This window comes from Kribbella qitaiheensis, assembly GCF_042657745.1.
GTDB lineage: Bacteria > Actinomycetota > Actinomycetes > Propionibacteriales > Kribbellaceae > Kribbella > Kribbella qitaiheensis.
Genome location: NZ_JBHSKE010000075.1, coordinates 1 through 57,671 on the forward strand (window position 1 = coordinate 1; position 57,671 = coordinate 57,671).

At 67.5% G+C, this 57,671-nt stretch carries 45 protein-coding genes and 1 pseudogene (1 of these 46 running past the window's edge); 23 read left to right on the top strand and 23 right to left on the bottom strand.

The features are described from left to right. Window positions 1-244 precede the first annotated feature (244 nt). On the bottom strand, window positions 245-982 hold the full coding sequence (locus ACFPJ1_RS38915) for an alpha/beta fold hydrolase (RefSeq protein WP_380111359.1): 738 nt from the start codon (window positions 980-982) through the stop codon (window positions 245-247). Window positions 983-1,192: 210 nt separating this feature from the next. Between ACFPJ1_RS38915 and ACFPJ1_RS38920 the strand changes: the two genes are divergently transcribed. Next, window positions 1,193-2,254, top strand: a complete 1,062-nt coding sequence (locus ACFPJ1_RS38920; RefSeq protein ID WP_380111360.1) for a lysylphosphatidylglycerol synthase transmembrane domain-containing protein — start codon at window positions 1,193-1,195, stop codon at window positions 2,252-2,254. A gap of 12 nt (window positions 2,255-2,266) precedes the next feature. Here the strand turns inward: ACFPJ1_RS38920 and ACFPJ1_RS38925 are convergent, their stop codons facing one another. Then, window positions 2,267-4,531: a lysylphosphatidylglycerol synthase domain-containing protein gene (locus tag ACFPJ1_RS38925; RefSeq protein ID WP_380111361.1), complete on the bottom strand. Its 2,265-nt coding sequence runs from the start codon at window positions 4,529-4,531 to the stop codon at window positions 2,267-2,269. Between the two features lie 632 nt (window positions 4,532-5,163). Between ACFPJ1_RS38925 and ACFPJ1_RS38930 the strand changes: the two genes are divergently transcribed. Further along, window positions 5,164-5,601 carry a hypothetical protein gene (locus ACFPJ1_RS38930; RefSeq protein ID WP_380111362.1) on the top strand — a complete coding sequence of 146 codons (438 nt, stop codon included), beginning with the start codon at window positions 5,164-5,166 and terminating at the stop codon, window positions 5,599-5,601. 261 nt (window positions 5,602-5,862) lie between these two features. On the opposite strand, the gene qcrB is transcribed toward ACFPJ1_RS38930, so the two are convergent. Beyond that, window positions 5,863-7,296 (bottom strand): cytochrome bc1 complex cytochrome b subunit, encoded by a 1,434-nt coding sequence (qcrB, locus tag ACFPJ1_RS38935; protein ID WP_380111364.1) that lies wholly within the window; start codon window positions 7,294-7,296, stop codon window positions 5,863-5,865. Between the two features lie 485 nt (window positions 7,297-7,781). Further along, window positions 7,782-11,987 carry an nSTAND1 domain-containing NTPase gene (locus tag ACFPJ1_RS38940; protein WP_380111365.1) on the bottom strand — a complete coding sequence of 1,402 codons (4,206 nt, stop codon included), beginning with the start codon at window positions 11,985-11,987 and terminating at the stop codon, window positions 7,782-7,784. Window positions 11,988-12,165: 178 nt separating this feature from the next. On the opposite strand from ACFPJ1_RS38940, the gene ACFPJ1_RS38945 reads away from it, so the two are divergent. Both ACFPJ1_RS38945 and ACFPJ1_RS38950 read left to right on the top strand, forming a co-directional pair. After that, window positions 12,166-12,528, top strand: coding sequence for a hypothetical protein (locus tag ACFPJ1_RS38945; protein WP_380111366.1), 363 nt, complete (start codon window positions 12,166-12,168; stop codon window positions 12,526-12,528). A 198-nt stretch (window positions 12,529-12,726) separates the two neighbouring features. Beyond that, complete coding sequence (locus tag ACFPJ1_RS38950; protein ID WP_380111367.1) at window positions 12,727-12,882, top strand: hypothetical protein; 156 nt, start codon at window positions 12,727-12,729, stop codon at window positions 12,880-12,882. Between the two features lie 200 nt (window positions 12,883-13,082). On the opposite strand, the gene ACFPJ1_RS38955 is transcribed toward ACFPJ1_RS38950, so the two are convergent. Then, on the bottom strand, window positions 13,083-13,730 hold the full coding sequence (locus ACFPJ1_RS38955) for a histidine phosphatase family protein (RefSeq protein WP_380111570.1): 648 nt from the start codon (window positions 13,728-13,730) through the stop codon (window positions 13,083-13,085). A 527-nt stretch (window positions 13,731-14,257) separates the two neighbouring features. On the opposite strand from ACFPJ1_RS38955, the gene rox reads away from it, so the two are divergent. Continuing rightward, entirely contained in the window at window positions 14,258-15,820 is a 1,563-nt protein-coding gene (gene rox / locus ACFPJ1_RS38960) for a rifampin monooxygenase (protein ID WP_380111368.1), read from the top strand. A gap of 554 nt (window positions 15,821-16,374) precedes the next feature. Further along, window positions 16,375-17,298, top strand: a complete 924-nt coding sequence (locus ACFPJ1_RS38965) for a phosphotransferase family protein (RefSeq protein ID WP_380111369.1) — start codon at window positions 16,375-16,377, stop codon at window positions 17,296-17,298. 290 nt (window positions 17,299-17,588) lie between these two features. Here the strand turns inward: ACFPJ1_RS38965 and ACFPJ1_RS38970 are convergent, their stop codons facing one another. Beyond that, complete coding sequence (locus ACFPJ1_RS38970; RefSeq protein WP_380111370.1) at window positions 17,589-21,029, bottom strand: error-prone DNA polymerase; 3,441 nt, start codon at window positions 21,027-21,029, stop codon at window positions 17,589-17,591. Window positions 21,030-21,118: 89 nt separating this feature from the next. On the opposite strand from ACFPJ1_RS38970, the gene ACFPJ1_RS38975 reads away from it, so the two are divergent. Continuing rightward, window positions 21,119-21,472, top strand: a complete 354-nt coding sequence (locus tag ACFPJ1_RS38975) for a hypothetical protein (protein WP_380111371.1) — start codon at window positions 21,119-21,121, stop codon at window positions 21,470-21,472. 365 nt (window positions 21,473-21,837) lie between these two features. Here ACFPJ1_RS38975 and ACFPJ1_RS38980 read toward each other — a convergent pair whose 3' ends face one another. Both ACFPJ1_RS38980 and ACFPJ1_RS38985 read right to left on the bottom strand, forming a co-directional pair. After that, window positions 21,838-22,221 carry a VOC family protein gene (locus tag ACFPJ1_RS38980; RefSeq protein ID WP_380111372.1) on the bottom strand — a complete coding sequence of 128 codons (384 nt, stop codon included), beginning with the start codon at window positions 22,219-22,221 and terminating at the stop codon, window positions 21,838-21,840. A gap of 160 nt (window positions 22,222-22,381) precedes the next feature. Beyond that, window positions 22,382-25,258: a helix-turn-helix transcriptional regulator gene (locus ACFPJ1_RS38985; RefSeq protein WP_380111373.1), complete on the bottom strand. Its 2,877-nt coding sequence runs from the start codon at window positions 25,256-25,258 to the stop codon at window positions 22,382-22,384. A gap of 166 nt (window positions 25,259-25,424) precedes the next feature. Here ACFPJ1_RS38985 and ACFPJ1_RS38990 point away from each other — a divergent pair, with 166 nt between their 5' ends. Beyond that, window positions 25,425-26,306 carry an alpha/beta fold hydrolase gene (locus tag ACFPJ1_RS38990; protein ID WP_380111374.1) on the top strand — a complete coding sequence of 294 codons (882 nt, stop codon included), beginning with the start codon at window positions 25,425-25,427 and terminating at the stop codon, window positions 26,304-26,306. Window positions 26,307-26,870: 564 nt separating this feature from the next. Here the strand turns inward: ACFPJ1_RS38990 and ACFPJ1_RS38995 are convergent. Further along, window positions 26,871-27,761 (bottom strand): phosphotransferase enzyme family protein, encoded by an 891-nt coding sequence (locus tag ACFPJ1_RS38995; RefSeq protein WP_380111375.1) that lies wholly within the window; start codon window positions 27,759-27,761, stop codon window positions 26,871-26,873. Next, complete coding sequence (locus tag ACFPJ1_RS39000; protein WP_380111376.1) at window positions 27,758-29,143, bottom strand: helix-turn-helix domain-containing protein; 1,386 nt, start codon at window positions 29,141-29,143, stop codon at window positions 27,758-27,760. The genes ACFPJ1_RS38995 and ACFPJ1_RS39000 overlap by 4 nt, the downstream gene beginning before the upstream one ends. A 319-nt stretch (window positions 29,144-29,462) precedes the next feature. On the opposite strand from ACFPJ1_RS39000, the gene ACFPJ1_RS39005 reads away from it, so the two are divergent. Further along, window positions 29,463-29,813, top strand: a complete 351-nt coding sequence (locus tag ACFPJ1_RS39005) for a hypothetical protein (RefSeq protein WP_380111377.1) — start codon at window positions 29,463-29,465, stop codon at window positions 29,811-29,813. Window positions 29,814-29,840: 27 nt separating this feature from the next. Beyond that, window positions 29,841-30,164 (top strand): hypothetical protein, encoded by a 324-nt coding sequence (locus ACFPJ1_RS39010; RefSeq protein WP_380111572.1) that lies wholly within the window; start codon window positions 29,841-29,843, stop codon window positions 30,162-30,164. A gap of 301 nt (window positions 30,165-30,465) precedes the next feature. Here the strand turns inward: ACFPJ1_RS39010 and cutA are convergent. From cutA to ACFPJ1_RS39040, 6 genes and pseudogenes are all read right to left on the bottom strand, one after another. Then, window positions 30,466-30,687: pseudogene (gene cutA / locus ACFPJ1_RS39015) on the bottom strand (divalent-cation tolerance protein CutA); the annotation flags it as partial. 22 nt (window positions 30,688-30,709) lie between these two features. After that, complete coding sequence (locus ACFPJ1_RS39020) at window positions 30,710-31,249, bottom strand: YbhB/YbcL family Raf kinase inhibitor-like protein (protein ID WP_380111378.1); 540 nt, start codon at window positions 31,247-31,249, stop codon at window positions 30,710-30,712. Between the two features lie 373 nt (window positions 31,250-31,622). Beyond that, entirely contained in the window at window positions 31,623-32,246 is a 624-nt protein-coding gene (locus ACFPJ1_RS39025) for a hypothetical protein (RefSeq protein WP_380111379.1), read from the bottom strand. A gap of 514 nt (window positions 32,247-32,760) precedes the next feature. Next, window positions 32,761-33,615, bottom strand: a complete 855-nt coding sequence (locus ACFPJ1_RS39030; protein ID WP_380111380.1) for a helix-turn-helix domain-containing protein — start codon at window positions 33,613-33,615, stop codon at window positions 32,761-32,763. A 17-nt stretch (window positions 33,616-33,632) separates the two neighbouring features. Next, window positions 33,633-34,145 carry a DUF6879 family protein gene (locus ACFPJ1_RS39035; RefSeq protein WP_380111382.1) on the bottom strand — a complete coding sequence of 171 codons (513 nt, stop codon included), beginning with the start codon at window positions 34,143-34,145 and terminating at the stop codon, window positions 33,633-33,635. Next, a complete protein-coding gene (locus ACFPJ1_RS39040) occupies window positions 34,135-34,302 on the bottom strand; it encodes a hypothetical protein (protein ID WP_380111384.1) in 168 nt (55 codons plus the stop codon). The genes ACFPJ1_RS39035 and ACFPJ1_RS39040 overlap by 11 nt, the downstream gene beginning before the upstream one ends. A gap of 1,317 nt (window positions 34,303-35,619) precedes the next feature. Here ACFPJ1_RS39040 and ACFPJ1_RS39045 point away from each other — a divergent pair. Together ACFPJ1_RS39045 and ACFPJ1_RS39050 are read left to right on the top strand one after the other, a co-directional pair. Continuing rightward, on the top strand, window positions 35,620-36,177 hold the full coding sequence (locus tag ACFPJ1_RS39045) for a tyrosine-type recombinase/integrase (RefSeq protein ID WP_380111385.1): 558 nt from the start codon (window positions 35,620-35,622) through the stop codon (window positions 36,175-36,177). Between the two features lie 15 nt (window positions 36,178-36,192). Then, window positions 36,193-36,948, top strand: coding sequence for a site-specific integrase (locus ACFPJ1_RS39050; protein ID WP_380111387.1), 756 nt, complete (start codon window positions 36,193-36,195; stop codon window positions 36,946-36,948). 20 nt (window positions 36,949-36,968) lie between these two features. Here the strand turns inward: ACFPJ1_RS39050 and ACFPJ1_RS39055 are convergent, their stop codons facing one another. After that, window positions 36,969-38,354: an acyl-CoA dehydrogenase family protein gene (locus tag ACFPJ1_RS39055; RefSeq protein ID WP_380111388.1), complete on the bottom strand. Its 1,386-nt coding sequence runs from the start codon at window positions 38,352-38,354 to the stop codon at window positions 36,969-36,971. A gap of 111 nt (window positions 38,355-38,465) precedes the next feature. Here ACFPJ1_RS39055 and ACFPJ1_RS39060 point away from each other — a divergent pair, with 111 nt between their 5' ends. From ACFPJ1_RS39060 to ACFPJ1_RS39075, 4 genes are read left to right on the top strand one after another with little or no spacing between them, the layout of a single operon-like run. Continuing rightward, window positions 38,466-39,356: a TetR/AcrR family transcriptional regulator gene (locus ACFPJ1_RS39060; RefSeq protein WP_380111389.1), complete on the top strand. Its 891-nt coding sequence runs from the start codon at window positions 38,466-38,468 to the stop codon at window positions 39,354-39,356. After that, entirely contained in the window at window positions 39,353-40,630 is a 1,278-nt protein-coding gene (locus tag ACFPJ1_RS39065) for an acetyl-CoA C-acetyltransferase (RefSeq protein ID WP_380111390.1), read from the top strand. Before ACFPJ1_RS39060 ends, ACFPJ1_RS39065 begins: the two co-directional genes overlap by 4 nt. Continuing rightward, window positions 40,627-41,991, top strand: a complete 1,365-nt coding sequence (locus ACFPJ1_RS39070; protein ID WP_380111391.1) for a 3-oxoacyl-ACP reductase — start codon at window positions 40,627-40,629, stop codon at window positions 41,989-41,991. Before ACFPJ1_RS39065 ends, ACFPJ1_RS39070 begins: the two co-directional genes overlap by 4 nt. A gap of 1 nt (window position 41,992) precedes the next feature. Continuing rightward, complete coding sequence (locus tag ACFPJ1_RS39075; protein ID WP_380111392.1) at window positions 41,993-42,850, top strand: MaoC family dehydratase; 858 nt, start codon at window positions 41,993-41,995, stop codon at window positions 42,848-42,850. Between the two features lie 43 nt (window positions 42,851-42,893). On the opposite strand, the gene thrS is transcribed toward ACFPJ1_RS39075, so the two are convergent. The 4 genes from thrS to ACFPJ1_RS39095 all read right to left on the bottom strand — a co-directional run bounded on the left by thrS (window position 42,894) and on the right by ACFPJ1_RS39095 (window position 47,913). Continuing rightward, on the bottom strand, window positions 42,894-44,117 hold the full coding sequence (gene thrS, locus ACFPJ1_RS39080) for a threonine--tRNA ligase (protein WP_380111393.1): 1,224 nt from the start codon (window positions 44,115-44,117) through the stop codon (window positions 42,894-42,896). Window positions 44,118-44,328: 211 nt separating this feature from the next. Further along, entirely contained in the window at window positions 44,329-45,384 is a 1,056-nt protein-coding gene (locus ACFPJ1_RS39085) for a S1C family serine protease (RefSeq protein WP_380111394.1), read from the bottom strand. A 519-nt stretch (window positions 45,385-45,903) separates the two neighbouring features. Then, complete coding sequence (locus ACFPJ1_RS39090; RefSeq protein ID WP_380111395.1) at window positions 45,904-46,746, bottom strand: acyl-CoA thioesterase; 843 nt, start codon at window positions 46,744-46,746, stop codon at window positions 45,904-45,906. 252 nt (window positions 46,747-46,998) lie between these two features. Beyond that, window positions 46,999-47,913, bottom strand: a complete 915-nt coding sequence (locus tag ACFPJ1_RS39095) for a proteasome assembly chaperone family protein (RefSeq protein ID WP_380111397.1) — start codon at window positions 47,911-47,913, stop codon at window positions 46,999-47,001. A 294-nt stretch (window positions 47,914-48,207) separates the two neighbouring features. Between ACFPJ1_RS39095 and ACFPJ1_RS39100 the strand changes: the two genes are divergently transcribed. The 4 genes from ACFPJ1_RS39100 (at window position 48,208) to ACFPJ1_RS39115 (ending at window position 52,212) form a co-directional block, all read left to right on the top strand. Continuing rightward, window positions 48,208-49,275, top strand: a complete 1,068-nt coding sequence (locus ACFPJ1_RS39100; RefSeq protein ID WP_380111398.1) for a hydroxyacid dehydrogenase — start codon at window positions 48,208-48,210, stop codon at window positions 49,273-49,275. Further along, window positions 49,272-51,182 carry a DUF2264 domain-containing protein gene (locus tag ACFPJ1_RS39105; protein ID WP_380111399.1) on the top strand — a complete coding sequence of 637 codons (1,911 nt, stop codon included), beginning with the start codon at window positions 49,272-49,274 and terminating at the stop codon, window positions 51,180-51,182. The genes ACFPJ1_RS39100 and ACFPJ1_RS39105 overlap by 4 nt, the downstream gene beginning before the upstream one ends. Before the next feature lie 17 nt (window positions 51,183-51,199). Next, window positions 51,200-51,622 (top strand): hypothetical protein, encoded by a 423-nt coding sequence (locus tag ACFPJ1_RS39110; protein ID WP_380111400.1) that lies wholly within the window; start codon window positions 51,200-51,202, stop codon window positions 51,620-51,622. A 62-nt stretch (window positions 51,623-51,684) separates the two neighbouring features. Beyond that, window positions 51,685-52,212, top strand: a complete 528-nt coding sequence (locus ACFPJ1_RS39115; protein WP_380111401.1) for a ferritin — start codon at window positions 51,685-51,687, stop codon at window positions 52,210-52,212. A gap of 108 nt (window positions 52,213-52,320) precedes the next feature. Here the strand turns inward: ACFPJ1_RS39115 and ACFPJ1_RS39120 are convergent, their stop codons facing one another. Beyond that, window positions 52,321-54,216: a DUF2207 domain-containing protein gene (locus ACFPJ1_RS39120; protein WP_380111402.1), complete on the bottom strand. Its 1,896-nt coding sequence runs from the start codon at window positions 54,214-54,216 to the stop codon at window positions 52,321-52,323. A gap of 35 nt (window positions 54,217-54,251) precedes the next feature. After that, entirely contained in the window at window positions 54,252-55,412 is a 1,161-nt protein-coding gene (locus tag ACFPJ1_RS39125) for a tyrosine-type recombinase/integrase (RefSeq protein ID WP_380111403.1), read from the bottom strand. A 212-nt stretch (window positions 55,413-55,624) separates the two neighbouring features. Between ACFPJ1_RS39125 and ACFPJ1_RS39130 the strand changes: the two genes are divergently transcribed. The 3 genes from ACFPJ1_RS39130 to ACFPJ1_RS39140 all read left to right on the top strand — a co-directional run. Next, entirely contained in the window at window positions 55,625-56,209 is a 585-nt protein-coding gene (locus ACFPJ1_RS39130) for an ArsR/SmtB family transcription factor (RefSeq protein ID WP_380111404.1), read from the top strand. Continuing rightward, complete coding sequence (locus tag ACFPJ1_RS39135) at window positions 56,206-56,622, top strand: DUF1707 SHOCT-like domain-containing protein (RefSeq protein WP_380111405.1); 417 nt, start codon at window positions 56,206-56,208, stop codon at window positions 56,620-56,622. Before ACFPJ1_RS39130 ends, ACFPJ1_RS39135 begins: the two co-directional genes overlap by 4 nt. A gap of 248 nt (window positions 56,623-56,870) precedes the next feature. Then, window positions 56,871-57,671, top strand: partial view of a coiled-coil domain-containing protein gene (locus ACFPJ1_RS39140; protein ID WP_380111406.1) — the 5' portion only. It continues 171 nt past the right edge of the window; only the first 801 of its 972 coding nucleotides appear in the window; the start codon lies at window positions 56,871-56,873; its stop codon lies beyond the right edge, outside the window.

A 57,671-nucleotide genomic window follows, 5' to 3' on the forward strand; every position in this document is an offset into this window, starting at 1 on the left:
GCGCTCAGCGCCTAACCAACCAGAGGATCACGCGACACAACCGCTACACCACCCCGCTGGACTTGACCCTGATCCGCGACGGATCTACGCCAACTGATGCGCGACCCTGCCCGGCTTCGACTGCGGCATGCTGGCGGTCTTAACGTACGGACCTGTCGGTGAGCGGGTGTGTCGGCGGCGAGCGCGTCGGCCAACCCGACGATCATCGCGTCTGGCGAGACGAGCGATCGTCAGACTGCGCCGGTTAGCCGACGACGGCTGTCGCTTCAGCGGCCTGCAGGATGAGTTGGGTCGCGGCCTCGGGCTGGGACACGAACGAGACGTGCGAAGCCGCGACCTCCACGATCGTCGCGTTGGCGCGCTCGGCCATGAACCGCTGCAACTCCGGCGGGATGGCCTTGTCCTCGGTGCCGAGCAGATACCAGCACGGCAGGGTGTTCCACGCCGGCGGGGCCGACGGCGTGGCTGCGAATGCCGCGGCGGCGTAAGGCCGCTGTGTCGCGGCCATAACTGCGGCCGTCGCAGGATCGACGTCGGCGGCGAAGGCTTCTCGGAAGGCCTCGGGGGCGAGGTAGAGATCGACGCCCTCGCTCCCGTCGGGGTTGGTGAACGGAACGGGCCGGATCGAAGGCCCCACAAGGCTGCCTTCGAACCTTTCGAGGAGCTGCTGCTGGCTCTCGCCGACGTCGCACATCCAGCCGTTGAGGTAGACGAGCGCCTGGACCTGCTCGCTGCCGATGGCGGCGGTGGAGATCACATTCCCGCCGTAGGAGTGGCCGACGAGCACGATCGGACCGCTCAGGGTCCGCAGGAACTCGGCCAGGTAGGCGGCGTCTCCAGCGAGGTCGCGAAGCGGGTTGCCGAACCCGATGGCGGAATACCCGCGATCCTGCAGGGCACGGATTTCGGCGTCGAAGCCGGTCGCGTCGGCCCATGCACCGTGGACCAGGACGATCGTCGGGGTCTCAGCAGCCATTCCCATCAGAGCTCCAATGTTGACGGATTGCGTATGTCGCGACTGTAGACCTGTGAGTGGTGCTGGGGGCCAAGGCAATCGAAACGATTGGTGGCGGCCTTCTCCGCCTCCGGCGCGGCGGAAGGGAGCTCGGTGCTCAATCCAACCGAGGCCGCCGCCAGTGGAAACTAGTGGTCGTGGAACGTTCGGATTGCCGGATGCGGCGCAAGGATGACCGTGACCGCGGACGATGACGGGTCCGCGGCGCCGCAGCCGCCGGCCCGAGGCAAGGGCGGGTGGTGGCGGCGGGTACGCCCGGCCGTCCTGCTCGTGCTCGGCGGTGTGTCGCTGTACCTGTTGCTCCCAAGCCTGCTTTCGGTCTTCGGGTCGTGGCGATCGCTCTCCCATCTGGACTGGCCCTTCGCGATCCTCGCCCTCGCCTGCGAGATCGCGAGCTATGTGTGTCTGTGGGAGGTCGATCGGATCGTACTGGGCACCCGCGCCTGGTTCCCCGTCGCTGCCGCGCAGCTCAGCGGGTTCGCCGCGGCCCACGTCCTGCCCGGCGGTGGCGCCACCTCCACAGCTGCCACGACCTCGGTGCTGCGCAAGGCCGGCGTCGCCGACGACACAGGCGAGATCGTCACGGCGCTCGGCGCAGCCTCCCTCCTGCAGATGGCGACGACCTTCTCCCTGCCCGTGCTCGCGCTACCAGCGGTCCTGGGCGGGGCAGCGATCAACCACAGCCTGGAGGCTGCGGCCTACCTCGGCGCCGCCATACTCGTAACACTCCTGGCAGGGGGTACGGCGGCCTTCGTCAGCGATAAGCCGCTCGAGAATGCCGGACGCGCGATTCAGTGGCTCATCAACGCGACGATCAGGCGGCACAAGCACGTTACCGACATTCCGCAGCGATTGCTCGCGGATCGCGACTTCGTCCGCACGACGGCCGGCCGGCATTGGAAGGCGACACTGTCGGCGGCCGTGGGCAACACCGTATTCGACTACCTCGCGCTGCTCGCCGCGCTTCACGCAGTCGGAGCCGACCCGCGACCGTCGCTCGTCGTCCTCGCGTACGTCGCGGGAGAGCTCCTGGCGCTGCTGCCCTTCACTCCCGGCGGGCTCGGCTTCGTCGAGGCCGGCCTCGTCGGGATGCTCACCCTCGCAGGCGTGCCCAGCGGCGACGCGCTGGCGGCGACCTTGCTCTACCGCATCGTCGCGTACTGGCTCCCGCTGCTCGCCGGAGGCGTCGCATACCTGCTCTTCCGGCACCGCTATGGCTCCAGCAACGCGCAGAGTTGACGAGCCGCAAAGTCAGAGGTAGGCCTTGCGCCGCAGCCATTGCAGTGAGGGGTATCCCCAGATGGGTGGGAGGTAGTTGGTGCACAGGCGGTGGGTGACCGCGATCGCGAACGCCGTGGACTCGTCGACACCGAACGCGACCAGGCCCGCTGTGAGGGTGGCCTCGGCCGCACCGACGCCGCCCGGTACTGGGATCAACCCTGCGAGCGCGGACGCCACCAGGTTGACGAACAGGAGCTGTGCCAACGTGAGTTCGACTCCGTAGCCGTGGCAGACGGCACCGAGTGTGAGCGCGAAGGTCAGTTCCCCGCCAAGGTTGCCGCCGAAGAGTTCCAGCCTCTTTCGTCGGGTTCGCAGCACGACGCGGAGGGTGGCAAGGCCTTGGCGCATCGATGGGAGGACCTTGCGGCGGATGGACGGGACCAGCCAGATCACGGTGGCGCTGACGAGAAGCGCAACGATGATTGCCGCGACCAGTCGGCTATCAGGAGTGCGGATCTGCACGTCGCTGCTGTGCAGGTTGAGGTCGACCAGGGGCAGCATGAGCAGGACGAGGATGATCTGCACGATCTTTTCGGCCAGGGCGTCGACCGCGCCTGAGGCCACGGCCTCCGCAGCTGATCCTCCCATTCGCTGAACAAAGCGCACAGTGGCGGCGATCGTGCCGGCCGAGCCGGGAACGGCCACGCCAATGAACTTTTGCGCCGACTTCAACGCGACGCACGGCACCAGTGGAAGGGGGGTGGCCACGGCTCCCCGCAGAGAGATCGCCTCTGGAACGAACCCGAGCTGAGCCACCAGAAGCGCGGTAATGAGCCAGGCCGGTTCGGCGTTGCGCAGGGCGTCGGCGATCGTGTCGAATCCGATCTCCGCAAGTTGGCCGATCAGCAGGTAGGCGGCCAACGCCACCGCTGCGGTGACCAGGAAGTCGCGGCCGCGGATCCGCCGCATCGGCTTGATCTCGACTGGTTGAGTGCCCGCGGCGGCTGCGGCCGCGGCCCGTAGCGCCTTGAGGGCGACCTCGTGGGAGCCGGCCAGGTCCCGCGTGTGCGGGGTCAGAGCGGCACGCTGCAAGTACGGCAATGAACCCGTCACAGCGTCGACGCCGACGCCATCGATGGCTGTTGCGAGCGCGCGGTCGGGGCCGACGAGCGCCGTGCAGGCGACGAGCAACTCCGCGACATCGATGTCGACCGCCGAGCGTGGAGCTCCCAACGTCGCCGCGGCGAATCCAACGAGCACAGGCTGACCGTCGTTCAGGATCACATGATCGGCGTTGAGTCTTCCGTGCGAGATGCCCGCCGCGTGCAGTCTGGCGACCTGACGCCACAGGTCGAGCAAGGTCTCGTCCGTGACCTGATCGGCACGCATCGCCTCGAGACGGTCGTCGTCGGTTCGTCGGGTGACGAGGCCCGCGTCGCCGCCGGGTCCTAGCGCCGCCATGACCACCTCAGGGACGCGCACACCTGCCCGGGCGGCCATCAGGGTCGCCAACGCCTCGTGCTCGACCTGCTCCAGTCGTCCGACCGGTGCGCTGCGTGGAGGGTCCCGATACATGAGCAGGCGCCAACGACGCGCCAGGCGCTGAGTGTCCTGTGCGTCACGACCCAGCACCCGAATGTGGAGCGGTCGTCCAACCCGGTCACGTCCGGTGTACGCCGCCGCACCGCGCTTCTGGTGGGTCGACGGCCGGAGGTCGTCGACGTCGACGCCCAGCGACTGCACCGACTCACGAACGATATCGGCCGGTGGTATTCCGGCAGCAGAACCGAACAGCAGCCGGACCAGAGCGCCAGATCCGAGTCCGAGAGCCAGTGCGGCCAGCACATCAGAGGGCAGCGCGGCTGCCATGGCCAGCAACGCCACAGCCGCCAACGCGAGGAGCCAACCGAGCAGACGCCGAACAGGCACAACGAGCTCGGGGCCGACCACGGCTACGACGGCGGCCGCGGCCGCGAGACGGTACTCAGGGAATCCCCACCGAGACCACATGTCTGTGTCGACGGCAAACCAGCTCGGCCCAACTACCTGCCCGAGGACGCTCCCCGCGCCAGCCAGCACGGCAAGCGCAACCAAGACGTCACGAGCTAAGCGCCACCGGCGACGGACCAGGATGTCGACGACGACGACCAGCGCGAGCACGAGCAGGGCTACAACCAGCGCCCGCCAGAGACCTTCGGTCCAGCCAAGAATTGTGACCAACGCTTGCCCGGCGGCCTCATCCTGACCAGGCGCCGACACCGCGATCGCGGCCGCCGCACCTGCAAAGACAACCATTGCACCCAACAGGACTGCGTCGATCGTGCGGCGATTCCTCCCGCCCACCTCAGCGGCGATGAGCAGCACCAGGTGGTGGTCTTGTCGAGCGCCGCGCACGGGTAGTTACCCCACCACGTCAGAGGCAGCTCGGTCCCAATCGCGCGAGAGCCCGAGTGACGCGGACAACAACCCCGGCGACTCGCAACGCAGCTGAAGCAGTGCCTCTACTCTGCTGAGCAAGCGCCTCCTCCCACCCGGCGGCGCAGTCATCATCGCGGTTGCCATTTGTGCCCTTTGATTGAGCTGGGCCAAGAACAAGAATGCTCCTCCGCGCAAAAAGTAGCATCTGCTGCGCCACTCACTGCGAACCGGCGCAGCTCACCGACTCCGAGCACGCCATCGCCGAACTTGTGGTGGCTTGTGCGGTTCCGTCGGCCGCTCGGGCTTCGGCAGTGTCTGTCACGCCCGCGTTCCAGACGGTGAGCTTGGAAGGGCCTCCCGGTCGGCCGAAAGCCCCCCGCTCCAGGCTCCACGAGTAGCGCCGACGACCGCAGCGATCCCTCGGGGTCGCGGGGGTTGCCATGTGGGTCGCCGAGGCGTTGGCTGAATCTGTTGTGGACCGCATCCGGAATCCCATAAGGAGGGACGAGATGGACTTTTCCACACGGTTTGAAGACCTCGAGAAGCGCACCTCCGCAGCGCTGACCTCGGTGAAGGGCGCGGCGACCGAGTCGCGCGACCAACTCCGCGAGCGGATTGACCAAGCCCAGGTCGACCTCGACCTGGCAGGCAAGGACGCCGAGCAGAAGGCCGGCGAGACCGCCGAGCGCGCGCAGAGCAAGTGGGCGCAGATGAAGGCTGACGCGACGGCCAAAATGGACGATGCCAAGGCGAAGATCGACAAGCGCAACACGCAGCTTGACGCCAAGATGGCGGCGAACGACGCGGACTGGGCTGAGGCGGACGCGATCGACGCAATCGACTACGCGCAGTGGACGGTCGAGAACGCGCGGCTGCTGGCCCTCGACGCCTTGGACGCGCGCGTATACGCCGACGAGCGGGCCCGGGCCGCGGAAAGCGCCCCGTAACCCGTGTGCCACACCTGGCGACGGGCCCTGATCCGAGACCGCGGACGGGAGATGCAGCGGGTGGAAAAGCTGCTTGAGGACGCCTAGATCAAGCTCAGCTCGGTGGTCAGCGACCTGTTCGGGGTGTCCGGACGGGCGATGATGCACGCGCTGATCGCTGGCCAGCGCGAGCGGTCCTGGATGCGATGCTTGCCGTTATCGTCCTCACTGTGACATTCGCCTGACTGCAAACTGCGCCGCTGACCATGCTCCTCATGCCTGTCATTCAGCACCTTCGTGCTTTGCGTCCCTCGTCGCGGGGATGGTCTGTGCGGTCAACGCGCGCTTTTCCGCGGATGCACCCACGAGCTGCCAGCGCCGATATGCGTCGACTTGACGGTGCTGCTCGACGTACCCGCCGTCCGTCCGCCGGACTATCTGGCCGGTCTCGACGCCGAGCACCGCAATCCGCGCGTCCCGTTCCTGCAGCCCGTCGCAGATGCGGCGGGTGATCACCAGTGCGGCGGGCGGGCCCAGGATCACGAGGACCTGAAAGACGTGCAGGAGTGAGTTGACCGAAAGGTGGAACAGCACGGCCATGGTGTCTGCGCCGGCTGCGGCCCAGAGGATGCCGTAGAAGGTGATACCGGCGACTCCGATGCCGGTTCGGGTCGGGTTGTTGCGCGGCCGCTCGAGGAGGTGATGATGCCTCCGGTCGCCGGTCAGCCGCTCCTCGATGAACGGGTAGACGGCGACGAGCGCAAGGAACAGCGTGCAGACCGTGACCGGCAGCAGTACGGCCAAGCTGAACGTCTTGCCCCACCAGACGAATTCCCAGCCTGGCGCCAGCCGAAGCGAGCCGTCGAGGAAGGCGAGATACCACGCCGGGCCGACACCGGCCGAGGCGTTCGCCGGATCCGCGGGGCCGTACAGCCACACCGGGTTGATGGTGGCCGTCGCGGCCATGAAGATCGCAACCCCCGCGACGAAGCAGAACAGGCCAACACTCTTGACCGCGGCCACAGTTGCCGGACGTCCCACCACGTTGTCTTCCGTTCGCCCGGGTCCGGCGAACTGCGCGGGCTTGTGCCTGAGCGCGAGGACCGCGCCGACAACGAAGAGGACGACAAGTACGGCGGGCAGGACGACGATGTGCAACGGGTAGAACCACGAGATCACATCGCCCGGGAACTGCCCCCCGAACAGCAGGGCCGAGAGCGCAGAGCCGACGAGGGGAGTCGCCTGCAGGACACCGTCGAGTACGGCGAGGCTCATGCCGGACGCCATGTCGTCCGGGAGTGAGGTGCCGGTGAGGCATGCGGCCAGCATGACGATGAGCAGCCCGAAGACAACGAGCCAGTTCAGGCGCCGTGGCCGGCGGAACCCGGCGGTGAAGAACAGCCGCAACAAGTGCAGCGTGATCGCCGCCACCATGATCAGCGTCGCCCAGTGATGGACCTGGCGCATCAGCAACCCACCGCGGACCTCGAAGGTGATCGCCATGGTCGAATCCAGTGCCCGTGACATCTCTACGCCGCGCAGCGGCGCGTACGGTCCGTCGTACACAACGTGATCGACCGACGGTTCGTAGTTCACCGTCAGGACCACGCCGCTGAGCACGATCACGACGAAGCTGTAGAAGGCGATCTGGCCGAACAGCAGCGACCAATGGTCGGGAAATACCCTTGCTCGCAGGTTGCTCCATGAGCGGTGCATGGCTCGACCCTCCCTGGTCATCCTCCACGCCGGGCCGCAATCCGCGGTCATCCATACGACACCGCAGCCAGCGCGACTGTGACGTCCCGTGTCGCACATCACGCTCACGTCAGCGCTGGATCGGACGCCCGGGCGGGCTGGGCGAGGAGAGTTCGCGCTGATGGACTTGATGGTCGTGGTCTGCCCCCTGCAGCTCGGTCTCCCACGGTTGCGGTTCCGGTTGCAGTTCGGCCGCGTTCAGTCGCGTTCGGACAAGATGCGGTGACGAGCGACCGAGGCGAGATGAACCCTGCGAATCGCTCCGGACACCGCCAGGTAGCAGACTGGCTGCTGGTCAGCGATCGGACGGCGCGATGCAGGAGCCCCACGTGGGCCGACGTGGTGGCCTGGTCGCAGCGATCGTCGACCTAGGCTGTCGCTCTGTTCGTCTGCGGTCGCTTCGCCGGCGCGGCCCAGCAGTCCCCAGCTGCCTGGGGCGGCCGAGATCAGGGGCAGGTCTTCTCGTAGGGGCGGTCGGCGAACGCCTGGGTCCACTCGTCGGGGGTGAGGTTGCGACCCGCCATTGTGCAGGCGTAGGCGATGGCCTGTTCGAGGCGCGTGTCCCAGCGGTAGGTCTGTCCGTCGTATGCCGCGATGGTCACAATGTCGTTGCCCTCGGCGAAGCTTGGGGAGACGGCGACTGGCTCGGCTCCGGTGGAGGTGGCGACGGTGCCGAGGAGGTCGAGTGTGCGCGCGTCCCAGAGACTGACGGTGCCGTCCGCGGCGCCGGACACGAGGCGTGAGCCGTCTGGTGAGAAGCGGACGAACAGGCCCTCATCTTTGTGTCCGGCCGGCGCGCGCCTGACCTGTCTCGACTGCGCATCGATGGTGAGCACCTCGCCATTGACCCCGATGACCGCGATGCGGCGGCCGTCGGGCGAGTATGTCGCGTCGGTGACGAGCAGCCTTTGCAGATCGCCATCCGAGACCACCGTGCCAGTCGCAATGCGGATGATCCGCCAGCGCTGGTCGACGGGTTCCCGGGAGAAGGAGCCGAAAACCACCGCGGTCTCACCGTCCGGTGACGCCGCACCAAGAGCTCCCCACAGCGGGACCGTTCCGCTGGGCAGTAGCGTCTCCGCGTCGAAGATGCGGAGGTAGCCTAGCGAGTCGGCCACTGCGATACGAGCACCGCGTTCGACGTAGGTCATCGCGGAGATTTCCAGGTCCAATTGCTCCTTGCGCACCTTGCCGGTCTGGGAGTCCACAACCGTGATCTCGTCGATGTCGTGGATGGCGAGGTGCCGGCCGTTGGGGTGCCAGGTTGCGGAGGTCAAGGGTCTCTCTCCGAGCTCGAGGCCGAGACGCGCGGGGGTAGTGGTGGCGCCGGTTGTCGTGTCCGCGAAGTTCACCCAGGAGTCCTTTCCGTCGCGCCACAGGTAGGCCGTCGTCCTGCCGTCGTCGGAGGTGAGCACGTGCAGGTAATCGCGCGCGGGCACGGCCTGCGTCCGGCGAAGGTATTGCCGGTGCCCGGACAGGTCGTAGACGTGAATGATGCCCTTGTCGCCGCCGGTGTACAGCGCCTGACCATCGGGACTGAAGCTGACCGGCGTCAGTTCGAGGCCCGCCACAGTCATTGGGGGCGACGGTTCGAACGTCTTGATGCGGTCGCGGGGGGTGCCGGTGGCCACGTCCCAGACGATGACCTCCCCATCGAGCGAAGTCGAGCCCAGCAGCATGTCGTCGCGGGAGAAGGCCAGGCTGTCAGTCGGGGCGGTGTGCCCGCGCAGAACCTTGACGGTCTTGCCGGTGTGCGCGTCGACCAGACCTGTCGCGGTGGCGGCCCCCTCCTGGTTCTGCAGTTGGAGTGCCAGGAGGTCTCCTCGCGTGCTGATGTCGATGCTGAGCAAGCCTCGGAGGTCGGGGCGCTGCCACTTTTGTGTGCGCGTGGCCACGTCGTAGGCGGTGAGTGGCGACTGGCTGTAAATGGTTCGGCCATCTGGGCTGAGGACGATCCCCTGGGCGCCACGTGGGACCGCCACCTCGCGCGGTGCGCGGCCGGCCGTGCCGAGGTCCCACACGAGCAGGCGCACCGGCTCCTCAGGGTCCCTGTCATACAGGTCGGAATCCGCCCAGACGCTGGCGGCGAGATAGCGTGAGTCGGCGCTGAAGGCGATGTCGAGGTAAGAACCGGTGCGCGGCGGGATGGCGATGGGTAACGGGTCGAGGGTCTCGGCGTCGAGCAGCCGAAGCATCGAGGGGGCGGCGGTGGCCGCCAGGTACCGGCCGTCCGGACTGTAGCGCGCAGTGCTGAACGCAGGCTCGATGGCCGCCGGTCCGAAGGAGTATGAGTCGGTTACCCGACCCGTGCCGGTGTCGTACAAGTGGAAACCGGCCCGGTCGTCACCGGCAGCGATCCGGCTTCCGTCGGGCGACACCGAGATGCCGTTTACATACCTGCTTGAGGTAGGGAACGATCTGACCAACGTGGGGAGTTTGCCGATCGCCGCCACGAGGTTCGCCCGTGTCTCAGGGGAGTCGTCTAGCCGAGCGCCGTGCGCGGCGAGCAGCACTGAGTGGCTGATGCCCTCGGTCAGCTGTGCGCGTGCCCCGACCCGGCGTGCGAGCTCGCTGGTCGCCACTCGTTCAGCGCGTTCTGCCTGGCGGACCGCAACGAGGCCTGCGATCAACGCGCCGACAAGCAGGATGGCCGCGGTGCTCAGGGCGGCGCGGAGGCGGCGGTTGACGCGGGCCTGGTGCCGGGCCTGGCTTTCGGCTGCGCGGAGCTCGGCCTCCGACAGTCGCTTGCTCTCGGCAAGGAAATCTTGTTCGGTCGCTGTCAGGGCGAGCGTCGTACGTTCTTGCCAATCCAGCGCCTTCGCGAGGCGCACCCCGCGGTAGAGCTCGCTGTCCGGGCGGCCGAGCGTGTCCCAGGAGTCGGCCAGGGTGGCGAGGTGGTGCAGGATCTTCTGGCCTTCGAGGTCGTCGTCGAGCCAGCCGCGCAGTCGCGGCCAGGCACGGGCTAGCGACTCGTGGGCGAGCTCGACGACACCGGTGTCGCTGGTGACCAGCCGCGAGCGGACAAGCAGATCGATCATCGCGTCGTTCTCAGGCCCGGTGACGACCAGCCGCCGCGGCAGCCGGCTGCGGACCGGCTCGCCCTCCGGGCCAGGTGTGATCAGGCGCAGCATCAGGTCGCGCAGTACAGGGCGCTGCCCTGCGGGGATTCGCTCGTAGATCTCCTCGGCCGACTGGGCGACCGCACCACGGATCCCGCCCGAGGCGTTGTAGCCCGCCACAGTCAGGGTGCGGCCTTCACGCCGCTGCCACGTCTCGGCCAGTGCGTGCGACATCAGTGGAAGTGCGCCCGGCTGATCGGCGACATCGTTGACCAGTAGGTCGACCAGCCCCGGCTCGACGACCAGTGAGGCCAGCCGGGCCGGATGTTCGATCGCTGCCCGCAGGTCGGTCTCAGTCATGCCGGCGAGCAGGTACAGCCCCTGCTCCACGGCGCGAGCGAAGCCGGGATGGGAGGAGATGTCGGCCAGCCGATCGGCGCGGAACGACAAGATCAGCGGAGCCACGGCCTGGTGGGCGCTCAGCGCGGTCAGGAATGTCTCGCGCTCCGCGGTGTCCTGGCACAGCGAGAACACCTCCTCGCACTGGTCGACGACCAGCGCGGGCGGCGCGCCCTGGCCCGGCATCGCAGCGGCCAGCGCGGCGACCGGATGCGCACCCGGGGTCATCACCACGACGCGGACCCCATCCCGGCGCAAGGCAGCCGCGACCCCTGCCCGCACCAGCGAGGACTTGCCACAACCAGACGGGCCGACCACCGCCAGTGCCGACGTCTCGGACAGCTTACGCAGGCACGCCGCGACGTCGGAGTCCCGGCCGAAGAAGCCGTCCGCGTCGTCCACGTCGTACGACTTCAGGCCGAGATACGGGCAGTCCGGACTTGGCTCCGGCAGCGCGCTCTCCACCACCAATGACGGGTCCTGGCGCAGGATCGCCCGCTCCAGCGCATCGATGCCCGGGCTCGGGTCCAGGCCGAGCTCACGATCCAGCACGTTGCGCAGCCGCTGAATGGTCCGCAGAGCCTCGCCCTGCCGGCCAGCCTGATACTGCGCGGTCGCCAACAGAACCCAACGGCGTTCGCGCAGCGGGGCCTCAGCCACGAACCCCTGCGCCTTGGCCATGACCTTGTCATGTTGCCCTGACCGCAGCGCCGACTCGACGTACAGCTCCTCGGCCGTGTGCCGCAACTCCTCCAGCCGCCCCGCCTCGATCCGGCCGACGTCCCACCCGTCTAGATCGGCGAGGGGGCGGCCCCTCCACAGCGTCAGCGCATCCGCGAGAACCAGCGCGGACCGCTCAGCGTCCCCGGCCGCCAGTAGTTCGCGAGCACGGCCGACCGCGCGCTCGAACCGCTGCGCGTCGATCTCGTCCAGCGGTACGGCGAGGCGATAGCCCAGCGGCAAGGTCTCGATCGCGTGGATACCGAGAACCTTGCGGAGCCGGACTACACAGCCCTGCACCACCTTCGGCCAAGAAGGAGGTACCTGCTCCCCCCACAACACGTCGGCCAGTACCTCGGCGCTGACCACGTCTCCGGGGTGCACGGCGAGTGCTGCAAGTACGACCCGGTCGCGTCGTCCGAGAGCCTTGTGATCCCCCTCGATCGTGAGCGGGCCGAGAACTGCGATACCCACCCCTCGACTGTCGACCCCCCGAACCGGGCCGTCAACGGCCGCGATACCGCCGTGATACCGAGCCCAACCGACGCGATACCAACCTGAGCGACAACCGAGTCATGGAACGTCAGGCGCACCCCGGGCACACCAGAAGCGGCGGGCCCCCGCAAGACGCGAGAACAGGAGCACAGGAATCATGTCCGCACACGCACCGAAGCCCACATCCCAGGCTCGGAGGAAAGGTCTGGCCGCACTGACGGCGAGCGGCGCAGGCATCCTGCTGGCCCTCATGGCGACCGCCACGCCGGCGACCGGCATCGTGAAACCAGAGCCCAACGGCCCGTCCGGGACGTCGACGACCATGCCGAACCCGGGGCCACCCAACTACCCGAACTACGACCCGCAGTACGAGATCAGCCCTGTCGAGCAGAAGAGCGGCCTGGACACGACCTCGGTCGCGCTCGGTGCGCTCGGCGGCATCGCCCTCGGCGGAGCCGGGCTGGGCATCACCCTCGGCGTACAGCGACGCCGCGACCACTCGGCGCCGCACCCGGCCTGAATCCGTACGCCGCGACGCCTGAAAGGAGGAATCATGAACCGCAAGTACTGGGCCACCGTAGGATCCGCGCTTGCGCTGGGCGCTGCGACGCTCACCGCTACCGAAGCGTCGGCACAACTAGCCCCCGAGCCTTGGTCCGGGTCCACAACAACGCCGGATTGCCACTGGGCCTACCACCCTGCCTGCGAGGAGGCCCCTGTGTCGGTGCCCCCCGCGGAGGTGGCGCTCGACCCGGGTCTGTCGAACGACGGCGGGGCCGAGGCCCGGCAGGCGGGCGCATCCGCACTCGGGGGCGCCGGCCTCGCGTTCGCCGGCATGTGGCTGTACCGGCGTCGCCATGCGCGCGACATCTAGGCGGGTCGTCGTACCCGCGCGCCCCTGTAGGTACGACGGATCCGTGTCGGTAGCTGGCCCGATCGGCAGATGCCAGGGTGAACAGCCCCGCGCCTAGCGAGAGCGGCGCTCGCGAGCGCCCGTGCCTGTCCGCCGCTTCAGTGTTGTGACGACCACCGTCTGACGACAGTACCGGTGGGATGCTGCGCGAGGGGCCAAGATCACACCAGTGGTGGCTCTTCAAGACCCTGCAGGTGTTGGGTCTCGTTCAGAGACACAACCTGATGGCTGAAGGGGGTGTCGTTGCGCAGGAGGGTGGTGATACCGCCTGAAGTCAGCGGAAAGAAGACCCGGTCTGTCGACGTCATCGGCATACCGATCCAGGCAGCAATCAGATAGCTCGACGCGGACCCGTGAGACACCACTATCTGGTTCGCGACTGGTCGACGGAGGATGTCATCGAGGGCCGGGTACAGGCGTTCGACCAATGCCATTCGTGTCTCCGCACCAGTTGGTCCGTCGTGGTGGCCGAGTCGATCGCCGTATTCCGGAAGTGGGATGCGGCGCTCGGCGAGCCACGCTTGCGGACGCCCGTCAGCCTCACCGTTGCACCTCTCGCGAAGCCGCGCATCAGTCCGAACCTCGACGAAGAACCTCCGAGCAATTCGCTCTGCCGCTTGACTGGCTCGACGCAGATCAGAGGAGTAGACCTCGACCGGCTGGCGTCCGATCCTGCTCGCCAGGACCTCGGCGATGCGTTCGGCCTGCAGGCGCCCACGGGCTGTCAGGTCTGAGTCGTGCCAGCCTCCAACGACGCCGTCAACGTGATGCTGTGCCTCGGGATGCGTGACGAGGTAGATGTGTCTCATTCCCCTCCTCCGACCCACCTTTGCAGGCTCAGAGCCTCTCACGAGTCAGCACCGCCAAGGCGTCACCAGCCGCGTCTTCAATAGCGTTTGTTCGCCCGAACGCTCACCTAAGCCGGCTGTAACGTCGGCCGCCGTCGGCTCCGAGATCGTCATCGACTGCTCTGACTTCACGACCCCCACCTCGTCAGTGTTGCCCTAGGCAAGTGGTTGGCGCCACACCGGGCGAGCCCGGATCCCTTGCTGGACAGTCTCAGCCCGAGTACCGCACGTGACTGTCCGGTCGCTGCACCGGATTCGCCCTGCAACCGCTCGGGCCAGTCCGGACTCGTGATCACGTCGCGGGAAAGGATTGGACGGGGTGATGCTCGGGCTTGTAGCTTGCAGTGGACCGTGACACCGCCCGAGGAGGTGAGACCCATGAAGGCTGTATCGATGTGGGTGCTCCCTCTTCCCGTCACGGTCGGGCGATTGACGTAGGTGTCGCCCGGAGCGCCTCGGCAACTTGGCACTCCCGAAAGGCAACACCTATGCACTCTCCGCAGTTCACCGCCGAGCCGTCGTCGAACGATACGGTCGAGCGCGACTTCACCGCGGGCGACGTCCCCGGACTCCGGTTGTCGGCCTCCCGCGCCGATCGCGCGCCCCTCATGTTCGACGTGATCATTGCCGGGTGCGGGCCGACTGGCGCGATGCTGGCCGCCGAATTGCGGCTGCACGACGTACGGGTACTCGTTCTGGAGAAGGAAACCGAGCCCGCGTCGTTCGTCCGCATAGTCGGTCTGCATGTTCGCAGTATCGAGCTGATGGCGATGCGCGGACTGCTGGATCGCCTTCTCGAACGCGGGAGACAGCGTCCGGCCGGCGGATTCTTTGCCGCCATCACCAAACCCGCGCCCGAGGGCCTGGATTCCGCGCACGCCTATTTGCTGGGCATCCCGCAGCCGGTCATCGTTCACCTGCTCGAAGAACATGCGATCGAACTGGGTGCGCAGGTCCGGCGCGGTTGTGCGGTGGCCGGTTTCGAGCAGGACGACGAGGGTGTGACCGTCGAATTGGCCGACGGGGAACGGCTGCGTTCGCGCTATCTCGTCGGCTGTGACGGCGGGCGCAGTACGGTGCGCAAACTGCTCGGCGTCGGCTTCCCCGGCGAGCCCTCGCGGACCGAGACGCTCATGGGCGAGATGGAAGTGGGTGTGCCGCAGAAGGAGATCGCCGCCAAGGTGACCGAAGCCCGCGAGACCAACAAGATTTTCAGTCTCGGGCCCTTCGGCGAAGGGCTCTATCGCGTCGTAGTCCCTGTCGCGGGAGTCAGCGAGGCGGCAGTCAGCAATGATGGCGCGGAACCTCCCACCCTCGAGGATTTCAAACAGCAGTTGCGCGCCATCGCCGGAACCGATTTCGGCGTGCACTCCCCGCGCTGGTTGTCCCGCTTCGGGGATGCCACCCGGCTGGCCGAGCGTTATCGGGTCGGGCGGGTCCTGCTGGCCGGCGATGCGGCACACATCCATCCACCCACCGGCGGACAGGGCCTCAATCTGAGCGTTCAGGACGCGTTCAACCTCGGCTGGAAACTGGCCGCACAGATCCGCGGCTGGGCGCCGGAAACACTGCTGGACACCTACCAGGCCGAACGTCATCCGGTCGCCGATGACGTGCTGGACAACACCCGCGCCCAGATCGAACTGCTGTCGACCGAACCGGGCCCGCAGGCCGTGCGCAGGCTGCTCACCGAACTGATGGACTTCGACGAGGTGAACCGCTATCTGATCGAGAAGATCACCGCGATCGGCATCCGCTACGACTTCGGCGAAGGCCCCGACCTGCTCGGCCGCCGCCTGCGCGACATCGACGTGAAGCAGGGCCACCTCTACGGTCTGCTGCATCGCGGCCGCGGCCTGTTGCTGGACCGCACCGAACGTCTGACCGTCGGCGGCTGGTCAGACCGGGTCGATTACCTCGCGGATCCCACTGCGGTACTGGATGTTCCGTGCGTCCTGCTACGCCCCGACGGCCACGTGGCCTGGATCGGCGACGATCAGCAGAGCCTGTACGACCACCTCTCCCGCTGGTTCGGCAAGCCCGCCAACTGATTTCGCCTGAGCAACGAAAAGGCCTATCGGAATGCTGGAGACAGCATCAGCCGTGGTGCTCTGGCGCCAGGTCGGCCTGTGAGAAGAGTTGGCCTCCGAGTGACGACCGGAAGACGGCGGAAGAGCACCGCGGCAGTCAAGACCCCGCCCCCAGGACTCACCCGTGACCGCGCTATTCAGCAACAGCGGCAGCGAACTACCCCGTCGTCCGCGGGATCGCTTGACAGGTTCGGTGAAGAACCCGCGTCATTTCAACTCGTATCTGGGTCCGCCTGGCATACCGTGCTTGCCTGGTAACTGCTCGACAGCCTTGGCGAGCTCGAGTTCAACCGGGCCTGAGAGTTCGGGCGACAAGTTGCCCATGGCCACAGTGTCGCCCCGCGCTGAGTTTTCCGTCCCGCTCACGCGTGTGACAACACGGCAACAGCCTGACCCGCGCCGGCATGCAGGCGGCAGCGATGTCGCGATCTGCTCCGGGAACCAGGCCGCGTCGTACTGGACGAACCCCAGAAACGCGGGTGCATCGATGAACTTCGAGTCCTAGAGTGCGTGGGGTGAATCTTTCGCATCTCGGTGCGCCGATCGGGCCGATGATCCGCGTCCACGGCGGGTTCGCCAACCGGACGTACCGGCTCGACACCGACCAAGGGTCGTTCGCGGTGAAGGAGTTGAACCTCCTCGACCGCCGCTGGACCTACCGCATCGAGGACGTGTTCAGGTTCGAGCGGGCGGCCTTCGCCGCCGGCATTCCGATGCCGGAGCCGATCTCCGCCAGCCACCACACGCTCGTCCACCGGTGGGTCGAGGGAAAGAAGATGCCCGAAGCACCAGTGTCGGCGGCGTACGCGTTCGAGATCGGTGAGATCCTCGCGCGCATCCACGCGCTCGACGTCAAGTGGACCCACGGGTCGATCGAGGACCCGGCGTCACGGGACTGGCCCGAGCTCGCCGAGCGGGCGGCGTCGACCGGACAGCCGTGGGCCAACGAACTCGACTCCCAGGTCGAGACGCTCCTCGCCATTGCCCACTTCGTCGACACCTGCGAACGGCCAGGCCCCGTTGTACTGACCCACAGAGACATCCAACCGTGGAACCTGCTCGCTCGAGACGGTCGGCCAATAGTGCTCGACTGGGAGCTCTCGGGGATGCTCGACCTGGCCGGTGAGCTCGGTTCGACCGCGCTGAGCCTCGCGAAGGGACCTGGCTTCGACAACATCGAGCCCGCCATCTTCCGCTCGGTCCTCGACGGCTACGTCGCAGGGGGCGGAGCGCTGCCGCCGGCGGGTCCAAGCTGGTTCGTATTCATGATCGGCGGCTGGCTGGGGCACACAAGGTGGAACATCCTCCGTTGCCTGGCCGGTGTCGAGGCGAGCACAGGCCCTGACCTCGCGCTGTCGCACGAGTCCGTGCGCAACGGCGTGCGCGGCCTACCCGACATGTTCGGCCGACTTCCAGAGCTCGAGACGCTGCTCGTGTGACTGACCCGCTTCTGCGCGCCAAGAACGCCTCTACTTGACTAGTTCAGTGAAGCAGCCCGTCCCACTTGAGCTCGTACCTGCCCGCGTTCCACGGCATTCAGTCCTGCTCCGCTCGGCGGAGCTCTGCGCCGGGGATCCACACGATCTCTCTGTCGGTGCACCGGACGTGGCCGATCCACTCCCCCATTCTCATGAGCCCAGGCGTTCAGAACGCCGGCAGGCTGCAAGGCGCGCTCGACAGACCAGCCCGGTCGGAACTCATCGTCACCGTTATCGTCGAGCCACGGAACCTACCGGAAGTCGCGTGAGTTGGTCTTTGCCGCGAGTGAGAGTCGTTCTAGGCGGTCGGCGACGAGGTTGACGACGCCTTTGGCGCGTTCGACGCGGCCGCGGATGATGAGGGCGTTGGAGTCGCGGGCGATGCGGGCGTATTTGTTCCAGCAGCCGACGGAGATGACGACGTTGATCATGCCGGTTTCGTCTTCGAGGTTCATGAAGGTGACCCCGGAGGCGGTGGCGGGCCGTTGCCGGTGGGTGACTGCGCCGGCAGCTCGGACGCGGGTGCCGTCTTCGGCGTCGCGGAGCTGTTCGGCCGACAGGATGCCTGCGGCGGCGAGTTGTGGGCGGACTTCTTCGATGGGGTGTTTGCCGGTGGTGATGGAGGTGGCCCACAGGTCGGCCATGACGATCTCGACGTCGGTCATGCCGGGCAGCATCGGTGGCGGCCCGGCGGCGGTGACACCGGCGAGCTGGCCGGGGCGTTCTTCGGCGGCGCGGCCGGCCTCCCAGATCGCCTGCCGCCTGGTGAGGCCGAAGCAGTCGAAGACCCCTGCGGTGGCGAGCGCCTCGACCTGCGGCGCGGTCAGCCCGGTACGACGGACCAGGTCGGCCATGCTCGCGTACGGGCCGTTGTTGGTGCGTTCGGCAACGATCTGTTCGGCGATCTTGGTACCGATCTTCTTCACCTCGGCCAGCCCGAGCCGGACCGAGTACCGGCCGTCGCGGCGGTGGATGGTGCTGTCGAACTTGGCGCGCTCGTCGAACTCCCCCACCGGCGGCTGCGGATCATCCAAACAGTGAGGGTTCGCAGTGGGCGCGGTCTTCAGGTCGTCGCCGTCGAGTTCCTCGAGTTCGGCGTAGACGCCGGACAGGTGTAGGTCGGGGCGGCGGACCGTGACGCCGTGGCGGCGGGCGTCGGCGACCAGGGACTGGGGTGAGTAGAAGCCCATCGGTTGCGCCCGCAGCAGCGCGGCGAGGAACGCGGCCGGGTAGTGCAGCCGGAACCAGGTGGAGGAGTAGACGAGTAGCGCGAAGCTGATCGAGTGGGATTCGGCGAACCCGAAGTTCGCGAACGCCTCGATCCTCGCGTAGATATCGTCGGCCGCCGCGCCGGTGAGCCCGTGGCCTGCCATCCCGTCGTACAGCTGCTGTTTGAGGGAGGAGATCTTCTCGATGCCGCGCTTGGAGCCCATCGCCCGGCGCAACAGGTCTGCCTCGTCGCCGTTGATGCCGCCGATCGCCATCGCCATCTGCATCAACTGCTCCTGAAACAACGGCACCCCCTTCGTCCGCTCCAACACCGGCTCCAGCGCAGGGTGGGGGTAGGTGACGGGTTCCTCGCCGTTCTTGCGGCGAATGAACGGATGCACCGCATCGCCTTGGATCGGTCCGGGCCGGATCAACGCGATCTCGATCACCAGGTCGTAGAACCGCCGCGGCCGCAACCGCGGCAACGTCGCCATCTGGGCGCGGGACTCGACCTGGAACACCCCGACCGAATCGGCGTTGCACAGCTGGTCGTAGACGCCGGGCTCCTCCTTCGGGATGGTGTGCAGCTCCCAGCTCTCCCCCAGCTTCTCCCTGACGGTGTCGATCGTGTACTGCAACGCGGCGAGCATCCCGAGACCAAGCAGGTCGAACTTCACCAGCCCCATGTAGGCGCAGTCGTCCTTGTCCCACTGCAGCACCGTCCGGTTCTCCATCCGGGCATGCTCGATCGGCACCACCTCCCCCACCGGCCGCTCCGTCAACACCATCCCACCCGAATGGATCCCCAAATGCCGCGGGAACTTCAACAGGTCCTCGGCCATCGCCACCACCGGCCCCGGAATGTCGTGATCATCAGAGCTGACCTGCCCGCCCCACGAGTCGACCTGCTTCGACCACGCGTCCTGCTGCCCGACCGAGTAGCCGAGCGCCTTGGCCATGTCCCGCACCGCGGAGCGGGGTCGGTAGCTGATCACGTTCGCGACCTGCGCCGCGTTGCGCCGCCCGTACTTCTGATAGACCCATTGGATGACTTCCTCGCGCCGGTCGGAGTCGAAATCGACATCGATGTCCGGCTCCTCCTCCCGCGTCGAGGCCAAGAACCGCTCGAACGGCAGCTCAAACAGAATCGCGTCCACCGCAGTCACGCCGAGGGTGTAGACGACGGCGGAGTTCGCCGCCGACCCGCGCCCCTGGCAGAGGATGCCTTGGGAGCGGGCGAACGCGACGATGTCGTGCACGATCAGGAAGTACCCCGGGAAGTCGCGAGCCTCGATCACCGCGAGCTCCTTCTCGAGCCGCTCGTAGGCATCGGGGCGTTCCTCGCGGGAGCCGTACCGTTCGGCGGCACCGTCCATCACCAGGTGCCGCAGCCACGACATCGGCGTGTGGCCGGCCGGGACCTCCTGCTTGGGCAGCTTCGGTTTCGCCTTGCGCAGGTTGAACGCGAGCTGGTCGGCCAGCTCCACCGACCGCGCGACCGCGCCGGGGAAGCTGCGGAACATCTGGGCCATCTCCGCACCCGAATGCAGGAACGCGTTCGGCCCGGCCGGCAGCCACCCGTCCATCTCGTCCAGCGACCTGCGCGCCCGCACCGCGGCCAGCGCGGCAGCCAACTTGTGCCGCTTGGGTGCCGCGTAGTGCACGTTGCCGGTGGCAACTGTTGGCAGGCCCGCGTGACGGGCGAGGTCGGCCAGGGCGTGGTTGATGGTCGAATCGACCGGGTTGCGGTGGTCGATCAACTCGACCACGACCCGGTCCTTGCCGAACAACGCCGTCAACCGGTCCAGCTCCTTCGCCGCCCCAGCGGCGTCGTAGCCCGATGCGTGGGGGCTGGCCAGCGCCTGGCGGACGAGACCCTTGCGGCAGCCGGTCAGGATCACCCAGTGATCGCGGCCGCGGTCGGCCAGCTCCTCCAGGTCATAGACCGGGCGGCCCTTCTCCCCGCCCGCCAGATGGGCCTCGGTGATCGCACCGGACAACCGGTGATACCCCTCCTGTCCCTCCGCCAACACCAGCAAGTGGCTGCCTTCGGGGTCGGCGACACCGTTCTGCGGATGCGTCAACCCCATCGACAACTCCGCACCGAACACGGTGGTCATCTCGTAGGCCGCGGCGGTCTCGGCCAACCGAGCGACCCCGTAGAACCCGTCATGATCAGTCAGACCGATCGCGTGCAATCCGAGCCGGACGGCCTCCTCCACAAACTCCTCCGGCGACGACGCACCGTCGAGGAAGCTGAAGTTCGAATGCGCGTGCAACTCCGCGTACGGCGTCACCGGGCCGTCCGGACGCCGGGCGCGCTCGTACTCCGGCGGCGCGTACGGCGCGCGGTGCTGCGACCACGCCGGACTGTCGCCACCGTCGGCCTCGACCGGCCGGCCACCATGCCCGTCCGGGCGGGACCGGTCCGACAGCATCCGCTCCAGCTCCGACCACGGAATCGGCGGATTGTTGTAGCCCACCGTGACCACCTCGCTCCCCGTACAGGCGGCCCTGTCCAGCCACCCAGACCCCAGTAGAACATACTTTCGATTGATGGCATCCTGTGGTCATGTTCGGACGATTCAAGGTGCGCCCAGACACCGAAGCCGGCCAGTACGGCGTGTGGGACGGCGGCAGCAACGGCTGGCGCGGTCGCGGCCTGCTCGAAGCCGCCGCACACCAACTCGCGGCCGACCTGGAGCTGCAATACGACGCCCACGGCCCCCGCGACGCAGCCACCGTACGACGGCTTGAGGCACCGCAAGAAGTCGATCGGGCCACCTGGGAGGCCGGCGGGCTGCTCGACGCGTGGGTGTTCAGCCGCCGCGACGGCGAATGGATCGGCCGCGTCCGCAACCCCGACGGCACCATCAGCTGGCTGCGCAGTACCGAACTCCGCATCCACCAAACCCCCACCGGCTGACCGATGGCCCGCGGATGCGTGGGTTTCTGTCGGTGTCGTCGGTGATCATCGAAGTACAGCGCGGGTGATTGGCGGCGGAGCTGATGGCACGGAAATCAGCAGGTAGTCAGGCTGTCCGGAGGACCCGGTAACGCCCAGGTGTTCTACGTCGACGACTGGGACGAGCGTCCTTTCGTCGGGGTCTCTAGGCGCGTCGCGCACTGTCGTGTTGAGGGTGTTGATCAGTACGTGTGCGACACCCATGTCGGGAAGTGGAGCTGCCTGGGTCGACGGCAAGCAGGCTCCTGAATGGGACCTCGGCGCTTCCCGGATCGCGGCAGATCCGATACACCGAGGCCCGGCGCGCGCATGCGGCGGCTCGGAGATCAGCCGCCGCTGCCGTACGGACGGGTGATGATCTCCAACCAGTGCCCGTCAGGGCCCTCCCAGTAGAGGCCGCGGCCACCGTCCCCGTGGTTGATCTCTTGCGGTTGGCGCTTGAAGGGGTCGGCCCACCACTGGCGGCCGTTGTCCCGCAAGCGACCGAGGATGAGGTCGAACTCCTCCTCACTCACAAGGAAGGCGTAGTGCTGGCCGTGGATCTCGCCCTCGGTGTCCATGAAGTCCAGGCTCGCCGCGTTGTCCAACTTCAGCTCGGCGAACGGGCCGTACGCTCTCGCCTCCGGCAGACCGAGCACCTCGCCGACATCGCGAGCAGCAGCCCATCGGTCCTTCACGTGCACGATTGTGTGGTTCAGCTCGATACTCATCGGGCTCTCCTGGCGGGGCCGGTCCTCAGCTGGCGCGTGGTCACCACTCTGCACCCCGAACCCGTTCCCGTGAAGACCTCCACGTTGTTCCACCGTGGGCCTATCCTCCGCGAGTCATGGTTGTGCGATCGAGCGGCGTCGTCGCGTCAGGCGTCAGGCGTCAGGCGTCGGGCGCGGGTTGCCAGGCATACGGCGGAGAGACGCGGTGCGCGATGGCGGCCGCCTCGATCCGGTTCGGCACGCCGAGCTTGCGCAGGATGTGCGAGACGTGGACGCCGGCCGTTCTGACGCTGATGACGAGTTCCGCGGCGATCTCACGGTTGGTGTAGCCCCGAGCGAGAAGAGCGAGAACGTCTGCTTCACGCGGGCTTAGGCCGAGGGTTTCCTCCGGGCGCTGCTTTCTGCTGGACGGCTCGGCCTCCGGCGGCGCGAGCTCGAGCCGTGCCCGTTCCGCGAGTAGCTTCAGCTCGCGTAGCAGAGGCTTTGCTCCACTGCGGGCTGCGAAGGCATACGCGTCCATGAGCGGCGCACTCGCCTCGCGGCGGGAGGCGCCGGCAGCGACCAGGGCCTCGGCTTCGCGCCAGCGGCAGTAGGCGGCGAGCGGCGGGCGTTCGAGCCGATCCCAGGCGGCTGCGGCCGCCGACCACGGGTCGGGCTGGGCGATGTCGTGGGCGCGGTTGTATTCGGCCTCGGCCAGGGCGAGCCAGCCGGCGGCGTTCGGTGTGACCGCTGAGGCCTCGGCGGCGTCGCGGCGAGCGACGGCGATGAGCTTGCGTGCCCGGGCGAGCCAGCCCTCGCACGCGTCCCCATCATGCCGGGCGCGTGCGAGGGCTGACAGCTCCGCCTGTGCGCGGAGCCCTTTAGCGCAGAACCAGACCCGGAGCTGGGCGGCCTCACCGGAGCACGCCCCGGCCAGGCCGTCGCGTACAGCCTGGTCGGCCTCGGTCCACCGGCGCTGCCACAGCGCGAGCTCTGCGAGATAGACGTCGTATATCCCCTGCCCACGGTCCTCGCGCAGCGTGGCCAGCGCGGCGTTGAGGTGTGAGCGTGCGGCCTCGAAGTCGCCGCGGCCGACCTCGAGGTCGGCGCGGAGCATGAGGAGCATGTACGGGAAGCTCGCGGTCGTCGCGCGCAGCGCGGCCGCGCTAAGGCTGTCGGCTTTGTCCCACTCGCCGATGGCGAGCAGCGCCTCGATGGAGTTCGCCACGAGCGGGACGCTGTCGATCCCGTACCGGCGCATCAGCTCGAGGCCCGCGTTCCCCAGTCGCGCCGACTCCTGGGGCCGGCCCAGCATCGTCAGCGCGTCGGTGAGATTCACGTACGCCCGGTCCAGGCCGATGTGATCGCCGATCTCCTCGGCGAGCTGCAAGGCCTGACGAAGATGGGTCAGACCCTCCTCCCCGCGGCCTAGGTAAGCGAGGTCGCCCCCGCGCACGGTGAGCGCTCGGACCTCGGCGTCGCCTGAGCCGACGCCCTGAGCGAGCGCGAGCGCCTGCTCGCCGATCGGGAGCGACTCCGCATGGCGCCAGGCCACCATCAGCCCGCCGGCGAGTGATCCCAGCGCGTACGCGCGCTCCGCTGAGGGCAGCTCCGGCGGCACGAGCTCGACCGCGCGCTCCAACGCGGCGAGTCCGGCGTGGTCATCGCCGGTCTCGTGGAGGTACTCGCCGAGGCGCACTTGGAGGAGTGACGCACGGTGCGGGTCTTCTGTGCCGATGAGCTCGATCGCCCGCTGGGCGAGTTCGACCGCGCGCGGGGCGGAACCGACTTGGCTGGCGAGCTCTGCTGTCCAGGCGCAGAGTTCGACAATGCTGAGTCCGGCGAGCTCGGCCGGGGCCGGCACCGTATGCCAGAGCGCGAGCGCCCGCTCGAGATGCGTGTGAGCCTCCGCGAGGCCGAAGATCGCCTCCGCTTGGCGTGCAGCGTCCACGGACGCGGCGAGCGCCTCCGCGCTGCGACCCGCCGCCTCCCAATGCGGCGCGAGCTCCGCCGGCGTCGCAGCTCCGCTGCGTGCGAGCTCGGCGGCCAGCTTCGCGTGAAGCTCCTCGCGCTCGCCGGGCAGGATTGTCGCGTAGATCGCCTCCGCGAGCAGGGCGTGGCGGAAGCGGAAGCTGCCGGTGGCCTGGTCGGCGACGAGAACGGCGTGCTCGACCGCCTCTCGGAGCGAGTCATGTACGTCGTGCTCCGGGCGCGCAGCGAGTGCGCTGAGCAGCGGGTAGCCGACGTCGCGTCCGGCAGCCGCGGCCAGGCGCAGCAGGGTCTGCGTCGGAGGGTCGAGCTGTGCGACCCTCTGCAACAGCAGGTCGCGAAGGCCGTGCGGGAGCGCGCCGTTCTGGTCGCCGGCCGCGGAGAGAAGCTCTTCTGCGAAGAAGGGATTGCCTTCGGATCGGCTGACGATCGCATCCGTCAGCGCCGCTGGCTGGGTAGCCTCGGCGTGGGCCGCGAGCAGCGCCGCCATCTCCTCGGGCCTGAGCGGACCAAGCTCCAGCACGAGCGCTGAGCCTGAGCGCCGGACGCCCGCCGCAAGCCGGCGCATCCGCTCAGCCGAGGAGAGCTCGTCCGCGCGGTAGGTCGCAAGCAGCAGGACCGGCCGGTCGTCGAGGTTGTGGGCGAGGAAGACGACGAGATCCAGCGTCGAGGCATCAGCCCAGTGCAAATCCTCGAGCATGAGCAGCACCGGTGCGGCGGCCGCGCGCTCGCTGAGCAGGGCGAGCGTCTCCTCGAAGACCCGCAGTTGCGAGCCCACCATCGGCCCCTCCACCCGCGGAAGCTCTGCGAACGGCCGCAGAGCCTCGACGAACGGCTGGTACGGAAGTTCGGTGCCGACGAGATCGATCGAACGCCCGAGAAGGACCTCGAATCCTGCGTCGCGGGCGCGCGCCGCGAACTCGGACGCCAGCCGGGTCTTGCCGATGCCCGCGTCCCCACTGAGGAGCGCAGTCGTGCCGCTCCCCGCCCGCGCCGCGTCGAGGACCCGCTCGAGCTCCCCGAGCTCGCGTACACGTCCGACGAACACGCCGCTCACGAGAGCCCCCATCCAGGCAGTATCGCGCCGCCGGCACCGGCGCGAAAGGCTCTCGTACGCATACCGCGGCCGGTAGATACGTAGTCGGACGCGGAGGATAAGTCTCCCCGGCCGATGCGCCGCCGGCTTCTCCCCGGTGACGATCCTGTTGATCCGACAGACACGAGGGGGCCGAGACATGACAGCGATCACACAGCCCGCGTCGCTTGAGCAGAAGCCGATCGGGCCGACGAAGATCCACACGGTACAAGGCGGCGGCGGCCTGCGGCTGCACGTCCGCGAGTGGGGCAGGGCGGACGGGCCGCCCATCCTGTTCCTTCACGGCTTGTCGCAAAGTCACCTCTGCTGGGCCAAGCAGTACCAGAGCGCGCTCGCCGACGAGTTTCGGCTCGTGGCCTGCGACCTGCGCGGCCACGGGATGTCGGAGGCCCCCCTCGAACCGGACCACTACACCGATGGCGAGCTGTGGGCTGACGACGTGGCGGCGATCATCGAGCACCTGCGTCTCGACCGGGCGGTGCTGGTGGGCTGGTCGTACGGCGGCTTCATCATCTGCGACTACCTGCGCGCCCACGGCCAGCACCGGGTCGCCGCCATCGACTTCGTCGGCGGGGCCGTCAATCTGGGCGGGAAGGCGTTCGGCACGCTGATCGGCCCCGGTTTCCTCGACCATTTCGCCGACGCCATTGCAGACGACCTGCCGACCAACATCCGAGCCATGCGCGCTCTGGTCAAGGCCTGGCCGGCCAAGCCTTTCCCGCCCGACGACCTCGAGACCCTGCTGTGCTCCAGCATGACTGTGCCCGCGCGAATCCGCGCAAATCTCGCGGCGCGCGAGATCGACGGTGACGACGTACTGCGCACCCTTGAGGTGCCCCTGCTGGTCGCCCACGGCCGAGCGGACACCGTCGTGCTACCAGCGATGGCCGAGCACGTCCTCGCCGTCTGCCCGACCGCCGAGCCCTCCTGGTACGAAGGCGTCGGCCACACCCCGCACCTCGAGGAGCCGGAGCGCTTCAACCGCGAACTGGCCGCCCTGACCCGCCGCGTCTCCGCGTAGGGCCGGCTCAAAAGGTCGAACTGGCCGAACCCAACGGTGCCCGACAGTTACTGTGCACAGCCGGTCCGCCCAGATTGCTGTCGACCTCGCTGAGGAGGTCCATCCGCCAAGCCGAACACGATTGACCCCTACAGAATTGACCTTCACCCAGTCGCGGCGCGGGCCGGTCCCTGGTCGACGCGCCCTTGACCACGAGTCGCTCGAAACCGCAGGATTTGAAGGCGTCCAGCCACTCGCGGGCCTGGCCATCGCGCTATACGCCCGCGACGTTCCCAAAGCGCTCGAGGCTCTGCGCGCATCCAGACTCCCAGGGACGGACGCAACCATCACAGCCGAAGATCTTTCCCTAACAACCGGTTCCTAACATCGAGCCCCGGTCTATGAACGCTCACCGCCCAGAGTCCGTGCTTCAATGCATCTCGTAGACATGGGAGTCAGCCATGAGCTGGAGATAGCTGGCGAAGGCGCGGGCAGATACCCCTCACTCGACTCGTTCGCCGTCGGGACACGCGGGCGGTCACTGTGCGAGACGCACAGGGTGACCGCCTGACGGGCGGAACGCACCTAGGTGTAGCGACGCCAGAGTTCGTTGGCGCCGGATCTGAGGGTTGCTAGGCGGTGGGCGTGGACTTTGGCGATGTCGGGGCGGTTGCGGAGGTCGGTGATGACGCTGGTGACGAGGACTAGTTCTCGGATTCGGCGGAGGGTCGGCCAGGACGCGAGGGTGGTGACGTCTAGACCGTAGGTGGTGGCTAGGGCTTGGTGGTCTTGGATTGCGCCGAAGCGGAGGGCGCTGACGGCGGCGACGACTAGGTCATAGGCGAGGGGGCCGATGCTGGTGCCGTCGAAGTCGCACAGGACATAGCGGCCGGTGGGTTCTCGGAGGAGATTGCCGATGTAGGCGTCGCCGTGGAGGAGGCCCATCTTGAGGTCGGGGATCAGGGCGCGGTAGTCGGCTTCGATGTCGGCCCATTGTTGGGTGAGCCAGGCGTGGTCATCGGTGGGTAGGCCGTCGGCCATGGCTAGTCTGCTGCGAGCGCTGCCGAAGGGATCCCAGGGTTTGAGGCCGGTCATCGGGGTGAGTTTGTGCCAGCCGAGCAGCGGGGCTGCGAGTTCGGCTCCGGTCCAGTCTGGGTTGCTGCCTTCGAGAAGCTGCCAGATCGTTGCTGAGTAGTTCTCGAAGAGAACAGGCTGCGCCAAGCCGGGTGCGAGCCTGACGGCGGGGGCGTCGTGGTCTTGGAGCCACCTGGCGATGCGGGCGACGTGGTCGGCTCGTTGGCTGGCCAGATCGCCGGCACCGAACCTGACGACGACACCCTGGGTGGGGAGGCGGTAGACGGCGTTGTTCGTGTACTTGATGAGTTCTGCTTCGTCCGCGAGTAGGCCTGACTCTTGGCAGATGCCTTTTAGGGCGTGCTTCAGCCGTTGGTCGAGCTCGGCGGTCAGGTTCGTCATACAGTCAGTGCCTTCGGCGCAGTGGTGCGGACAGCTTCGAGTTGGTGCATCAGGTCGACCGCGTCGGAGTTGTGAGAGTGATGCGAGGCTGCGGTTGCGATCTCTGCAAGGCGGCTGACACCGCGACCACTCCGCAAGTGCTGCGCGTCGTTGATTACGTCGCGGGCCACGTCGACGCCGACCTCTAGCTCGTTAGTCCGAATCAGGTTGGTCGACAACACGATCCGATCGAACGTCCGACTGCGTCGAGATCGGTCCGGACCGGACTCCGTGATCGCCTGGTGCGCGAAAGCCACGGCGCGTACGGCGTACTCGCGGCTCTGCGCCGAGTCCTTGGCATACCCGGCGAGTGAGTTGTAGACGAGCGCCTGGTGCCCGGTGTAGTCGCCTGGAGTGAAGTACAGGGTGGTCCACGGCGAAACCCGGCTCTTGTCGGCGCGGCCCATTTCGTGCTCGGCGCGTGCGAGTGCATCGCGAACATGATCGTGTTTCCCGAGCATCGCATAGGCCAGAGCCTCGTTCGCGTGCAACCGTGCCACCTCTGCCGGATCGCCGGCATCTTGCGCCGCGAGTTGGCCCAGTTGGAGCATCTTGAGTGCTTCGACGGGCTGTGCTTCTTGCATGCTCACCCTGCCGAGGCGATAGAGGATCGAAGATGCCAGGGATGGTTCGTCGGCGTCCTTCGCGAGCACGAGCGCGTTCATGAGGAAGCGCCTTGCAGATGACTGATCGCCGATATCGTGGAACGACCAGCCGAGCATGCTGCTGAAGTCTGCGAGTGAGACCTTGAGATCCCGATGCGTACGCCGATCCGCCGCAGAGTGGATCATCCGACGGGCATAGCCATAGAACCCGCGCGCCGCGTCGACCGCCGCTCCCCCGCCGTAGCGCTGGTCCAGTTTGCGCAGTTCGGCTGTCAGCGACACGACCTGTTCGACGTCAGATTCGGTGATGACTGGCGGCACGGCCGCAACGCTGTTAGGAAACTCGGGCAACCATTTCTGAGCTTGATCATTCACGGATCCAAAGGCCACGCTCGCCACGGCGCCCGCGAAGTTCCTCCGGTCCTCTGGGGTCAGCTCTCGCGACTGGGAGCTCTCCGTCCCGCCTGTGGCGCTGTAGGCCAGACCCATCGAACCGCGCGGGATCTTGAATGCGTCCGCGACGCGTTCCAGGACGTCGTACGCCTTCACCTGGCGGCCGTTGAGGATCTCCGACACCTCGCCCTGCGACTGACACGTGCGTGCGCCGATCTGGGTCTGACTCCAGCCGTGGCGCTGCAGCCAGCGGAAGATGCCAGCTACGTCACGTGATGCTAGGACCGGACGGAGTTCGGGGCGGTCCCACCAGGCGGAGTCGAGCAGCGGCTGCGGTGCCGTCATCGTCACTCCTTGTCCCCTAGGCGGCTCTGTGAAGTTAGCCCGGGCGATCCGGTGAGTCTATCGGCGCCGCCGATAGGTCCTCTCGATGAGCACAGCCTGTAGTGGGACGGCTCACTACGACGCCATGGTGTGGATACAGAGAGTGAAACAACCCGACGAGCGACGCGGCCGGATCCGCACCGCCCAAACGAAGGAACCAGCCATGACGACAGCCCTCTTCATCGTGTCCTGCCTCGCCGCCGGCCTGACGATCGCGATGCTCACGGACGTACTGCGGGACCTCTCTGGCCGCAATGAATGATCAGAACGAGCTCATCAGATGACGAGCAGCCTTCCAGGCACCACCACCGATCACCGCGAGCGGGGCGACAGCATGCAGGCGCACGGCTACATCCGGAAGCACTTCCTCATGAACGAGGCGGAGCTGGCCAGAGCCCGGCAGATCATCGTCGAGACCGCTCAGCGCCGCGGCGTGCATCTCGCCGCAATCCACGTCGATGAGATCGAGACCTCTCCGGAAGCCTTCCATGACCTTCTCGCGGCAGTGATGCAGGACGAGGAGCGCATGATCATCGCGCCCGACCTGCACCACTTCGAGGTTGCCGGCGAACCTGCATCAGTCACCCAGCGGCTCGAGTCGAACGGCATCACGATCGTGGTCGGCCAATAGACGCCACGGCTGGAAGGACGGTCGGCGATGTCAGGCGTGCCAGCCCTCGGCTTCATCTCGATGCAATTCGTGCGGAACGCCGGTGAGCTGCTCGTCATCCATCGGAGGCTCACTGCCTACGCGGTCAAGCACGATCTGCAGCTGACGAAGGTGTACATCGAACAGCTCGGACCACCGACCGCGGTCTTCGATCTCCTCGGATCTTTGATGGAGTCCGAGGGGCAACCCCTCGTAGTACCCACACTGCATCACCTCGCCCTCCTCGGAAATCCGGCAGAGATCCGAGACCACCTCCGGCAGAGCAGCCACGACGTGCTGATAGCCAACAAGCCGGCGGAGCGGACGTGCTGAGGGACATCTCCTCGTTCTCCTCAAGTCCCGTGCACCCCGCGTCCGTTCCGCCGTTCCACCGGGAGCGCCTGCCCGGCCACCTCACCAACCAGCCAGCGCTCCCGCCCCGAAGCTGCGCCCGCTCGGCGCCCCGCGAGCCCCTCCAGCCGAGCGGGCGCAGCGTGGCACTCGATATCCCGGACGCCTGAAGCAGGCGAGCAGCTAATCCTTGGCCGTGGACTTGTCGAGCCAGCCGAGGTGCGGGCGACCCGGCCACCATTGGCGTCGCGCCGATTTCCGGGTTGTCCCACGGATGCTCGGCGAGGAGGAGCGTCTCCAGCTCGGGATACCGCGCCACAGAGGTCTTGAGAAGCACCTGCCACTCCTCGCCCTCGCCGTACTCCCCCGCATGCCAGAACACAGACACCACCGGACCGACGATCTGGGCGCCGGCCGCCAAGCCATTACGGACTGCCGATGCTGCAAGGCGAAATGCGTCCTCGCGCGTCGGCGCGGCTGTCGACACCTGCAGATGGCTCGTCACCTATGACCTGGGTCACATCAGGTCAGCGGGAGTACAGGGCCGTGAGACGGCCGCGGGCGATGGTCTTGGCGTCGATCGCTTTCAGGGCATCGTCGAGGCCGGCGCCGTCCGGGATGCCCGTCGGTCCGGACAACGCATAGACGGTGAAGCGATAGTGGTGCGTTCCGCTCGGCGGGCAGGGACCGTAGTACCCGGTCTTGCCTCCCGAGTTCTTCGCCTGCTTCACGCCCGGCGGTACCCCGCCTTGTGCCAGTGAGGCGGTTGTTCCTTCGAGGTCGAGCACGACCCAGTGGGTGAAGGTGCCCCGGGGTGCGTCAGGGTCGTCGACCACCAGAGCCAAGGCTCCGGCGTTCGCCGGGATGTCCTTCCAGGCCAGCGGTGGCGGCACACCCTCGCCGTCGCAGGTGTACTTGCGCGGGATTGTCTCGCCGTCGCGGAATGCCGGACTGGTCACGGTGATGCTGGAGGGTGCGGTCACGGCAGGCTCCTTCCCGTTCTCGGCACCGCCGCAGGCGGCCGTGCCGAGAAGCACGGTCACCCACAGCAGTAGCCGCAGTCGCACCCTTTCACGGTACTTGCTACCGCACTTGTTATCGCTCCGGCACGAAGACGACGTCACCAGCGGCAACTGGCGGTCTGACGTGGACAGGTTCAACCGGGTCGGTGACCTCGGTCAGGCGGTCGTTGGTGTCGCAGTGTAGGCCGCGACCTTGCCGAGTGGTGTCCGCCGGCAGCGCCACCACGATGCGGCAACACGGCGTCGGGTCTCGGAAGCGGGCCCCGAGGAGCCCCGGGCGTGCTTCAGCTGCGGGTTCTCCGTGAGAGTGCAGTTGACCGCACGACCTGAGGCCGGAGAGTCGCGTTCGAGGCGCCGACCCTTCCGCACTCCGGCCAGGCGGGCAAGCCGCCGGAATGACGGAAGGGACGAGCGGCGGTCAGACCAACTCGGGCACCCTCAGATGGTGGATGGCGAGTTCGCACTCGAGGACGTCCACGAACTCGATCCCGGTACGCTCGGCCATCGTGGCCCGCTGCTCGGCGGCGAACTCTCGGGTGCCCTCGAGGGTGGCCCTGCTCTCGAAGCTGACCGTGCCGCACAGCATCCCGGCCTCACGGTCGATGAGCATGCTCGCGCTGCAGAACCCGTCCTGGTTCTCCAGGAGCGGCAATACGTCGGTCTTGAACCCATCCACGGCGGCGCCCAGCTGACCCGCCGGTGGGCGAGCCCACGTCACCCTGGCGCAGGCCCCGGCAGGCGACTCGTGGTCACGGTGGAGGATCGCGATCTCCCACTCCTGGACCTCGAGGCCGTCCCCGCCCAAGGTCTCGAGCAGGCGCTGCCGGACGGGCTGGAGCTGCTCGTTGCTCGCGCGCATGGCCTCCTCGGTCTCCCACGAGCTCGTGGCGATGCAGCGGCCGCTCGACCGGTCGACCAGCATAGACAGGCCCATGCAGCCATCGATGTCGGTCATCATCGACATCAGTTCGTCATTGACCAGCGCGATGCCGCCATCGATACGGTCGGGCTGGGCCATCATGGTGGTGGAGCGTGCGTACACGGCCCACCTCCCTTCAAAGAGGCGACACCCCAGCGGCGTCGCCGGCACTCCTACCCTCGACCCGAAGCCCGTCCCCAGGCAATCCCCCAAACCGGGCGGACGGCCGGAGGTGACACGCTAACAGCGCCTAGCTGCACTGGGTGGATCGAGGCTTAGCCATTTGGCCAGTCGGGGCGGGCGAGGTCACCGTCATCGAGCCACGCGGTACCGGCCTCGTCTCGGTGTGGGCCCTGGTGATAGCCGAGGATGCACGGATCGTCAGTGTGTGGGTTGCGGCCGTCGCAATCCAGTTCTTGTGCTGAGCGCAGCACCGGCCAGTCGTCCGTCCGCTGCCTGGTCAGGTCCACCTTGTCGCACTCCGATCGCAGCTAACGCTTGGATCGGCCAGGGCGACAGGGCAGGGGAACCGCGTACCGCCCTACGCACGCTCGGGGCTCACCCATCGCCTTGACCGTGGTTAGACGGTAGGAGTTCGGAAGGCTCGGAGACTACGAACTTGCACGTACTTGCACGACTATTCGAGGGCCTCGAGTGCGGTGGCGATCAGGCGGCGTGCGGGGGCTCCGACGACGGCGACTTCGGCGAGGCGGGCGAAGGCGTCGGCGTACATCGCGACCTCGCCGGGCTGCGTGATGGTGAGGTAGCCGGAGATGAGCTCGACGTTGACCTGGGCGTCGTCGAAGATCCAGAAGTCCTCGACTGGGGGCATCGCCGTGCGGTCAGCGCCCAGGGGCAGAATGCCGAGGGAAACTGATGGCAGCTCGCTGACAGTTAGCAGATAGCCGAGTTGCCCGGCCATGATGTCCGTGTCCCCCATGACGTTTCGGAGGACTGCCTCCTCGATCAAAACGGCGAACGTTCTGTCCTTCTGGTGGAGCAACTTCAGGCGCTCGTTCCGCACGTTGACGGCACCCTCGACGTCATCTGGCAGTCCGCGGCGGGCTGCGGTGCCGCGAAGGAGTGCGCGCGCGTAGCTCTCGGTCTGTACTGCGCCAGGGATCAGCCAAGGTGAGTACGTACGAAAGCGTCTTGTGCGCTGCCAGACGGGCATCACTGACTCGTGGGCGCGTCGAAGCCCGGCGCGCTCCATCCGCCTCCACTGGACAAACATGCCCTCGATCGCTTCCAACGAAGCGATGAGATCCCCGGTCTGGTCAGAGGCGTCGCAATGTGCCGCCCAGAGACGGATGTCATAGGCTGACGGCGCGGTCTTGCCGTTTTCGATGCGCGAGACCTTTGACTCGTGCCAGCCGCAGGACGACGCGAGCGCCCGTGCGGTGAGACCGGCAGTCTTCCGGATCTCACCGAGACGGGCGCCGAAGTCGCGTTTGGCCTTCTGGGCGTTCGAGAAGGCAGGGGGTGTCGGCAACGGTTACAGGCCTCGTGTCAGCTCGGGTGGTACTCCTTGTGCGGGATCGCTCGATCCCATACGGCGTCGAACGCTGCTACGCACAACTTAGCCAGGTCCGGGTCGTCGGTGCGCTCTTCACCCACCCATGTTCCGTCGCCGTCGCTGAAGTTCCAGAGCACGATTTGCTCGTCGAAGATCCAGAAGTCGTTCGGTGGGACCAAGAGCCCGGTTGTTTGCTGGCGCGGCAGCCAACGCACTTGCTCGCCGGCGGCGATGTTGTGCGGCTCGGTGACGTCGTACTCGAACTGCACGTACTCACTGATCGGCTCCGACACGATGCGAGCACGCCGGACCTCGACTCCCCTGCCGGTCGTGTCACGCACCAGATCGTGGAACGTCTGCCAGCGCTCGGCAGGATCGAAATGATTGCCCGCCTTCCATTCGTTCCAGTCGGGGTCCTCGGGCTCGTACAAATCCCGGGTCTCGAGGTGCAGCGCGCTGCGCTGAGCCGACCGGAACAGTTGGAAGGCGAGAGGCTCAGCCGTCACCCATTGCTCCCCTCAGGACCGACGCCATCCGAGCCGGGATCCGCACCACCGTCTCGTTCTCCTGAACTGGAGCTGTGGCATTCACCTCGCCCATCGTCTCAGCGTCGAGCTTGTACCCCTGAATCACCAGGCTGCCGTCGGCCTCGTCGACCCACACGGTCGGACAGTTCGTATTCGGGCAGTTGGTATCTGTGCCGACGTATCGCAATGCCATGATCTCTACCCCAATCCCGTGAGCTTGCATGGACTTGCAGCATAGTTGGATGCGATCAGAAGCGAAGAGCTACCGGCGTGTCACGCACCGCAGACGCGGTCTCGTCGCTGAGGTCGGGGTGACAGTCACTGCTCGCCCGTCCGCTGCTTGAACGCCGTTCTCTCCGCGACCCATGCATTGAGCTACCGCACGTCAACACGAGGGAGAGACGCGGCGCGATGGCCTACGTCAAAGATCAATGGACTCGGGCGGTGAAGCTGGCGGACGGGACGACGACTCGGGTTCGGACCGCCAAACGGGGACGCGGGAAGCGGTGGCTTGCCGGGTGAGTGGATCCAGAGGGGCGGGGGGCGGTCTAAGGCGTTCGCGACCAACACGGCTGCGGAGCGGCATGGGGCTGCGATGGAGACGGATCGGGAGCGTGGGGAGTACATCGATCCGGATGCCGGGAAGGTTCGGTTTGAGGAGGTTGCCGAGAGATGGCTGGCGTCCCGGGTGGTGGATCCGGCTACGGCGCTCAAGTACGAGTCGTCTTTGGGCTGTACGTCGTACCCGTGTTTGGGCGGCGCCAGTTTGCGGACGATCAAGCCATCGGAGATCGCTGCTTGGGTGGCGGAGCTGGATGCGCGGTTCGGGTCGTCGACTGCGCGTACGGCGTACCTCGTGCTGCACGGGACGTCCCAAGAACATCCGATTCAGCACGGTGGCGTTCTGACCGTAGTGCTTGCTCATTCGGCTTGCGAGCTGGCGCCGAGCTTCGTCTTCGGTTGGCTCGTGTTGTTCCGTCCATCGGACGATCACGTCGACGTTCTGAGTGAACGTGAAGGTCCAGGGCCAACCGATGAGCAGTGCGACTAAGACCAGGACGAAGACTGATCCTGTCGCGAGGTAGGTCCACACAGAAGGCGGCGCCGACTCACCCAGTCCGCCAGCCAAGGAACTGGCCAACGTGCCCACGCCGAGTAACGCCACGGAGCGGTTTCGTACTGAGTCACGATCCGCGCGCTGATGCTCCAGACCTTTGCGAGCCTCCTCGAGCGCGATGGCGTACCGGCTCGCGGCTACGGGCGATGCCGAGCCGGTCCGTTTCCTGTGACCTGGCAATCGGCGCATGAACTTATGATGCTCCACCGCATCGCAGGCATAACGAAAGCGCGCCGATGTCCTGCGCAGGGCGACACTCCTCAGTGCCATTGCTCAGCCGTTGAGCTTCGTCAGCTCGAGCGGCGGCGAGACCGCCTTCACGGAAGGTCCAAGGCGATGGCGTATGTGAAGGATCAGTGGACTCGGCCTGTTAAGGGGGGCGATGGGACAACAGAGCGGGTGCGTAACCGGAAATGGGGGCGGGGGAAGCGGTGGCTTGCTGTTTGGCTTGATCCTCAGGGAGACGAGCGGTCGAAGGCGTTCGCGACGAAGGTGGCTGCGGAGCGGCATGGGGCTGCCATGGAGACCGATCGGGAGCGTGGGGAGTACATCGATCCGAATGCTGGGAAGGTTCGGTTTGAGGTTGCGGCGGAGCGGCGGTTGGCGTCGCGGGTTGTGGATCCGGCTAGTGCGATCAAGTACGAATCGTCGCTGCGGTTGCATGTTGATCCGGTGTTCGGGCGGCGGCAGTTGAGGAGTATCAAGCCGTCGGAGATCGCGGCTTGGATTGCGGATCTGAATGCGCGGTTCGGGTCTTCGACCGCGCGTACGGCGTTCGTCGTCGTACACGGGACGCTTGACCTTGCGGTGGATGACGACACGATCAAGCGCAATCCAGCCAAGGCGCGCGTTGTGAAAGTCCCGTCGGAGAAGAGCGGGAAGGTTGCCGCTTGAGGCGACGACGTTGTGTTGCGGATCGTCGAGAGCCATCCACCGCAGTACCGGCCCCTAGCTGTTGTTGGCGCTGCGTGCGGGCTGCGGCAAGGTGAAATCTTCGGTCTCGCGGAAGAGGACATCGACTTCGACGAGATGGTCATCCATGTGCGTCGGCAGGTGAAGAAACTTGGTAGGGACTTTGTCTTCGCTCTGCCCAAGAACGACACCGAGAGAGATGTTCCGATGTCCGAGGGCGCCGGGCTCGTGCTGCAGGAGCACATCGCGGCCGTCAGGCCCAGGCCGTACACGTTGCCGTGGGAGAAGCTCGGCGGTCGGCCGCGGACGGTGAATCTGTTGTTCCGGTGGACGGATGACAAGCACATCCGGGCGCGTACGTACGACGAGATGGTCTGGAAGGCAGCGCTCGCCGAAGCCGGCGTGATTCCGATGCCGACGAAGGACGCGAGAGGCCGTCGCCAGTACAAGACGGCGCGCGACGCTGGCATGCATGCGCTGCGCCACTACTACGCGAGCATCACGCTCGCCGACGGCGTCAATATCAAAGAGCTGGCTGAGTACCTGGGTCACGGAGATCCTGGATTCACTCTCCGGCTGTACACCCACATGCTGCCGTCCTCGCACGAGCGGGCGCGGAAGGCAGTGGACTCGAGGTTGTCTCGTCTGTTCTCCGTCACAGCTCACGGAGCTGTGACGGAGCCAGCCCCAAACGACCCCCGATCCACCTCCGGGAGCCGGACGACCAGCCAGGTACTTCAACCCCCGGAATAGGCCTCTGACCTGCAGAAACGTCAGCGGATGCGCATGCCGGAGATTGCGCGGGAGATTACCAGGCGTTGGATTTCTGAGGTGCCTTCGAAGATGGTGTAGATCTTGGAATCTCGGTGCATGCGTTCTACGGGGTATTCGCGGGTGTAGCCGTTGCCGCCGAGGATTTGGATGGCTTCCTCCGTGGCCTTGACCGCGACCTCTGAGGCCTTGAGTTTGGCCATTGAGCCTTCGCCGTTGCGGTAGTCGGGCTGCTGGCCGCGCATCAGGGCGGCGGACATGAAGGCAGCGCGCCAGACCAGCAGGCGGGCGGCGTCGATCTCGGTGGCCATGTCGGCGAGTTTGAAGGCGATGCCCTGGTTGTCGATGATCGGGCGGCCGAACTGCTCGCGGCCCTTGGCGTAGTCCAACGCGAACTCGTACGCCGCTCGCGCGATGCCGATCGCCTGGGAGCCGACGATGTGCCGGGTCATCTCGAAGGTCGCCATCGACGCGTTGCCACGTGAGGCCGAGCCGTTGTTCTCGCGCGCCTTCGCCAGCCGGGCGTCGAGCTTCTCCTTGCCACCAAGGACGTTCGCGGCAGGGATCCGCACATCGTCGAAGAACACGTCCGCGGTGTGCGACGCCCGCAGCCCGTGCTTCTTCAGCTTGGTCCCCTGCTCCAGCCCGTGAACCTCGGACTTCGGTACTACGAACGCCGCCTGGCCCCGGCTGCCGAGTGACGGGTCGACGGTGGCGACGACCACGTGGATGTCGGCGATTCCGCCGTTCGTGGCCCAGGCCTTCTGCCCGTTGATCACCCACTCGTCGGTCTTCTCGTCGTACGTCGCCTTCGTGCGGATGGCGGATACGTCGGAACCGGCGCCGGGCTCCGACGAGCAGAAGGCAGCAACGCGGACGTCGTCGGGCGTTCCGTAGCAACGGGGCAACCACTGGCTCCACTGCTCGGGTGTGCCGTTGGAGAACACCGCGGAGCTCGCCAGCCCGGTGCCGACCAGGGACATCCCGATGCCGGCGTCACCCCAGAACAGCTCCTCCTGGACCAGTGGCATCAACAGGCCGGACGGGTCGATGAAGAGGTTGATGCTGGCGTCCATGCCGTAGAGGCCGATCTTCGCCGCCTCCTGGATCACCGGCCACGGAGTTTCCTCGCGCTCGTCCCACTCGGACGCGGCGGGCCGGATCACCGAGGCAGCGAACTCGTGCGCCCAGTCGCGGATCTCGCGCTGCTCGTCGTTGAGGTTCAGGTTGAAGGTCTGCCACTCCGGCTTCGACCGCTCGGCCGCGAGTTCCCCCGCCATACCCATCACGTCCGCCGACACCGCCTCGGTACCGTTGGAACCAGGCGCAGCACCAGCGCCGGCAGAACCGCCGGCCGCGGGTGAGTTGGTCGACGAAGACTCGGTCATGGTCATCGATTCCTCCGGAGCGAGCTGCAGGGTGATCGTTCGGCAGAGATGTTACCCACGAGTGTAACTATCGTTTGCACCGAGGGGTACCGGTGTGTCTAAGATCGGTGCATGAGCTCCGCGCTGCTCGCGATCGGACGCCGCCGGACCACGGCGGAGCGTCGGCGCGACCGGGAGCGGGACATCATCCGTGCCACCCGCGAATTGTTCGACGAGCGCGGCACGATCGACGCCCAGATCGACGACATCGCCAAGCGCGTCGCCATCAACAAGGCGCTGATCTACCGGCACTTCGCCGGCAAGGAAGAGCTCTTCGCGCTCACCCTGGTCGACTACCTCGGCGAGTTGGACGAGCGGCTGCAGGCCGTGGACGGGCCGCGCCGGGCGCCGATGAACCGGTTGCGCTCGCTCAGCGAGGTCTTCGTCGACTTCTGCCTGGAGTATCCGGCCTTCGCGGACTGCGCGATGAGCCTGCTGCGGCGCACCGGCGAGGAACTGTTCGGCGAGATCACCGAGCCGGTGATGACCAAGCTCGGTACTGCGATGGCCACCGCGCTCGAGCGGATCTCGGCCATCCTGAAGGCCGGGCAGAAGTCGGGCGTGTTCGATGAGGTCGACACCGATTACCTGGCCAACCACCTCTACACCCAGACCCTCGGCGCGATGCACATGGCGAGGATGGGCCTGATCGTGTCCCGCACCGGGCCGGGGCCGGACAAGATCCCGGGACACCCGGTGGTGCACCAGGCCGACATCGCCACCGTCCGGTCCACCGCGATCACCGCGACCCTCGCCACTGCGGTGGGCCGCCTCGCTTTCGCCGGTACGCCGGCCAGCAGGCCGACCAGGTCCGCCGCAACCGGCAAGGCCGGCACCTCCGCAAACGGCAAGGCCGGCGCCGCGAACGGCAAAGCCGACCCCACCAGCAACGGCAAGGCAGAAGCCAAGACCAAGGCCACCGCCCGGCGCTCCACCTCACGACCAGCAGGAGAGAACCCGTGACCGAGACCCGCAAGGTGGCCGTTGTCGCCGGCAACCGCATCCCCTTCGCCCGGCAGGACAAGACCTACCGGCACGCATCCAACTCCGACATGCTCACGGCCGCCCTCAACGGCCTGGTCGACCGCACCGGACTAGGCGGCCAAGAACTCGGCGAGGTGGTCGCCGGCGCAGTACTGAAGCACGCGCGCGACTGGAACATGGTCCGCGAGGTGGTCCTCGGATCGAAGCTCGCGGCCACCACACCGGCGTACGACATCCAGCAGGCCTGCGGTACCGGGCTGGAGGCAGCGATCCTGGTCGGCAACAAGATCGCCCTCGGGCAGATCGAAGCCGGCATCGCGGGTGGTGTCGACAGCGCCTCCGACGCGCCGATCGCGGTCAACGACGACCTGCGCAACGTCCTGCTCGACCTCAACCGCGCCAAGAGCCTCCAGGACCGACTGAAGGTGCTCACGCGCGTTCGGCCGAAGGCGATCATCCCGGAGATCCCGCGCAACGCCGAGCCGCGGACGCGCAAGTCGATGGGCGAGCACGCCGCGCTCACCGCGCTCGAGTGGGGCATCACCCGCGAGGCGCAGGACGAGCTCGCGTACCGATCCCACATGAACCTCGCCGCGGCGTACGACCGGGGCTTCCAGGACGACCTCATCACGCCGCACCTGGGCCTCGAGAAGGACCAGAACCTGCGCCCGGACACCACGGTCGAGAAGCTCGCCAAGCTGAAGCCAGTCTTCGGCAAGGGCGAGACCGCGACGATGACGGCGGGCAACTCCACTCCCCTGACCGACGGCGCGTCCATGGTGTTGCTGTCCACCGACGAGTGGGCCGCCGAGCGCGGGCTGCGCCCCCTGGCGTACCTGACCCACTCGCAGACGGCGGCCGTCGACTACGTGAAGGGTGCCGAGGGCCTGCTGATGGCACCCGCGTACGCCGTACCGCGGATGCTGGCGCGTGCGGGTCTGACCCTGCAGGATTTCGACTACTACGAGATCCATGAGGCGTTCGCATCGCAGGTGCTGGCGACCCTGAAGGCGTGGGAGGACCCGATCTTCTGCAAGGAACGGCTAGGCCTGGACGCCCCGCTGGGCGAGATCGACCGGTCCAAGCTGAACGTGAACGGCAGTTCGCTGGCGGCCGGGCACCCGTTCGCCGCGACCGGCGGGCGGATCGTGGCCGCACTGGCCAAGCAGCTGGACGAGAACGGCGGTGGCCGTGGCCTGATCTCGATCTGCGCCGCCGGTGGCCAGGGCGTCGTCGCCATCCTCGAGAAGTGAAGAAGCAGGAGCAACTGATGACGGACCGCTACCAGACTTTCACCCGGACGCCGCTGGGCCAGACGCTGGTCAAGAACCTCGGCCTGCCCGACCCGACCCCGCTGCCGCGCTGGACCGAGGGCTCGTCGGTGATCGACGGGCCGGTGGTGTTCGGCGCGATCACCGAGACCGACACCGGCAAGGCGATCCAGGCCCTGCTGCGGGACATCGGAGCCACCTTCAGTACTGCGGCCGAGGGCGTCGCGTCGAGCGAGTTGCGCCCCAAGGCCCTCGTGTTCGACGCGACCGGCGCCACGTCCACGGCGGATCTCACCTCGCTGCAGCGGTTCTTCTCCCCCGTCATCCGCCAACTCGGTACTGCGGGCCGGGTGATCGTGGTCGGACGGACTCCGGAGCTGTCGGCGAATCCCGAGCAGCAGGTCGCCCAGCGTGCGCTGGAGGGATTCACCCGGTCGCTCGGCAAGGAAGTGAAGCGTGGAGCCACGGTTAACCTGGTCTACGTCGCGCCTGACGCCCATGATCAGCTCGACTCAACCCTGCGGTTCTTCCTGTCGCCCAAGTCGGCGTACGTGAGCGGCCAGGTGGCTCGGATCGGTGCGGGTCAGCTCGTCGGGAACGACCCGGCCGCGCCGCTCACGGGCAAGGTCGCGCTGGTCACCGGAGCGGCTCGGGGTATCGGCGCCGCGATCGCCAAGACCCTGGCACGCGACGGAGCCACCGTGCTCGGCGTCGACGTACCGCAGAACGCCAACGAGCTGCGCAAGGTGATGTCCTCGATCGGCGGCAGCGAGTTGCTGCTGGACGTCACCTCGATCGACGCCCCACAACGGATCGCGGCGGCCGGCGCGGAGCTCGGCGGCCTCGACATCGTCGTCCACAACGCGGGCATCACCCGGGACAAGCGGCTCGCGAACATGCGGACAGATGCCTGGGACGCGGTGCTCGACGTCAACCTGCGCGCGCCCGAGCGGATCACGGCGCACCTGGTGGAGTCGGGCGCGCTGAACGAGGGCGGCTCGGTGATCGGCGTCGCCTCGATCGCCGGGATCGCGGGCAACAACGGCCAGACGAACTACGCGACCTCCAAGGCCGGCGTGATCGGCCTGGTCCAGTCGCTCGCGCCGCGGCTGGCCGATCGGCAGATCAGGATCAACGCGGTCGCCCCCGGGTTCATCGAGACCGAGATGACCGCCAAGGTGCCGTTCGCGATCCGCGAGGTCGGCCGCCGGATCAACTCGCTGCAGCAGGGCGGACTACCCGTGGACGTCGCCGAGACCATCGCGTGGTTCGCGGATCCGGCCTCCGCAGGAGTCACCGGCAACGTGGTTCGCGTCTGCGGCCAGAGCATGCTCGGAGCCTGAGATGCCCACCCGCCGGTACGACGACACTCCCGGGTTCGGCTCGCTCTATGCCCGCACGGTGAAGGCGACCCTGCGCAAGGCGGAGTACGAGCCCGACACCGACGGCCTGACGCTGGAACTCCCGCACGCGGCGATCGACCAGGACCACCTCACGGCGTACCGGGACGTGACCGGGTTCAGCGCGGGCCCAGCCCTGCCGGTCACGTATCCGCATGTCCTGGCGTTCCCGCTGCACCTGGACCTGATGTCGGACCCGTCGTTCCCGTACAAGCCGATGGGGATCGTGCACCTTGCGAACACGATCACCCAACTGAAGCCGCTGCCGATGCACGCGGACTACGCGATCCGCGTGCACAGCAGTCCGGAGCGGCCGCACCCGAAGGGCACCATCTTCGACGTGCTCAGCGAGGTACGGGCGGACAACGAGGTGGTGTGGACCGACTCCACCACCTTGCTGAGCCGTTCCTCGGGCACCCCGTCAGCGCACGCCGATCTGCTGCCGGACCCCTCGCTGGAGCCGTCGGCGTTCTGGGATCTGCACGGCAACCTCGGCCGCCGGTACGCCGCTGCCTCCGGTGACCGCAATCCGATCCACCTCTGGAAGATCTCGGCACAGGCCTTCGGATTCCCGCGGCAGATAGCCCACGGGATGTGGGCGAAGGCGGCCTCGCTCGCGTCGATCCAGCGCGGCGGAGGTCTACCCGACGCCTACACGGTCCGCGTCGACTTCCGGAAACCGCTGCTGCTCCCGTCGCGAGTCCAGTTCGGCAACCAGCGGACCGGCGAGGGCGTGGACTTCGCGCTCTACAACGACGACCACACCCTCACCCACCTCATCGGCCAACTCCAGCCGCGCTGATCCCACATGGTCATCCCCCTTCGTCCCGCCGCAGCCTACTGAATTACCTCCGCAGCGGATCAGCGCTCGCCGCGAGATCCCGCAGTACCGCGGGCGCGGGTGCCGCGGGGTGCTGGCTGCCGTTGCGGTCGCGGATAGCGATCTCGCCGGCAGCAGCCTCGCGTGCGCCGACGACCGCCAGGTGCGGGACCAGCCGATTCTCGCGAATCCGCGCGCCCAGGCTGCCCTCCTCGGCGTACGCGATCTCTGCCCGCAGACCGAGGTCAATCGCCTGCCGAAGAACCTTGGCGGCGGCTTCCTCCTCCTTGTCCGAGATGGGCAGTACGACGAGCTGGACCGGGGCGAGCCAGGACGGGAACGCGCCACCGTGTACTTCGATCAACTGGGCGACGGCCCGTTCGATGCTGCCGACGATCGCGCGGTGCACCATCACCGGGCGATGCTTGTTGCCATCGGCACCCATGTACTCGAGCCCGAACGCGGCCGGCTGGTGGAAGTCCACCTGGATGGTCGACAGGCTGGACTCGCGACCAGCCGAGTCCTCGACCTGGATATCGATCTTCGGCCCGTAGAACGCGGCCTCTCCCGGCGCTTCCTCATAAGGGATTCCCGCACCGTCGAGGACGTCCCGCAGCAGACCGGCTGCTCGCTCCCAGCTCTCCGCGTCACCGACATACTTGCTATCCGGATCGCCGAACTTCGCGTCCTCGGCAGGCAGCGACAACAGATAGCGGGAGGCGCTGATGCCGAGGTCGCGGTACGCCTGGTTGATCAACCCGAGCGCCGCACCGGCCTCTTCCGCGACCTGGTCCAGGCTGCAGAAGATGTGCCCGTCGTTGAGCTGGATTGCCCGAACTCTGGTCAACCCACCGAGGACGCCGGACAGCTCCGAGCGGTACATGCCGCCGAGCTCCGACATCCGCAGCGGCAGTTCGCGATAGCTGTGCGCCCGTGATCGGAACATCAACGCGTGATGCGGACAAAGACTCGGCCGCAGCACGACCTGCTCTCCCCCGACGTCCATGGGCGGATACATATCCTCGCTGTACTTCGCCCAGTGGCCGGAGATCTCGTAGAGCTCGCGCTTGCCGAGCACGGGCGAATACACCTGCTGGTAGCCGGCTCGTCGTTCGACGTCGACGATGTACCGCTCGATCGCCTGCCGGATCGCCGCACCAGCGGGCAGCCAGTACGGAAGACCGGCACCGATCAACGGATCCGAGTCGAACAGGCCGAGTTCCCGGCCGAGCTTGCGATGGTCGTACATGTGAACACTCCTCAGGTGGTTCGAGACGAGTGCCCACACGACGAAGCCCCGGGGCACTCGCCCCGGGGCTTCGATCAACAGTCAGCTGTCAGCGCGCCGGGACAAACTCCGACGTCGTCGTCACCACTACGCGCTTGATCATGATGAACAAGTTAGCAGACGAGGGAACCGATTTATTCCCTGTCCTTGGCCGGGACCCGCTGGAGAACCTTCAGCAAGCGGTCGGCCGAGCGGAGGTCAGCTTCGCCTTGCCGATGTGCCAGACGCCGGCTGTCAGCACCATCGAATAGTCGAGTGGCCAGATCGAGCAGGTCTGGCCACTGGGTCCGTCCTCAGCACTCTGTTCGGTCCTCAGCCTGACGGTGGCCAGCAGGTTCGTCGGATCCGACTTGGCAACACCGCGGATGTCAATGCCACGCCAGTACGACGAGCCGAGACCTCGCGACCAGGTTGCGACACCGCCCATTCGTCGCTGCATCGCGGGAGTGAACAACTCGAAGGCAACGGCGTACTGCCCCTGATTGATCGCGGTGCCATGCAACACGAGGCTCTGCGCGACCAAGTCACCATCCGCGCCCGCATCGGGGCCGGAGATCGCGACCGCGATCGGTTGATCGTCACGAAGATCATCAGAACCACCACAGCGAACCGGTGCCAAGGGCCCTCGCTTGGACCAACTGGAGATCCGCCCGCTGTTCTTCGCAGCGGATACGGCCCATCCGGTTCCTTCGGCCGTGGTCCGCTCATCGACCCAGGTGCGCTTGCCTGACACCACGCCTACCACCGTGCCGTCCGGCGTGATCACCGGACCGCCACTGTTACCGGGGTTCATCGCGGCATCGGTCGTGAACAGATTCGAGACCGCGACGCGATGGCCTTCGTCGTCAGGGAAGTGCTCCGTTCGATCGAGGTCGCCGATGTAGCCGAACCTGGCACTCAGGTGAGCATCGCCGAACGGGTAACCGATCAGGGCCACTCGATCGCCGATCTCGGGATCACCCTTCGCCAGCCGGAACACGTGTCCGGTCATCGGCTTGTCGACGCGTACCAGGGCGAGATCCGCCGAGCGGTCGAGTGCGACCACCTGTGCCTGACGGATCGCCGAGTCACCCCCGGCCGCACCAGAGTCCAGGGCGATGGTGATGGATTTGGCGCCGTACACAACGTGCGCAGCGGTGAGGATGAGATTCGGAGCGATCAGCAGGCCGCTACCGGACCCACTCGCCGAGCAGGTAGCTACCTGCAACCTCGCAACGCCCGTTCGCACCTTTGCGATCGTGTCCCGCCAAGAGGCCTCGCCCGACGGCGTCGGCGTACCGGGACGCGGTGATGTCGGCCCGGCCGACGAAGGTGCCGCGGTCACCGTCGTCGCGGTCTGACTTTGCGGTGCGGCCACATCCGCGCACGCCGCAGTCGACCCCACCAAGAGCACAGCAACTGCCAATCCAGCCCGCATCAAGCTCAAGCCCCCCTGGCCTAGCCAGCCCCCCCGGCCGTCCGGCGCAATGCCGATGCGGTCACTCTAGGTGCTGGTTGTTGGCCGCGGAAGAGCACGCCAAGCCGCTGAATCAACCCATGCCACCGGGACTGCCCACCCGTCTGCCCGTGGGACCCGCGACAGCTCATCGGAGGGCTACCTCGGGGGCGGGTGGCTGATCGCCTTATTCGTCGAGTCGTGGATTTCGGGGCGGGAATGCGGTTGCCGAGAACGCTGATCCACGACTGAGTGGCGGCTCACGTTCGAGTCCGGCCAGGCGGGATCCGGCGCCGCGGATGTGGAAGGGGTTTAGGCGTCGTCTAGGTCTAGGCCGACGGGGCGGATCAGGCCTTCTTGGGCGACCGAGGCGACTAGGCGGCCGTCTTGGCTGAAGAGGCGGCCGGTGGCGAAGCCGCGGGCGCCCGAGGCGGACGGGGAGACCTGGTCGTAGAGGAGCCACTCGTCGGCGCGGAAGTCGCGGTGGAACCAGAGGGCGTGGTCGATGGAGGCCGGCTGGATGCGGCGGTCGCCGATGATGATGCCGTGCGGGAGCAAGCTTGCCCCGAGCAACGTCAGGTCACTCGCATACGCCAGAACGCAAGCGTGCAAGGCCGGTTCGTCCGGAAGCTTGCCTGCGGCCCGGATCCAGAACTGCCGCCCGGTGAGCCCGGCCAGCCGTACGTCGAGCGCGGCCCACTCCTTGTTCCAGTCCTCGGCCTTGCGCCCTGAGGCTGCCTCGAAGACCGACGCGAGGGTCGGCGCCTCGTCCGGCGGGACGAGGTCCGTCGGCATCGGGTCCGAGTGGTCCAGCCCCGGCTCCGGCACCTGGTAGGAGGCGGACATGTAGAAGATGGTCTTGCCGTTCTGCGACGCGACCACCCGGCGGCTGCTGAACGACCGCCCGTCCCGGATCAGCTCGGGCCTGTACACGATCGGTACCGAGGTATCGCCCGGGCGCAGGAAGTACCCGTGCAGCGAGTGCACGATCCGCTCGGGACCCACCGTACGGCTGGCCGCCACCAAGGCCTGGCCGAGCACCTGCCCGCCGAACACCCGCTGCGCGGAGGTCTGCGGCTGCCGGCCACGGAACAGGTCGACGTCGATCATCTCCAGGTCGAGCAGTTCGACCAGATCCTCCAGCGACTCGGGCATGCCTCATCCTGACAGCTTCAGCCGCTCCGACGAGTCACCCGGGCGGCGGCGGACCGGCGTGCGAGGTGTGGTTGTCGTCACCTCGGCTGTTCGGTGAGCTCTCGGTCGCACACCCGGCAACTTGGTGAACGCTCAACCATCAGACGCAACCGCTCGGCGGGCTCCCGCGCCCACGCCACGGTCTCACCGCACGAACAGCAACGCCCGAAGAATCCCTGGGGATCTTCGGGCGTTGCTGTTACGTCGCGAGTGTCAGTTGTCGTCGTCGCGGTTCAGCTCGGCGAGGAACTGCTCGACCTCGGCGCCGAGCTCCTCAGCCGACGGCGTCGACCCCGCCAGCAGGCTCCCCCGGCTGAGTGAACCAGCCGCAGCGTCGTACTGCGTTTCGAGGGCGTTCACCACGGCGGACGCATCCTCAGAGGCCTCCACCTGCTCGTCGACCAGGCGACCGGTCACAGCCGCCTCGTCGAGGAGCGCCTTGCTAGGGAGCAGCAGGCCAGTCGCCGCGGAGATCGCGTGCACCAGGGCCAGCGCTGCGCCCGGGAAGCGGTTCTCCGCCAGGTAGTGCGGCACGTGGACCGCGAAGCCCATCGCGTCCTTGCCGGCCTCGCCGAGGCGAACCTGCAGCATGGTGCCGGCGCTCGCCGGGAGGCGCATCTCGCCGTCCCAGATGTTCGACCGCGTCACCAGCTCCGGCCGGGTGGCGTGCGCCGTGAGGCCCAGCGGACGGGTGTGCGGAACGCCCATCGGGATGCCGTGAACGCCGACCGTCAGGGTGACGTTGTAGAGCTCGATCAGCTGCCGTACGGCGCCGGCGAACCGGTTCCAGTGGTTGTCGGGCTCGACACCCTCGAGCAGCAGGAACTCCACGCCGGCGTCGTCCTTCATCAGGTGAAGGGACAGCTGCGGCGGGGTGTAGTCGATGAACCGGTCCTCGGCGAACGTCACCTCAGGACGGCGGGCCCGGTAGTCGTGCAGCAGGTCCACGTCGAACCTCGCCAGCAGCCGGTTGTCCAGCACCTCCAGCAAGTGGTCGGCCGTCACCCGGCCGGCCTGCCCGGCGTCCATGAACCCGTCAAGCGAATGCACCAGCACCTTCGGCGTCGCCGCCGGGCCGGTCGCCACCGACTCGTCGACGATCTCGTAGAGGTCGTCCGGTCGCAGCATCTTCGTCTCCTTCTCACTGGCCAACAGGCGGGTAGGCCCCTCTATCCTGCCTTCTCCAGTGAGAACGTCACCTCGCCGGGCAGTAATTCCGCCCAGCGAGATCTTTCTCGCTTCGCCGTCGGCTCCCCGTACGGCGCCCGGCTTCGCCGGTACGGCGCCGGCTCCCGGTACGGCATCAGGTACGTCGGTCATGGCCGGGTGACTCCGGGTGGCCGGCCCTCCCGCGGCTGTCCGGATCCAGACACGACGCGGGGAGGACGAGCGGATTCGGAAAGCGCTTGCTAGCGTGCTCCTGTGCGCACCGAATCCGAGCCGACCGCCATCTCATCCAACTCGGCCTCCACCATGGCCTCCGACACCGCTGCCCAGCCGACCGTGATGCTTGCGATGAACGAGTCCAGCCGGGCCCGCGTGCTCGTCCCGCAGGTGCGCGCCCGCCTCGACCGCATCGCCACCGTGCTCCCGGTCGGCCCGGGCGACGCTTTCCTCGCCGATCCCGAGGTCCGGGAAGCGCTCGGCGGCGTCGATGCCCTGCTCACCGGCTGGGGCTGCCCCTCGATCACCCCCGAGGTGCTGGACGCTGCCCCCAGGCTCCGGGCGATTATCCACGCGGCAGGTTCGGTCAAGCACTTCGTCGATCCGGCCGCCTTCGAGCGCGGGATCCAGGTGTCCTCGGCGGTTGTGGCGAACGCGCTGCCCGTCGCCGAGTTCACCGTCGCCACGATCATCCTGAGCGGAAAGCGCGCGTTCCGCCTCGGTGCGGAGTACAAGCTGAGCAAGCACCGGCCGGATCCCAGCAACGTGCGGGGCAACTACGGGAGCACGGTCGGCCTGCTCGGTGCGTCGCGGATCGGGCGGATGGTGGCTGAGCGACTCCGGGCGTTCGACCTCGAAGTACTGATCAGTGATCCGTATCTGTCCGAGGCCGAGGCGGCTGAGCTGGGTGCGTCCCTGGTCGATCTCGACACTCTGTTCACCCGCAGCGACATCCTGAGCGTGCACGCGCCGCTGCTGCCGGAGACCGTCGGCATGGTCGACGCGCGGCTGCTCGGACTGCTGCGGGACGGCTCGGTCCTGATCAACACCGCCCGCGGCCGGATCATCGACGCGGACGCGCTGATCGCCGAGTGCCGGTCGGGGCGCATCGACGCGGTGCTGGACGTGACCGATCCGGAGCCGCTGCGCCCCGATTCGCCGCTGCTGGAACTGCCCAACGTGTTCCTCACGCCGCACCTGGCCGGCGCGGTCGGCAACGAGGTCGCGAGATTGGGTGAATTGGCCGTGGGTGAGATGGAACGTTTTGCCGCCGGGGCTCCTCTACATCACGTCATCACCGCCGCCGAGCTTGGGAGAATCGCATGACCCGCCTCGTCCTCCCCGACACCGACCGCGTGCTGTCCCGTCAGACCGGCTGGACCCGCGGGCACTGGGAGGCGCTGGCCGACCACCTGCTCGACTCCCTGGTGCCGTACTTCTCCCCCGGCGCCGCCCGCGTCGTTCTGCCCGGGCGTCCCAGTCGGTCCGGCACCGACTCGGATGAGCTCGAGGGTTTCGCGCGGTCGTTCATGCTCGCCGCCTTCCGGATCGCCGGCGTCCGCGGCGAGGGCTGCGACAAGCTGATCGAGCGGTACGCGCGGGGTGTCGCCAACGGCGCGAACCCGGATCACCCCGAGGCGTGGCTGCGGCTCACCCCGCGCTCGCAGCAGATGGTGGAGGCCGCCGCGATCGCGGTCGCGCTGCACGAGTCCCGCGAGTGGATCTGGGACCGGCTGGACACCCGCGCCCAGGAGCACGTCGCCGAGTGGCTGGGCGGATTCATCGGATCCACCACGCACGACAACAACTGGCGGTTGTTCCAGGTCGTCAGCGAGCAGTTCCTGGCGTCCGTGGGCGCGCCGTACTCGAAGGACGACATCGAGGGCGGCCTCGACAGGATCGAGGACTGGTACGTCGGCGACGGCTGGTACTCCGACGGCGACGGGCAGAACTTCGACAACTACATCGGCTGGGCCATGCACCTCTACCCAGGCCTGTGGACCCGGATGGCCGCCGCAACCCCCGGCACGGAGTACGACGATCGCCTGAAGGTCTACCGGGAGCGGCTGAGCCTGTTCCTGGAGGACGCGGTGCACCTGGTCGGGAACGACGGGGCGCCCGTCTACCAGGGGAGGTCGCTCACCTACCGGATGGCCGCGGCCACGCCGTACTGGATGGGGGCCGTTCTCGACGCCACTCCCCTGTCTCCTGGGCAGACCCGGCGGCTGTGCTCGGGGATCGCGCGGCACTTCGTGCAGCACGGCGTACCGGATGAGCGCGGGCTGCTGACGCTGGGGTGGTACGACACGTTCCTGCCGACGACTCAGGCGTACTCCGGGCCGGGTTCGCCGTACTGGGCCAGCAAGGGGTTCATCGGGCTGCTGTTGCCGCCGGAGCACGCGGTGTGGACGGATCCCGAGGAGACGGTGCCGCTCGACGAGGCCGACCAGGTTCGGGCCATGCCCGCGCCCGGCTGGCTCGTGCACGCGAGCCGGCACGACCAGGTGGTGCGGCTGATCAACCACGGCGCCGACCATGCACCGCCCGCCGAGCCGGAAGGTGCGGAGCCTGCGGCTGACCCGCACTACGACCGGCTGGCCTACGCGAACCACGCGGGGCCGGAGATCTCCGACGCGGCATCACTGCAGCGCGTCGACAGCCTCACCTCGCTCGTGGACCAGAACGGCAGGTCGAGCCACCGCGGCCGGATCCGCCGCCTCGGTGTCGGCACGCGCTCGGCGTCGTCCTGGCACAAGGCGTGGCTCGGCAGCGAGGGACCCTGGCGGATCGAGACCGCCTCGGTCGTGCACGGCGGCTGGGAGATCCGCTGCTCGCTGGTCGAAGGACCGGCGGGGGCGCTGGTCCGCAGCGGTGGGTACGCCGTCGCCGGCGACTCCTTGCCTACAGCAACCGTCGGCGAGGCGCCCGCCTGGTCGGCGGCGCGGAACGCGGACGGGCTGATGTCCGCGGTCGTCAACCTGCACGGGTACGACGAGGCCGGCGTGCACCGCGATCTAGGGGCGAACCCGTTCGGGCCGCACTCCGCCACGCCGTACCTGACGGTGAGCCACGGAGGCGAGCCGCTGGTGCTCGTTCACGCGGTGTTGCTGACCCGTGACGCGATCCGTCCCGAGGCACTGGCCGAGGGAATCCAGGTCGCCGTCGCCGGGCACGAGATCACCATCACATTGCCGGGTGACGACATTGAGACGGTGCGCCTCGGGGACCACTGATCTCGTACGGTCTAGGTATGACCGAAGCACTCGAACCCAGTGTCACCGACGCCCTGGCCCAGGCGGTGGCGGCCGATCCCAACACCGAGAACCAGGAGAAGTTGTGGCAGGCAACGTTCTTGCTGGACCGCTGGTACTTCGTCCAGCGCGGTGAACCGGGTAACCCGCAGCCGTTCGTCGGGGTGCATCAGGACCAGCCGTTCCTGATGGCCTTCACCTCCGCGCAACGGGCCCGGGGGTTCGCGATCGACAACGGGCTCGTCCCCGCGGACGCGGAGGTCCAGGTGCTCGCGCTGACCCCCGAGGACGCGGTCGCCCAGGCACCGGTGTGGTTGCAGCAGGGCATCGCGGCGATCACCTTCGACCACGGAGTGGCCGGCTATTTCGCTCCGCTCGGAAACCTGCCCGCGATCCGTTCGCATGTGCAGAGTGGTCGGTGACACGCGGTTAGGTCAGGCTGACCAACGATGTTATTCGGACGGCTGACCATTACATTGGCTCGATGAGCACGTACCAGAAACTCCTTCAAGAACAAATTCGCAACGAATTCACGGCGGCCCAGCAGTACACGGCGGTAGCTGTCTGGTTCGACGACCAGGATCTGCCGCAACTGGCCTCGCACTTCTACAAGCAAGCCCTGGAAGAGCGCAACCACGCGATGATGATGGTCCAGTACCTGCTCGACATGGACATCCGGCCGCACATCCCGGGTGTCGGCGACGTGGTGAACGACTTCGACACCGCGCTGGAGCCGCTCGAACTCGCGCTGCAGCAGGAGATCACCGTCACCAAGCAGATCGAGACGCTGGCCCGGACCGCGCGCGACGACGGCGACTACGTCGGCGAGCAGTTCATGCAGTGGTTCCTCAAGGAGCAGGTCGAGGAAGTGGCCGCGATGACCACCCTCGTCAACGTCGCCAAGCGCGCCGGCGACAACCTCTTCCACCTGGAGGACTTCCTCGCCCGCGAGACGGTCGGCGACAACGGCGCGGACCCCACCGCCCCCACCGCGGCCGGCGGCTCCGTCTGACCCGCACCGCTGCCGTACTTCGGGCCGCCGCTATGGCGCGCGGCGGCCCCGGCCGCCGGACAACGGTCACCACGAGCTGGTGCCGAGTGCGCGGCGGCCCGTTAGCGGTTACCAGGAACTGGTGCCGCCGCCTCCGCCGCCACCGCCGGAGGAACCACCGCTGAAGCCGGACGAGCTGCCGCCTCCCCCACCGCTGCCGGCCGGTGCCGGGGGCGGGTCGAAGGTGTTCGCCACGGTCTGGCTGATGCTGCCGGCCGCGAACCCCGAGCTGTAGTACGAGGGACCGGCGTACCAGTAGGGATCCGGCGGGATCCGCCCGGCGGCGACCAGTTGGGCGCAGACCCGTTGCCAGCGGTCCGCCAGCCCAAAGGCGATTGCCCAGGGCAAGTACTTGCTGAAGATGTCCTCGCCCTCCTCGAACCGGAGCTGATCGGCCTCGGCGGTGGCGAGATAGGTCCGGAACCCGACCAGCTGGTCCGTCACCGCCCGGCCGGCTGGATTGCGCTGGCCCTTCGACCGCTTGCCGATCCACAGCCCGATGGCGACGATCACCGCCAGCACCGGGATCGCGATGCTCGCGGCACGACCCAGACCACCCGTGGCGGCCGCGATCGCAGTACCGGCGAAGCCCGCACCGAAGACCCAGAAGCCGACCATCGCGATACACGCGCAGCGAGCGCCACTGGCGAAGCTGGAGCCACCGCCTGCGCGGGGCATCCGCAGGTACCACTGGCGCTGCTGGATCTGCTGACGCAACTGGCCGATCATCGCGTCGTGGGCCTGGCGCATGGAGGTGTCGCCGGTCGGCCTGCGCTCGAGGACGATCTCCGAACCCGGCTGCAGGGTCGGGAACAGTCCCTGCAGCAGGACCTGCTCGTGCGGGACGGTGGCGGCGGCCGGGTTCAGCAGCACGGCCTTCTGTTCCGGGCCGTTGTTGTCGATCCGGACGGCGCCGCGTACCGCGAGGTCGATCAGCGTCGCCGCGGTCTCGGTCGTGTTCGCCTTCGCGTCGATCAGCAGACCACCTTCGGCGACGGGGATGCGCGGTGGCGAGAACGCCACCGGGAGCTGGTCCTCCCTCAGGTCGTCCTTGATCACCTGGGCGGCCATCCCGTCCGGCGGGAAGGTGCCCGGCGGCATACCGGCGAAGCGCTGGTCCTTGTTGCCGTTCCTGCCGTAGAGCACGGCCGCGATGATCGCGCCGATGGTGACGACGCCGGAGCCGATAAGTGAGCCGACCGTGAGCCCTTGGCGTTCGAGCAGCCCAGGCGCGTCGGACAGGAGCGGGGTGTCATTGGTGACCGCGCCGGCCGTGATCGACGCGACGACCGTCAGCCCGTTGCGCGAATCCAGCAAGGCCTGCCTGTACTGGCCGACGCCACCCGACACCGTCGCGCTGTCGCAAGCAGTTGTCGATCCCTGCGGACCAGCGAAGCAAGTGGCCGCCTGCACGCCCTGCGGGACGGTCACGCTGACTGAGACGTTCTTGGTGACCGCCTCGGTGAGCGTGCCGGTGGCGTCCCAGTACAGCTCGCTGTGGTCGTCGAAGTGCCGCAACGACCCGCGCACCTCGTACTCGATCACGTACGTCGCCGTCGGGTTGCTGACCGTCTGGTTCGGCGAGCCGATCTTCAACTGCAGGCTCTGGTCGCGGTCGTTGTTCGTCTTGTTCACGGTCTCGGTGAACTCGGCGCTGTCACCGGACGGGCTCGACACCCGCACGTTCGAGATGTCGTAGCGCTGGTCCTTCGAGTCGTCGTCGACATACGGCTCGCGGATGACGAGATCGCGGACGATGCCGTGCCGGCCGGAGCTCGGACCGAAGCGGTAGACGATCTCCTCGCGCACCTGCAGCACGCCGTCCGGAGTCACCTCGTAGGTGAACTGCATCGAATCGATCACGTCGTCGCTGAGCGACGAGGCGGCGACCGCCGGTACCGCGAACCCGGCCAGCACGAAGCCGACAAAGATCGCGACGATGGCGGTGAAGAATCCCCTACGCATGCGGCGAATGTACCGATGCCGAGGGTCCGCGGCGGTCAACCTGAGCTCGACGGTACGTCGCCGGCCGCGTTGATGGCGGCCTCGACCAGATCCGCGGCTGTGGTGTCCCGGGTCCGGCGGCCGCGGTCGTAGTACTGGGTGGTGGAGATGGTGGCGTGGCCGACGTCCGCCTGGACGTGCTGGATGCGCGCGTCCTGCTCGAGGGCGATGGTCACGTAGGCATGGCGGAGGGCGTGGGGATGCACTCGATCGGCAACGTCGGCCAGCGCAGGACCGGCCTGTACTGCGATCCGCCGGAGCAAGGCGTTGACGTCGAAACGGGAGCAGCGTCCTCCGTCGCGCGTGGCGATCAGAGGCGTTCGTCCGGCGCTGGTTCGGCCGCGGAGTGCCGGGGTGGATGCTTCGCTGGTGCGGTCTCGCTCGGTCAGGTAGTCGCGGAGAGCGTCGGCTGCTAGATGGGTCAGGTAGACCTCGCGGTGGACGCCACCCTTTCCGAGGACACGCAGCATCGGCTCACCGCCGGACACGACGAGGCTGTCGCGGTCTAGGCCGACCAGCTCGGAGACACGGAGGCCCAGGGTCAGGAGGGCGACCACCGCCACCGCGCGGGCGGCGTACAGGTCGCGGTGCCGCGTGCGGTTGGGCAGTCGGGCGGCTGCGTCGAGGAGTGCCCGCAGTTGGCTTGCTGTCAGCCGGATGGTCGGCGAGGCGTCCCGGGCGGTGCTGCTGAGGCCGAGGCGGCTCCTGTTGAGTGCGGCCGGGTTTGCTGGGACGACGCCTGTCTCGGTGAGGTGGCCGTAGAAGGCGGAGAGTGTGGACAGCATCCGCTGCCTCGTCCGCTTCTCGGCTCCAGCCGCGTCCAGCTGATGCAGCCACGCCTTCACTTCGGTGCCGGTAGCTGCCCGCGGATCCAGCCCTCGGCTCGCACACCACCTGAACCACGCCAGCGGGTGCAGCGGCCCAGTCTTGCCGCCTGGCGCCCGGCCTGGTGTTTGTGTCTTCTCGGCGCTGGCGGATAGTCCCAGGGAGTCGACCCACTCGATGGGGAGGCCGAGCGCGTAGGCGTACGTCCGGCGAGTGCCGGCGTTCGCGTACTGCGTCAGCCAGTCGGCGACCTGCTCCCGCAAGACTTCCGGATCGACCACCCCCGGCCACTCGGCGGTCCCGGCCCTGCTGCCGCCCGTTGTGCCGGTCACTGCGGGCACTCGTGAGCTTGTGATTGCTGCTCTCGCGGCCTCCAGGACTGCGAGCGCGTCTGAGGGCGTATCCGAGGGCGGCATTTGGTGATTTTCGTCCACTCGGCAGGAGCTTTGGAGCTCCCACGCCGCGAGGTCGAACCAGAGCGGCCCTGCTTCATTGTAAAATATTCCAACCAACGGAAATCAGTGCAACGAATGGTGGTCGGTCGATGGACACACAGGGCTCCGGTACGTCGCCCCGGCGGTGGCAGGGCGTGCACAAGGCGCTCGCCGATCCCCTGCGCATCCGGCTCCTGGAGGCGCTGTGGGAAATGCCGCGGTCCGCACGTGAGCTCGCCGAACGCGCCGAGCTGCCGGCTGACCGGCTCTACTACCACCTGGGTCAGCTCGAACGGGCCGGGCTGATCGAGATTTCCGAATACCGGCCGCTGGCCCGCGGCAAGGTTGAGCGGGTCTATGCGCCGGCAGTCACAGAACCTCCAAGCGATGACGTGAGCCCGGAAGAGATGGTCGAGTTCCTCGGCTCGATGCTGGATGCCACCCGGGCCGACATCAACGCCGCCTACCGGTCCAAGCAGGCCGGCGGCCGGCGTGAGGTCGACGTGTACCGCGGTGCGCTGCGGCTGACCGAGGAGGCGCTCGCCGAACTCCGCGGCTACGTCGAACGGTTCGCCACCCGGTTTGCGGACCCCGACGCCCCGGGGGTCTGGACGCGAGTGGTTGTCGCGGCAGTCGACCTGCAGGACCGCCCGTCACCGGACGCCGTTGCACCCGAGTCTGAGAGGTCGCCATGAACAACGACAGCGAGGTCGCCACGAATAGCAGTGAGATCGCCACGAACGACAGCGAGGTCGCCACCAGCAACAGCGAGGTCGCCTCCAACAACAACGAGGAGGAGAGCACGACCAGCCCTGCGATACGAGCCTCGGACGCCGAGCGCGACCAGACCGCGGCGCAACTGCAACACCACTACGCGGTTGGCCGGCTGACACTGCCCGAGCTCGAAGGACGCGTCGCCGCGGCCCACGAAGCACGAACCCGCGAGCAACTCGACGCCCTCATGAGGGACCTGCCGAGCGAGGCGGAACGAGCCGCGTCACCCACCTATGAGATCGACTCCCGCCTACTGATCATCCTGCTGTGCACCTCGCCACCCGCGGCGCTCGTCTACTGGCTCATCTACTACATCCGCGAGAGAAATCTCTGAGAGCAGGGCCAGCACCTCACCCAACAAAACACTGGTTTCGTGGGGTTTTGGTTTGGTTTTGGAAACGCCGAATCAGTTACCGGGTTTTGTAACCGCTAACTTCTACGCTCACGGGCATGAGTGAGGACGCTGGACGGTGCGGGTACAGCAAGTGCCGGGCGGAGTTACCGGTACCCGGAGTGCAGGGTGGACGGCCGCGGAGTTTCTGCCGGGATACGCGCTGGGATGGCGGGCGGACCTGTTCGCAGATGGCACGGGCTGAGCGGGAGGCTCTGGGAGCGCTCGGGCTGGATGCCGGGAGCAGCACCTTCCGGCTGGACGCGGAGCGGCTCCGAGAGCACCTGGACAAGATTCGCGGACCAGTGGACGCGCTGACGGCTGCGCTCGACGCGGTGACAACGCGGCTGGATGAGGTTGAGGCAGCTGCTGTGGGAGCTGTCGAGGCTGCTCACTCCCAGGTCGCCGAGGCGGAGAGAGCTCGCGTCGCTGCCGAGGAAGCCCGGACGACTGCTGAACACCGGATGCGGCAGAGCGTGACCACAGCCGAGCGCGCCGCCAAGGAGCGCGCTGAGGCTGTCGAGCGGGCGAATGCTGCAGCGCGGCAGGCCCTGGAATCCACCGAAGCTCTGGGAGCCGCTCGGCAACAGGCTCAGGATGCGATCGCCGCACGCCAAGCTGCCGAAGTACAGCTGACCCGAGAAGCAGAACGCGCCACAACAGTCGAAGACCACGCACGCCAGGCCCTGGCCGCCGCGGAACAGCTGACCCGGGAAGCACTGACGACCGCCGACCGCGAGAAGCAGGAGGCCGTCGCTGCCGCCGAGCACGAGGGGCGGGTTGCGCTGGCCGCTGCGGATCACGAGAGGCAGGTCGCGCTGGCGGCTGCTGAGCAGAAAGCTCAGGAGAGTCTGGTCGCTGTGAAAGCAGAAGCGGCTGAGGCGATTGCGGCTGCTGAGGGTGAGGCTCGCAAGGTTGCGGATCGTGCTGAGATCGAGGGCCGGAGGATGGCGGGTGCGGTTCAGCTCGCCGCGGTTGAGCGGGATGCGGCT

What these genes read in the sequence shown, in the direction of transcription:
- ACFPJ1_RS38915 (WP_380111359.1), bottom strand. Translation starts at nt 982, where the DNA reads ATGGGAATGGCTGCTGAGACCCCGACGATCGTCCTGGTCCACGGTGCA.
- ACFPJ1_RS38925 (WP_380111361.1), bottom strand. Translation starts at nt 4,531, where the DNA reads ATGGTTGTCTTTGCAGGTGCGGCGGCCGCGATCGCGGTGTCGGCGCCT.
- ACFPJ1_RS38930 (WP_380111362.1), top strand. Translation starts at nt 5,164, where the DNA reads ATGGACTTTTCCACACGGTTTGAAGACCTCGAGAAGCGCACCTCCGCA.
- qcrB (WP_380111364.1), bottom strand. Translation starts at nt 7,296, where the DNA reads ATGCACCGCTCATGGAGCAACCTGCGAGCAAGGGTATTTCCCGACCAT.
- ACFPJ1_RS38945 (WP_380111366.1), top strand. Translation starts at nt 12,166, where the DNA reads ATGTCCGCACACGCACCGAAGCCCACATCCCAGGCTCGGAGGAAAGGT.
- ACFPJ1_RS38955 (WP_380111570.1), bottom strand. Translation starts at nt 13,730, where the DNA reads ATGAGACACATCTACCTCGTCACGCATCCCGAGGCACAGCATCACGTT.
- rox (WP_380111368.1), top strand. Translation starts at nt 14,258, where the DNA reads ATGCACTCTCCGCAGTTCACCGCCGAGCCGTCGTCGAACGATACGGTC.
- ACFPJ1_RS38975 (WP_380111371.1), top strand. Translation starts at nt 21,119, where the DNA reads ATGTTCGGACGATTCAAGGTGCGCCCAGACACCGAAGCCGGCCAGTAC.
- ACFPJ1_RS38980 (WP_380111372.1), bottom strand. Translation starts at nt 22,221, where the DNA reads ATGAGTATCGAGCTGAACCACACAATCGTGCACGTGAAGGACCGATGG.
- ACFPJ1_RS38985 (WP_380111373.1), bottom strand. Translation starts at nt 25,258, where the DNA reads ATGGGGGCTCTCGTGAGCGGCGTGTTCGTCGGACGTGTACGCGAGCTC.
- ACFPJ1_RS38990 (WP_380111374.1), top strand. Translation starts at nt 25,425, where the DNA reads ATGACAGCGATCACACAGCCCGCGTCGCTTGAGCAGAAGCCGATCGGG.
- ACFPJ1_RS38995 (WP_380111375.1), bottom strand. Translation starts at nt 27,761, where the DNA reads ATGACGAACCTGACCGCCGAGCTCGACCAACGGCTGAAGCACGCCCTA.
- ACFPJ1_RS39000 (WP_380111376.1), bottom strand. Translation starts at nt 29,143, where the DNA reads ATGACGGCACCGCAGCCGCTGCTCGACTCCGCCTGGTGGGACCGCCCC.
- ACFPJ1_RS39005 (WP_380111377.1), top strand. Translation starts at nt 29,463, where the DNA reads ATGACGAGCAGCCTTCCAGGCACCACCACCGATCACCGCGAGCGGGGC.
- ACFPJ1_RS39010 (WP_380111572.1), top strand. Translation starts at nt 29,841, where the DNA reads ATGTCAGGCGTGCCAGCCCTCGGCTTCATCTCGATGCAATTCGTGCGG.
- ACFPJ1_RS39045 (WP_380111385.1), top strand. Translation starts at nt 35,620, where the DNA reads ATGGCGTATGTGAAGGATCAGTGGACTCGGCCTGTTAAGGGGGGCGAT.
- ACFPJ1_RS39055 (WP_380111388.1), bottom strand. Translation starts at nt 38,354, where the DNA reads ATGACCGAGTCTTCGTCGACCAACTCACCCGCGGCCGGCGGTTCTGCC.
- ACFPJ1_RS39060 (WP_380111389.1), top strand. Translation starts at nt 38,466, where the DNA reads ATGAGCTCCGCGCTGCTCGCGATCGGACGCCGCCGGACCACGGCGGAG.
- ACFPJ1_RS39075 (WP_380111392.1), top strand. Translation starts at nt 41,993, where the DNA reads ATGCCCACCCGCCGGTACGACGACACTCCCGGGTTCGGCTCGCTCTAT.
- thrS (WP_380111393.1), bottom strand. Translation starts at nt 44,117, where the DNA reads ATGTACGACCATCGCAAGCTCGGCCGGGAACTCGGCCTGTTCGACTCG.
- ACFPJ1_RS39090 (WP_380111395.1), bottom strand. Translation starts at nt 46,746, where the DNA reads ATGCCCGAGTCGCTGGAGGATCTGGTCGAACTGCTCGACCTGGAGATG.
- ACFPJ1_RS39095 (WP_380111397.1), bottom strand. Translation starts at nt 47,913, where the DNA reads ATGCTGCGACCGGACGACCTCTACGAGATCGTCGACGAGTCGGTGGCG.
- ACFPJ1_RS39105 (WP_380111399.1), top strand. Translation starts at nt 49,272, where the DNA reads ATGACCCGCCTCGTCCTCCCCGACACCGACCGCGTGCTGTCCCGTCAG.
- ACFPJ1_RS39110 (WP_380111400.1), top strand. Translation starts at nt 51,200, where the DNA reads ATGACCGAAGCACTCGAACCCAGTGTCACCGACGCCCTGGCCCAGGCG.
- ACFPJ1_RS39115 (WP_380111401.1), top strand. Translation starts at nt 51,685, where the DNA reads ATGAGCACGTACCAGAAACTCCTTCAAGAACAAATTCGCAACGAATTC.
- ACFPJ1_RS39120 (WP_380111402.1), bottom strand. Translation starts at nt 54,216, where the DNA reads ATGCGTAGGGGATTCTTCACCGCCATCGTCGCGATCTTTGTCGGCTTC.
- ACFPJ1_RS39130 (WP_380111404.1), top strand. Translation starts at nt 55,625, where the DNA reads ATGGACACACAGGGCTCCGGTACGTCGCCCCGGCGGTGGCAGGGCGTG.
- ACFPJ1_RS39135 (WP_380111405.1), top strand. Translation starts at nt 56,206, where the DNA reads ATGAACAACGACAGCGAGGTCGCCACGAATAGCAGTGAGATCGCCACG.